Below are 45428 nucleotides of genomic sequence, written 5' to 3'. Positions count from 1 at the left end.
GCAAAGCCATTATTGAACTGCTAATAGCGTCACTCGACCCACTTCTGATATTTGAGGTCAAGCATCCTACGCCACAATCAACGGAGCAAAAGCCGTACAGGGATCTGCTGATTGTGTTTGCCGACGATAACCAAAAGCCCTTCAAAGAGCATCAGTCCATCGTTGAGCTATTCAGTGGCGGTGATGAAAAGCTCTGCTGCTCAGTTCACAAATTGTCTGAGATTCATCAGGCGCTTACCAGTGGGCAGGTGTATTTTTCTTTGGCATGTGCCACCGAAAATCTGGTATACCAACAGAGTATTACGCCATTACCGAAAATGCTCCCCGAAACCCTCAGCCAACTGACCGAGAAGTCGAGACACGCGTTTATAGCCGGAATGAACAAAGCTCGAAAGTTCTTTGAGGGGGCAGCCTACTACCAACAAGTAAGTGAGTATGCTCTATCGATGTTCATGCTGCAACAAGCTACTGAAACTACATTTCGTAGCACGGCCATCGCGCTCTACGGAAGCGAACGGCGCACCCATTCCATCAGATCACTTAAACGGTTTAATCATAGATTAGCACCTCAACTAAATGACATCTTTCCTGGCGGTTCGCCGGATGAAGAAAAGCTTCTGCAACTCTTGGAAGACGCATACCTCGGGGCCAGATACAATCCGGACTACCAGATCAGCGAACAGGAAGTTCATTCGATTTCATCCCGAGTGTTACGCTTGCTAGAATTAGCCGAAGCAGTGTTCGAAGAGCGAATGTGTGCAATTGGAATTTAGCGGGAGAGGTGACTACATGCCTTTTTAAGGTGCTCAGATTGCTGAAAAGAATCATTAAAAGGTGCGTTCAGTGCAAACGAAAGTTACAAAGCAAAAAATGACGGTTGCAAACCTGCACTTCGTCATCCGGCTTTTTAGCTGAACCCGCATTAGCCAGCCGCACCTTAAACCGCCGGATGGGCTTGCAACCAAGGGGACGAGCCCCGTCATTTTTTCATTGAGTGGAAGGCAGCGATTGCCCTGAGCACACGGCCGGGCCTAAGCTACTTAATGCCTTTCAATCATGAGAAATCTCCAAAGTACTCCTAAAATCTATGTTGGGACCTATGGTCAATACAACAGTGGATCGCTGTTCGGTAAATGGTTTGATCTGACAGATTATGCTGACCTGAAAGAATTCCTGCAAGACTGTTTTGAGTTCCATCGAAATGAATTAGATCCGGAGCTCATGTTTCAAGACTGGGAAAACATCCCGGATTTTTTGATATCGGAATGTAGCCTTCACAAAGATGCTTTCGCCTACTTTAAGGCCACCGGTGAAATGGACGATGAGACTGCCGAAGCCTTCGAGATTTATTGTAAGCAAATCAACTATTGCCCATGTAACGGGTACGAGTTAGAAGACCAACTTGAAGGTTTCCGGGAAAGCTACCGTGGCTTCTTTGGCGGCTGTGGGAAAGACGCTACACTTGAATATGCCTATCAATACATCGAAGAAACTGGACTATTGTCAGGTGTTCCGCAGGCTCTCGAACGTTACTTCAACTACGAAGCCTTCGCCAAAGACCTGTTTTTAGAAGGATACAGTGAGTACGAAGGCCATGTATTCACTGATTATTAAAAACCAAAGAGCCTTTCGATACGCCTGTCTCGAAAGGCTCTTTATTCTTTTTGTTCCAGTGGGAAAAAGAGGAAACAAGTATCAAGTGCTGACTATTATTTTCCGATCAAACATCGACTGCACGTGTCAATCGATGTTTTTGATTGTTAACGTAAAGCAGACAGCAATGGAAAAGAAGAGCAAGCAAACTGAGGAGAGTTCAGCGTTATTCACGCATCAATTAGTCACTTTAGCGGATCTGGAAAAGTTTAAGGAGCAAATGCTCTCCGAAATGAGACGGATGTTTGCAGGCGGGGCACTCAGCATTCCAAGCAATGGCTCAAATCTCGGGAGGTGCGAAAGTTACTCGATGTCTCGCCTGGCAAGCTACATGCCATGCGTGCAAGCCGACAGCTCAGTTTTATGCGGATCGGCGGTGTGATTTATTACGACCGGGCAGACATCGAAAAAATGTTCGTGAAGTTCAAAACTGCTGCTGTCAAATGAAGAAGAAACCATCTTCATTTGGCTTTGGAAGCCAATGTCCCCCTGACGAAATTCATGTCAGGGTTTATTTTTTGCAGCAAGGATCAACAGTCATAGAAGCAGCTAGATTTTTCGATCATTACAGAGCAAAACTATGGTTAAGTACGCAGGGGCGACGGCTCATAAACTGGAAAAGACTTGCCTGGACCTGGATCTGCTATCGGCAACTAGGGCCGCTTCAGTAAATCTTTACCTGAGTATTAGCGATACGGTTGCTTGAGGTTGCTCCGAAAAGCGGCACATTTTTGCGCAGGTATGATGCAAAATGAAAATCCACAAACACTTAAAATTCGCCGGATTTGCGATCCTGAGTTCAAACAAGAAATGATCAGAATATTCGTTTCAGGCAGACATGGTAAGAAAGCTTTGGAGGAAGCTGATCCTCTTGCGTCATACTTTCAATTTTTGCAAAGCTTTTTTATTGTAATAGCTTAAAGAAAGGGAAGTAGGAGCTTAATCGTATTTTTCTCTATGCTCTAAGCAGTAAATTTGCTCAGCAATGGTCACCTCATTGATTCTGCCTTGCCTTCTACCGGCTAAGTGCCAGCTTACTGCCAGCTTGGCCGAATGGCGTTTGATCTTCGAAAAAATGACCGGCGTTGACACTATGACAGCGGCGCTTCAGCGGTCGGTAGTTTGATCATCAAGCACATTTCCGTCCCGTTCAAGGACAAGTAATTGTCCATTTCAGCCCTGAGACGTTTTTAGGCCCGATTATGTTCGCAATACTCGTCAGGGCAATAACATGACCACATTAGTAGGAACGTTCCCAGCGAATGGGCATCTAACCCATTTTTGGGAAAAATGTGCTTGACCGCACCAGCCAATAGCGAATTGGAATAGCGTTTTGGAGTCAAATAGTGGGCCCATTGTTCGACTGCTTGATTGAAAGGATTTTCAGGACGGATTGCTTAAAGTCCATACTTACTAATCAACGATATCAAAACCGCCATGGAGGCCGCTCCAAGCTCCACTTCCCTGATATTGACCCTGTCATAAGTGTCGAGTGCACTGTGATGTATATCGAAAAGCCGCTGATCATCGCAGTCCAGACTTATTAACGCTTTGGCAAGGCCTTTCATAGGTGCAAGGTCTACCCCGCGATGCCCGGAATGGATATCGTCGATTTTGTAAGGCGCAAGCAGGGGTTTCCAACCAGAAATTATGGCGTGGATATCCGGGCTGCCCTCAATTCTGAACCCGCGGGGTGTAAACCCGCCTGCATCAGATTCCAATACGGCAAGGTGGGTTTCTGCTGACAGCCTCGCCTGCCGGGCGTATGCTATTGCTCCATCGGCACCCGCTTCCTCATTCATGTAAAGGATTGCCCTGATGGACCTCTCGGGCCTTTTTCCACTGGTTTTGATCAGTCGGAGAACTTCCAGCGTTTGCACGAAACCGGTCCCGTCATCGCTGGCGCCTTCACTCAGGTCCCAGGTGTCGATATGACCGCCTACGGTGATAAATTCGCCTGGATAAACCGCCCCTTTTATTTCACCGATAACGTTGTAGCTTTTGACATCAGGTAGCTGGCGACAGTCCATGGTCAGGCTATACAAGAGGTCAGGGTCATATCGCAGCGATTCACTCAATAGGTTTGCGCTTTTAGTGCTCAGCGCCGCAGCGGGTATTTTGACAACCTTTGGATCATAGCCCATTGCGCCGGTATGAGGAACGGTATCGATCGGTAAAGTAAGGGACCTTACCAATGCTCCGACGGCGCCTCTCTTCGACGCTTCGATGGCCCCCTTACTGCGCTGGTCGACCGCCCCAAGGTAAGCATTGAACGTTTCAATCTCCCTGGGATCCATTGCCCTGTTAAAAAAGACGAACTTTCCGCGAACTTGCTCGTCCTTTAAAGCAGCCAGTTCCGCCCAGCTCCTTACTTCTACCACCCGGGCAGTTAGTCTTCCATTGGTACCCACAGAGCCGCCCAGGGCGCACACCTGCATCACCTCACGTTTTCGATTGGATCGTGTGAAGAAGGATTTTTCTTTATTTCCTCTTACCCAATGCGGTACCATCACCTCTTGCAAATAGACGCTGTCGGGGTTAATTTCCTGCATTTTTAGTCTTCCCCATTCCACGGCCTTTTGTGCATTGTCCGACCCGGACATACGCGGGCCGATCCGGGAGGTCAGGTACCGCAGATCAGGCCCTATTCTCCCCGCTGTCAATGCATTGTCGAATAATTTCCTGATCATCAGGGAATCTTCGGCATGTTGCTGTGCCAGGCAGTTGGTGGTGGTCAAACCTAGTAATAGCATCAGACATGCCCAACCTTGTCGGGCTGTGTCAGGTATTGAACGAGCCTTCATAGATTATTGCCCTGCACCAGTTGTTGTGAAATTGACCGGGAACCAGCGGTAGCCTTTTGTGCCCTCGGAACGGATATGCCCTATTCCTGGAAATGAAATATGGTCAGCCGCGATCCAGTGCTTACCTTTTGCCGCCTCGTCGAACGCTTTTTTGCGTGCCGCAGCAGCTGCCTTGGGATCGACATCATAGATAATTGTAACATCGGGATCAGCCAATTGCACTGCGGCCGAATGCAAAATATCTCCCCAGAACACGATCGTCTCGCCTTTGCTGCTAAGCTGATAGAAGCTGTGGCCGGGCGTATGCCCGGCGCTGGCAATGGGCCGGATGCCGGGCATGATTTCCTGGTCATATCCGAACGTTTTCACTTTTCCCGCCTTCACGTAAGGGTTCATTTTAAGTGCGGCCTGCTCGAAGTAGGGTTTCAGTTTCTTGGAGGCATTTGTAAAATTTTCTGGTGTCAGCCAAAAGTCGTATTCTTTTTTACTCACATAAATGGTGGCATTCGGGAAAACCATCCTGTCCCCGTCCATGAGCCCGCCTGTATGGTCTGTATGTATATGCGTAATTAGCACAATGTCAACATCCTCCGGTTTGAAGCCGGCTTTGGCAAAACTGCTTGGAAGATGTCCCAGGGAAGGGCCGTATAGTTCGGAGGTACCGGCGTCTACAAGAATCAGTTTTCCATCTAGCTTAAACAGATAGGCATTTACGGATGCCTCCACGATGGGCTCCTGAAAGTTCAGTTCGGTTAATGCCTTTACCTGCCCAGGTTCTACATTGGTGAGCAGTGCGTTCAGATCCTGCGGGACGGAACCATCGGATAGCGCGATGAGATCGATGTCGCCTAGCTGCATGTGGTAATAGCCTGGCTGAGGCAATGATTGGGGAGCCTGCTGACCAAGAAGTCCAGCTGGCGGAACCGTCGATAGTGTAAAGTAGGATATGCTTCTGAGGATAAGTTTGCCTAGATTTTTTTTCATAATGCTGTTTTGGAAGTAGCGGACTTGCCTGATTTTGGATATGCGAAATTATCGTCGTACCCAAGTTTGGACAAGTACGCACTCCATTATGACATAGGCATAATTTTCTGCCTATGCTGAGATTTGTGTGCGCTGGCCTATTTTTGTATCAGACAAAGAAAGAGCTATGTACGAAAGGAAAATCCCAATTGATGTTGACTGTGGTATGGGTATGACCATGGAAATTATAGGAGGAAAATGGAAGCCCTGTCTGATCCTTAACATCCACAATGGTGCAAGAAGGCCTAGTGAACTTCAGCGTTTGAACCGCCATGCAAGTCGGCAAGTGCTGAATGTGCAGTTAAAGGAACTGGAAGAGCATGGCATTATTGAACGGGTTGTTTACCCGGTGCTTCCCCCCAAAGTAGAGTATTTCCTGACGGACCTCGGCAAGTCACTGCTGCCGGTTTTGGAAATGATGGATACATGGGGTGATCAATACCGAAAGCGGCCGGACCAATCGCCCCAGCTTTTGCATGCTTCCTAAAAGATTATGCTGCCGTCGTATTCGCTGGAAGTGCCGATCTCCACTTGCAAGACCATGTACGAGCTATTATTCACAATTCGCTAACGCAGCAGACTCAACTTTAATCGGTTATCTCTTTCCATTTTGTCATCCTGGCTTTCATGTCAATGGTCGCGCCATCCAAACTAAAGGTTCCGTCGCCCTTATGATGAAAAATGCGTTTCTCTTTTCTGTTCCCGTTAACCCACACCTTCAGTGCCTCAACAACAAACACATTATACTTTGCAGACAGTTGGGTATTCACAACCCTGCATTCGATGTTCGCCAGGCACTGCTCGACCAGCGGAGCTTTGACGATTTCTGCGTCGAGGCGATTCAGATTAAATTGTTTGAACTTGTCTGTTTCTGAGCCACTGCAGTTTCCAATATCCACAGATTCTTGCATCAAATCAACGCCTGGGATTGCAATCACACACTCTTTGGTTTCTATCAGAGCCTTGTGACTAAAGTCCCATGGACCGATGACAAATGCTATTAGTGGCGGATCATGCTGAACCATCATATGAAAGCCCATAGTCATAACATTACTTTTACCCTGGTGTGCTGTGGTGACAAGCACCAGTGGCCCAGGTTCGAGTAATCGCGCCACCTTGTTTCGTGGATAATCTCGCATCACTTTATTGTTTGTACTCATGATAACTTATTATGTTTGGTTTCCGTTGAACAACTTCTTTAAAGACTATGCCGTAAGCTGCATGGCTTCTGTAGCATTGGAAGTTACGTTTGTTCCACTTTTAATCCGGTCATCAACAGCTTCCGCTTTTTTCTTCGCTACAAAAATCGGGCTTTTGAACGCTTGTATAATTTGCCCAATGAGCTAGTGCGATTTCTCTAACATGTTGGGGAAGCTGATCCACTACCAGGATTGCGGGTGCTCATTATGGAGCCATGTAACTTTGGTGAAGTACCTAGCATTGGACTATGGGCAATACAATCCCGTTGTTTTTTTCCGAACTTTGCAACACCCGGTTGGGTTTTCTATCGCGCTTGCTCCGGATGGAACTTTGATTTTGTTTCGATGGAAATTCCCTAGTTTTTGTGGCAAAACCATCAGAACGCCGAGCAATGGATTAGGATATATTAAATGGCAATGAAAGAGTTGGTAAACTATATATCGTGTTTTGGGGATTTTAACTCCTATCAGCAGGAGGTTATAATCAGTAAGACGCAGATAATGGACCTGAGGAAAGACGCCTATTTTTCACAGGCAGGCAAAGTTCCCAAGCAGGTTGGTTTCGTACTCGAAGGAGTGCTCAGGGGATGTTATTACACCAACACAGGAGCGGAAGTGACACGCTGCTTTATTAGTGAAAACAGTTTGGTAGCAGATTATCTCAATTTCGAGGCTAATACGGTTTCGTCGGATTATATTCAGGCCTGCACAGATTGCAAACTGGCTACTTTTTCGAAGAACGATTGGGACAGCTTTTCTCAACTTATCGAAGGCTGGGACGTTGCCAAAAATAAAATGGTTCAGATTTGCCTTTACCAGAAATCGAGAAAAGCGCCTGTTATTTTACAAGACGCAACAACCAGGTACCTCGAATTTCTCGAGCATTATCCGCTGTTGGTAAACAGAGTACCTCTCGCTTACATTGCATCCTACCTGGGTGTTACGCAGCAATCCCTTAGCAGGATCCGGAAAAATATCCGATAGATGCTTTTTACCAAATGTTAAACGACTTCATTTTTCCGTGCTGCAATTTAGCAGCATCAAAACTAAAAATTGGAATATGAAGACCGCACTAATCACCGGAGCCAACAAAGGTATCGGCTTCGAAGTAGCAAGACAATTACTGAAAAAAGGATTTTATGTCTATCTGGGATGCCGGGATTCGGTAAAAGGGCGACAGGCAGCTATCAGGCTTAAAGAAGAGGGGCTGAACCAGTTGGAAGCTGTGACCCTGGATGTCACGGATCTGGATTCTATTTCCGCAGCTCGGAATGAAATCGGGAAAAGAACTGCCGCGCTGGACGTGCTGATTAACAATGCAGGTATAAACGGTGGAGCGCATCCCTATACGGTGGCAAGCGCCACCGCGGATCAGTACATGGCCGCGTTTTCAACAAACGTTGTTGGCACAGCAAGTGTGACCAATGCATTTATGGATTTGTTGCTTAATGCATCCGAACCAAGAATCGTCAACGTGAGTACAAGTGTAGGCTCGCTTGCCTTACAATCAGATCCCAACTGGCCCGCCTACAATTTTGCAAAGTACGTCGTTTATGCTTCATCCAAGGCTGCATTGAATATGTATACTGTTCACCTTGCCTATGAACTGAGGGACACCAAGGTAAAGGTGAATGCAGTTTGCCCGGGACTCACCGCAACAGACTTCACTTTCTTTAATGGTGGCCAGGTCAGTGTTGCTGCGGAGCGAATCATCAAGTATGCACTTATTGATCAGCACGGGCCGACCGGCAAATTCTTCAGCGAAGAAACAAATCCCGCTGCTGGCGAAATTCCATGGTAGTAAGCTAGGGGCGTTCAAAACGTCCCTGCCGCGTTAGTACCGACGGCGCATGTGCCAGCAGGCGCGAGTACTTATCAAATTTTCCCACCGCACAGGAGCTAGTAAACATGCAATGTCTGATTTACTGCTCCTGTGCTTGTTTTGAAGGCAGGCATCATCGCTTCCAATTTTATGCTTGGGTTTGGCTGCTTCGAATTGCCGTAATACAATTGGTTTTTACAGGGTTAAATTGCTGCTCCATTTTTTGGGCTTCGCCCCAAAATGTCGTTCAAATAATCTCCCAAAGTGGCTCAAATTGGTAAACCCAACCCGGTATCCCGCTTCGGAGACCGATATGCGCTCTTGTTGCATGAGCCTTGCAGCCTCCTGCATCCTCAGAAACTGATAGTACTCGTAAATGCCTTTACCAAACACCTGGACAAAAATCCGGCGAAGCCTAATTGCATTCATGCCGCTGAGCTTTACCAGTTCATTGAGTATCCAGGGCTTGTCCAACGAGCGCTCAATTTTATCGCGCACCCGGTATACTGCTGCAATGTCTTCATTTCGAAGATGCTGTTGAGGCACCTGATGCCGGTTCGACAAACTTGTGAACAACAAATAAAGCAACTCCAAAGACTTTAATCTGTAGTAGGTTTCCGGCAGCGCCCTAACTAAGCAGCCATCGACCAGCTCATTGACAACCAGGGCCATTTCAGGCGACATAAACTCCTCGATCAGCAGCGTCTTTTCCTGATGGAACAGGTATTCAAATTTCTGGTATTGTTTACCCAGGTAACTCTTCAAATAGTCAAGTTCTATTAAAATGCTGATCTGGCGGATGGTCATGCCTTCCGGAAACTGTATCTCACTTTCCAGATGCAAGGGTGTGATCCGGACATGAGGCTGGGCCTGCTGCAATCTGCTGTCATGAATTGCGTGGTTCGCAGGGTGGCTGATTATATTCTGAAAAGAGATCAGCAGGCCTCTCTGAATAATATCAATGGATTTTCGCCGATAGCAGATCGCTTTTTCAGCTACAACGGACCGAATCATTACCAGCATTTCCGGCAGCACATCAATGATGCGAACCTCATTGAGGTGTAAAGTTTGCAGATCACCATCCAGAGATGCCACCGGGATTCCCATTCTCTCGGCCCAGTAGAGCATCCGCTGAATGTTTTCCTGACCATGCATATTTATGGACTATTATTGCTTATTTTTTGGCTATTTTGTCCCTGAATATAGGAATAGTTTTGCATCATCAACATTAACATGTTAACAGATGAAAAAGAACATTCTTATTTCCGGCGGGGGAATTGCCGGGCTAACAGCGGCTAAATTACTGTACGCGCAGGGGCATCATGTGACTGTAATTGACAAGGCAGCCTGCTTCAGTAAAGCAGGATTTCTTCTTTCCCTAAAGAGCTTTGGCGTTTCAATCATCGATGAGCTTGGGCTACGTAAAAAGCTCCTGGAGCAGTCCTCGCCTTCTGAATACGTCAGCTTTTGGGAAGCAAATGATCAGCTCATTCAACACATCAGCTATGAAAAGATCAGTCAAAACACCGAACGCTCCGTGCTGATTTCGCGGGGAGGCCTGCATCATGTTCTCTATGAAGACATCAAGAACAAGATCGCAGTACGATTCAACACAACGATCAGCGGGCTGGTGCGAAACCAAGAAACGACCCTGGTTAGTTTATCCAGCGGCGAAGCACTGGCGGCCGATCTGGTCATTATCGCAGAAGGGCTTCGCTCGCCCACCAGGCAACAGTACTTTAAGGACTGTAAAACGGAAGATTTCAATATGCTGTACATGGGAGGCAAGTTGACATTGCGTCACGATTTTACGGTCGGCAGCTTCAAGATCTACATTGATGTGCACAAAATGCTTTCTATTTATCCGATTGCCGCCGATGAAATCGCTATCCAATGCTACATTCATCATGAAGGCGATTTACCGGTACGCAGCATGAATGCTGCCGAGTTACTAAAAAGATCTTTTACGGGCTACAACAAACAAGTACAGGATTTGCTGAGGCGGTTTGCCGCAGACGGATTGATGTTCGTTGACAAAATGGGTATGGTAAACAGTCCTGACCTTGTTAACGGCCCTCTTGTTTTACTAGGCGATGCAGGTTACTGCCCGACGGCGCTATCAGGCATGGGCGCATCGCTATCGATTTACGGGGCCAAAGCATTGGCTCATTTCATAGGCAAAACACCTGAGGATCTCTTATCGGCCTGCAACAACTACAATACACTGATGCAGCCAATTATTCAAAAGTTCCAGGGAAATGCAAGAAAAAATGCCGCTTCTTTCATTCCTGATACCGCCGAACGACTGGATCAGTTCGTTGGTTCGTTCAGGGCAGCTTCCGATACACAGCTGCAACAAATCATGACAGATCCGATCTTGTTGACCCAAGATCAACTGAGCTTTGCTACCACCTAGCACGGAGGTTGGCTAGCCAACCTTCCACCAGTTATGCGCCAACCCACTATCTGTTACCCTAAGATGTTCGCCGCTAAAATATAATCAGTTCATCTTTTGCTGAACTGAAAAAAACTTACTATATTTGCATCAGAAATAAGTAACCTACCAACAAGGGAATGGTATTAACCGAGAAACAAAAAGAACTGATTGAGCAGTTTGGCGTACTGAACGAAAAGTACGGTTTGCCACCCGCCGAGTGCAGGGTATGGGGGCTATTTCTGGTCGCTGACAAAGTAGAACTTACGTTTGATGAAATCATGGAGACCTTGCATTTAAGCAAGGGTGGTACAAGCAATGCGTTGAACCGGCTGATGATGACCAATCACATCGAGTACATTACCAGGCTTGGCGATAAAAAGAGATACTTTCGGTGCCGGATGAACAACTGGACGCAGATGACGATGGCAAACTTCGAAAAATTCGATGAGTTGAACGTCATCCTTAAAGAGATCCTCAAGTCCAGAACCCCTCAAACCACGACGTTCAACAACGACCTCAAAGAGGTGACCGAGTTTCTGGATTTTGTCTACAAGGAAATAGTGATCGCTATCAAAAAATGGGAAAACAAGTAGTGTGTTTTTTTGCCCTTTTAGTTCATGAAATATTGAACGAACTAGCAATAAATGAATCATCAAAATGAAATGTAGTGCTATTTATCAGTGGCTTTTGCTGCTGCTACCATCGGTGATCCATGCGCAGCCGGCCGAACATCATTTCAGCCTGAAAGACGCCGTGCATTATGCAACAGATTACCACCCTGGGATTCAGAGATCCAGCTACGAGTTGGATAAATACAATCAGAAGTTTAGGGAACAGCTTTCCGGCTACTTGCCACAGATAAAGGCTGATGCCGCATACACGAACAATCTCCGCCTGATTACCCAGATCATACCGGGAGAATTTCTGGGACAGCCTGGCCAGGATCAGGCAGTTCAGTTCGGAACAAAATACAATGCTTCCGCAGGTATTGAACTGACACAAACTGTAATCGACTTTGAGAAAATTACAGGCCAGAAGCTTGCCAGGCAAAGCCGCAGAATAGGTTTATTGGACAAGCAAAAAGCCGCAGAACAAATTGTTTATGATGTTTCAACGGCTTACATCGCTGCGCAGGTAACCTTTCTTCAACAGGAAATTGTTAACGAAAACGTCCAGAGAGTTGACACCCTCCTTGCAATGGTTCAGATACAGCTGGACAACGGATTTGCAGGAACGCTCGATCTGAAACGTTTGCAGCTGGAAAGAACCAGTCTGCAAACGCAGCTTCAGAGCGCCCAGATGGAATACCGGCAGAGTATAACGCTTCTAAAATATACCATGGCCTATCCTTTGGAAGATGCGCTTAGCATTGATGCACAATTGGCACAATCAACTTACGGACCACTGGTCGGGCAGCGTCAGCCCAGACAGCCGGTTGAATACCAGCTTCTTGCTGCGAGCCGAGATCTGTCGGCGCTCAGGCATAAACAGGCCAAACTTTCTTATCTGCCCAAACTATCATTCAACTTCAAATACGGGGCACTCGCCCAGCAAAATCACCCCAACGTCTTGCGGACAACTGCCAATTGGTATCCCAACTCGCTGGCAAGCTTGAATATTTCCATTCCCATCTTCGATGGCAACTTTAAAGGATCTAGGGTGAAACAGTTGCAACTGGAACAGCTTCAAATCGAACTGGATTTGAGGATTAGCAGCTTACAGCAGGATAAAGATCTAAGCAACGCCTCGCACAAGCTGGATGCCAGTAATGCCAACATGGTCACTACAAAACAAAGCATGGCGCTGGCAGCAGACGTATATAATATAACGTATGCTCAGTTCCAATACGGCTACACGCCCCTGAAAGAACTGCTGGACATGCATCTACAATTAAAAGAAACGCAAACGGCATACCTGAGGGCGATCGTAGAGGCGCAGTCAGCCGAACTGCAGTGGCTTAAAGCCTCTGGAAACCTAGCCCTGATCACCAAATAGCAATTCATAAGAGCTAATGAAAAGAATCAACAGTTACCTCATCCCTTCTATGCTAGCCGCCGGCCTGCTGCTGATCATAACTTTTACATTAAGCAGAAATAAACAACAGCTGGATGCCAAAGCCGCTATTGGGAGCACAAAGACCCTGGTATTTCCAGTAACAATTACAACGCCACGCTATCAACGTATGGACGGCTCCTTTACAGCACAAGGTTATTTTGTCCCGGTTAATTCGATGGCTTTGACCTCGGATATCTCCGGCCGGATCACTGTGACGACATTAAAAGATGGGACACAGATCCATAAGGGAGAAAACCTGGTTTCAGTCTTCAACGAGTCTGAAAGTATTGAAAGACAACAACAAGTTGTAGACAAGCAGCTGGCGATCGAAACGCTCGGCAAAGCCAGGGCTGACCTGGAAAAGATGGAAAACATGCTGAAATCCAATGCCATTACAGCCCGCGAGGTCGAAGAGCAGCGGCTGGCGGTAAGTTCAGCCCAGGCGAAGTTAAATTCGCTCAACGCAATACGCAGGTCAACCGGTATCACAGCCCCTATATCCGGCACTGTACATAGGTCATATGTACAAGTGGGGAGTTATCTGAGCCCCGGGACAGTAATGGCTGATATTGTCGATAACTCCAAGTTGAAGCTTCAAATGTACCTGTTGGACAAAGATGTCATAAAACTTTCGAAGGGAGACAAGATAGTGGTTTCACCCGATCTTTACCCTGACTATAACGTAACCGGGACTATCGTCTACATCGCTGCCCAGGCAGATGCCAACAGAAATTTCCTGGTGGAAGTACAGATACCCAACAGTTCGATATATCCGCTCATGGCTGGTATGCGTGGTCGGGCCATCATTAAAAACCAAAATAATCACCAGACGCTGACAATACCTTCGAAAGCAATTGTCGGCAGTCTAAAGGATCCAAATGTGTACGTGGTCAACAGAGGCATTGCCGTGCTTAAAAAGATTACTACAGGCCATTTGCAGGGTGAGCACGTAGTGGTCTATGATGGTCTTTCTTCTGATGATCAGGTCATAGAAACCGGCCAGTCGAACATCGGCAACGGCTCAAAAGTGCAAGTGCAAAAATAAAAGCGTCTTCCATGTCAATTACAGAGCTATCCATCAAAAGACCATCTTTTATAATGGTTGTCTTCATTGCGCTTACATTCCTGGGCGTTGTCAGCTATTTACGACTCAACTATGAGCTCACCCCCGATATGTCAATGTCCATGTTCAGCGTCACAACGGCCTATCCCGGCGCATCTCCCGGCGAGGTGGAAAACGGGATTACCAAAAAGATAGAAGATGCTGTTTCCGGACTCGACAATGTGGATGCCATCAAGTCCACCTCGCTCGAAGGCATCTCGTCGGTGACTGTCCAGCTAAAAACAGATGCCGATGTACAGCAAGCCATGCAGGAAGCGCAGCGCAAGATCAATGAAGTCGTCAAAGACCTGCCCGTGGCCGCCAAAGCCCCTGCAATCGATAAGTTTTCACTGACTGATATGCCCATCATGCGTTTTGGAGTTAGTGCCAGCATGGAACCCACCGCGCTATATGCCCTGATCAAAGACGAGATCAAACCAGCCATCACCAAGGTGAGCGGCGTAGCCAGGATCGAATTAGTGGGGGGCCAGGAGCGTGCCATAAAAGTCAGTATCGATCGCAGCAAAGCAGAGCAATACAATCTGTCTTTGTTGCAGATCAATCAGGCTATCAATAACGCCAATCTTGAATTTCCGGCAGGGAAGCTGAGCAACGGCTTGTCGGAAACAAGCATTAAGCTGAAAGGAAAGTACCAGTCCATTCAGGATATAAAAGATCTGGTCATCAAAAGTAACCCTTCGACAGGCTCACGCGTGCGGCTATCAGATATCGCGACAGTACAAGATGGAACAAAAGAGATCACCACTTTCAACCGTATCGACGGCAGAAACTCGATTGGTCTTCAGATAATCAAGCAAAGCGATGCGAATGCTGTCGACGTAGCAAGACAAGTGAAACAAGTCATAGCCCAGATAGAGCAGACATACGCTGAACAGAAATTAAAATTCGATATAGCAAACGACAGCTCAGAATTCACAATCGAGGCGGCACACTTGGTAATGCTCGACTTCTTGCTGGAGATTGTTATCGTCGCGGCGGTCATGCTGTTATTTCTGCATAGTCTGCGCAACTCGCTGATTGTCATGATATCCATTCCCGCATCCCTACTGTCTGTGTTTATTGCTATGATCCTGCTGGGCTATACCATTAACCTGCTGACGCTGATGGCCATTTCCCTGGTAATCGGAATACTTGTTGACGACAGCATTGTGGTGCTGGAGAATATTTACAGACACCTTGAAAAAGGTAAGGATAAGGTAACCGCAGCTTTCGAGGGCAGACAAGAAATAGGCTTTACGGCCATAGCTATTACACTTGTGGATGTCATCGTGTTTCTGCCTTTGACCATGGTGGGCGGCATCATCTCCAACATGTTGGGACAGTACGCTATGGTTATCGTCGTAGCCACGCTGATGAGCCTGTTTGTCTCCTTTACACTCACCCCGCTATTAGCTTCAAAATGGGCAAAGGTAGAGCACCCTGATTCCAGCTCCCTATTGGGAAGGATACTTACCTCTTTTGAAGCAATGGTTACGTGGTTGACCAGTGCGTATGGCCGGATACTGGCGAAAGCTTTGACCAGAAAAAGATGGGTACTTGCAGGGTCATTAGCGTTAATTTTCGGCTCATTGATGCTAGTCACTGAGGGTTTTATCGGAGGTGAATTTGCCAGCAATGGCGATAAGGGAGAAGTGCTCATCAACCTTGAACTACCGCAAAGCGCCACGCTTCAAACCACAAATGACGTTGTCAAGAAAGTGGAAGCGATACTGTTTAGAAAAGCGGAAGTTATCAAAGTGTATTCCAGCATTGGCACCAGTTCAGGCTCGATGGGCGGCAACAGGAACGCACAAAACAAAGCCGAGATCAATGTGAAGCTGATACCGAAAGTTCACAGAGCGCTTTCGTCCGACCTGTTTGCCCACTATGCGAAACTGGAGCTGGAAAAAGTCCTGCCAGGTGTGAAAGTGAGCTCAGCCATCATGAACATGATGGGCACCTCGAATGATGCCCCTGTGTCCCTTGTTGTTTCCGGCGATGACACCGATAAGGTGTATGCAGCTGCGCAAGCCATTGCCGGTAAGCTTAAGACAATCAAAGGCACCTCAGATGTGAAACTGTCGGTAGAAAGAGGTACCACAGAACTACAGGTTGCCATCGACAGGAACAACATGGCTGATTTGGGGCTGAGTATGGATGTGGTCGGGATGGTGATGAACATCGCTTTGAGCGGCAATACCGACGGAAAGTTCGTTGACAAGCAAAAGGAGTACGACATTGAGATCGCTTACGACAAGTTCGACAGAAGAAATGAGCAGGACCTGCGTAGCCTTTCTTTCGTAAACTCGACGGGTCATTCTGTAAAACTTGAACAGTTTGCCGAGTTTCAGTATGCACTGGCCTCAAGGCAGCGGGACCGCAAAGACAGAATGCCCTCCATCACGATCACCTCCCAGGTACTCGGCGTTACCCCAAACGCGATTACCCAAGAGCTGGATAAGTTTATACAGACAGCCCGCTTCGATAAAGATATTATCGTTGATGCAGAGGGTGATATAAAATACATGAAGGATACCTTCTCTAACCTGGGCTTAGCACTGCTTGCATCGCTGTTGCTTGTGTACCTGACGATGGTCGTGCTCTACAACTCTTTCGTATACCCGTTTGTTGTATTCTTTTCCATCCCTGTTGCCATTATCGGGGCGCTGCTGGCTCTGGCGCTGACTATGCAGACACTGAATTTCTTTTCCATCCTGGGCATGATCATGCTGATTGGATTGGTGGCCAAGAACGGAATTCTGATCGTGGACTTCGCCAATCATTTGAAGGCGAGCGGAAAAAACACGGCCGAGGCACTCATCATAAGCGGCAAAGCAAGGCTGCGACCCATTTTGATGACCACGCTGGCGATGATATTCGGCATGCTGCCTATTGCTCTTTCCTCTGGTGCCGGAGCGGAGTGGAAAAACGGCCTGGCATGGGTACTGATTGGTGGCCTGACAAGCTCTATGCTGCTGACCCTTTTCGTTGTCCCTTCTATTTACCTGATCGTAGACCTGATAAAGGGCGATGTAAAAAGAAAACAGCTAAAGCAGCTGATCAGCCTGGTTGATTCCGACCAACCCATTGCGGACGCGGTGTAAATCACCAGTAGTCCCCATGGCAGTAATATTGGTTTTTTCACAAAAAAAAGAGTCTTTGACAATGAACAAGCACGAAACTAAGCCGCAGGCAGCGTCACCGGTTGACCATCAACCTGATTTTCAGAAAGTCCTGCTATCTGTGTGTTTGGCCGTGATGGCTGTAATTGCGTCCGTAAGCGGTCTGAATGTCGCCCAGCCCATGCTCGCGTTGGAATTTGGCGTGCCACAGAATACAGTTCTTTGGATCATCAATATTTACGCCCTGACGCTCGCTGCATTTCTGCTTCCTCTGGGAGCTTTGGGTGACCGCCTCGGGCGAAAGAAGATGCTCGTTGGTGGGCTGATCGTGTTTGGGGCGGCGAGCTTTCTGTCAGCCGTCTCAGCAAGTGCGAAAATAATGCTGATAGCACGCCTATTGACCGGGATTGGCGCCGCATCGATTATGCCCGTGACGCTGGCAGTGATTACCTCTACCTTTCCTGAGCAGCAACGTTCCAAAGCAGTCGGCATCTGGACGGGTGTAGCGGGCGCGGGAGGAATTCTGGGGATGTATCTTTCTGCTCTGCTGGTAGATATAGCCAGCTGGAGATGGCTCTTCCTACTGCCCATTGTACTGGCAACTGTATCCATCGCGATGACGCTTCGCTTTGTCCCCAATTCAACAGTCAGAGCACAGTATCGTTTTGACTACGTAGGCTCCCTGCTTTCGGTACTGGCTTCGGTAGGCGTTGTTTACTCCTTGCACGAAGCTCCGGCGCTCGGTTGGGATGAGCCAATAGTACTTGCAAGCCTGATCATTGCTATAATCGCAATGGCTGGATTCATAGTCTGGGAACTTGGCCAACCAGAGCCGCTCTTAGATATAAGGTTCTTCCGTGAGCGGAGCCTGTCGTCCGGCACGATATCCTTGCTTACTATATTTGGCGTACAAGCGGGAATATTTGTCGTACTTTTTCCATTTTTTCAGGGAGTTTTGGGATGGTCGGGGCTTCGGTCGACTTTGGCAATGATGCCTATGGCCTTATCGATGATGGCGAGCTCTTGGCTTGCGCCGAAAGTCGCTTACAAAATAGGCCGTAAATATACAATGGCCATAGGTGTTGCCATGGGTGCCATCGGCGCCACATTGATGGGTCAACTTGTTTCGGTAGATGGAGGTTACCTTCCCATCTTACCAGGGTTATTGGTAATGGGGCTGGGAATGGGCTTTTCGATGACACCTTCCACGGAGGCCATCACTTCCTCGCTGCCTGCGGAGCGTCAGGGAGTGGCTTCGGCAATCAATGACGTTACCCGGGAGCTGGGAACGGCACTGGGTGTGGCGCTGCTTGGTCCGCTTGTAACGGCGCGATATAGCCTGGCCGTAGGAGTCAGACTCAAAGGGTTTCCAAAGGAGGTAGTAGCTGCTGCAAAAGAAGGGCTGCCTCATGCCCAGGTCATTGCGCCAACTACCGGTGCACGAGCGGATCTATTGGTCCGCGCGGCTCAGGAATCATTCGTTACGGCCTGGCAGCAGGCCATCTGGGTGGGCGTAGTCATCATGGTTCTGCTTTTGATATACATCTTGCTTTTTGGCCCGAAAAGGCTCAATGCGCATACATGATCAGTGGCGCCAAGTAATTCCTATATACAAGTAATTCCTATATATAGGTGACATGTCATTTGCGCGCATACATCGGAAAGTTAGCGAAAGAGTCAGCGCACAAAACTAAATATAAAACCCATGACGGCCGGAAATAGAAACGCAGGTTTCGCTTTCTTTCAGGCAGCCATGACCTTGTTTTCATATCAGTACCTATTAAACAAAATAATCAGATGAGTGAATTTTGGGAGGAAGCATTTCAAAGCAAAGGGTCAATGTGGGGATCAAGCCCCACCTCGGCAGCGTTGCAATCAGCGAAAGCTTTCGCTGAAGCAGGTTATAGTAAAGTACTGATACCAGGGATAGGATATGGCAGGAACGCACAACCATTTCTTGAGAAAGGAATGCAGGTGACAGGTATTGAGATTTCGGAAACAGCTATTGCGCTGGCGAAAAATCAATACCATGAGTCTTTGAAAATCTATCATGGGTCTGTCACAGATATGCCCTTTGATAAAGATCGCTATGACGGCATTTTTGCCCATGCACTGATCCACTTGTTGGATCAGCACGCAAGACAAAAGTTTATCGCCAATTGTTTTAGTCAGTTGGAGAAGAATGGTATGATGATATTTACGGCTATCACTAAGCGGGCATCGACGTATGGCTGTGGAAGTCCTGTCGGCCAGGACCGGTTTGAGCAGTTCGGTGGTGTAAAAATATTTTTTTATGACCTGAATTCTATTGAAAGGGAATTCAAATCCTTTGGGTTGACCACTGTTGAAGAGGTCATGGAGAATTATCCTTTCTATTTGATCCGATGCAAGAAATGATAGGTTTTGACGCTATGGACGTAGGCATAGCTCCTCAAAGGGTGCATGTTTGGTTTCCAGCTTGCCAGACCAGGACGTACTATTCTCCCTCATCGATTTGTTAGCCAACGGCAGCCTTGTTGACTTGGATGGACCTTCAACGTTTACTCGAAGGGGATTGTAATTTGGCCCTAACGGTTTACTTCTTTCGATTTTCCTATGGATATCGACCATCGCTTTTGGGAGATGTATGGCCGCCATATGCGACATGAGCGTTTGTTCCCCTAAGAGTTTACCAATGAAATTTATATCCGGTCGATTCAATAGTTGTACATGCCGTAGGTTATGATGAGTAGCGCAACTCCTATTCCAAACATAAAGAGAATAAACCAGGGGCCCGGATGCGAGGTGTCCTTCACTTGTGCCATGCTCAAAAAATTTCAGTAATGCCTAAGATACATTTATCTCCTCATCATCCGCTCGAAAAACGTTGCGCCCCCTATTATAATAAGCCTGAGGATTGGTATCGAATCCACTGGAAAGGCTCACCGGCTTGCCTCCAAGAAGAATTTTTGATATCATCAATTATGAGACGTAAGCGAAGGGTAATTGTAAACGAATAGTTCACAAGTTAAGCGCTAATTTATTTCCAGTGCAACTGACAAGCTACATATTAAGCTGGGTCTTAGGTTCTACCTGGGTCTTCAGTGTTCTAGCTGTCAGTCGGGAGATGGTCCCGACCGCGCAGCTAGAACACTGGCCGTCAAGAGGCTTGCCGAAGTTTACCTGCCTTGGTAAACAACTTGTTTCTCACTAGGGCTACATTCGCGCTAATCCTCGACTTTCTCACTCGGCAGTAACGCATCGTTGTTCTGATGCTTCGGTGGCCTAACATTTTGCTGACATCTTCCAGCGGAACGCCATTGTTGAGCATCATATCAGCGAAGAAATGCCGGGCGTCATGCGTATCCAGCCGTCTGATGTTTCCACTAACATCCCGGATTTCACATAGCTGCGCAATGTCCTTTAAATACACGTTGTAGCGGTAGTTACTATTTACCGGGATCAGCTTGCGATTGGCAATACAGTAAGGATGGTCTTGATATTTTGTTATCAGTTGGTCGACGATTGGCAGAATGGGTACCATTTCGCCAACCTCTGTCTTACCTCGGTGCTTGACAAGCCAGCGTTCTTTTTTAGGGCCAACCAGAACTACGTTTTCGGGACTGAGGTCGTAGATATCCTGATATGCAAAGCCGGTGAAGCACTGAAAAATGAATGCATCACGAACCTCAGAAATTCTATCCACGCTAAACTGTTTTTGCTGGATTTTCTCGACTTGCCAAAATTCCAGCGGGATAACCTCAACGTCGCCGCCTGAACACTTAAAGCCTTCCATGGGGTTGGAAGGGATATACTTCTTTTTAACGCCAATTTTGACGATCTGACGCACCCATTTCACTTCTTTGCGAGCAGTTACCTCGGCCAGCGGTTTCGCGACGTTTAGGGTCAGATAATCATAGAGGTCATCCGCGAAAGTGTCGGGAAGACTGGAAAAGTGAATGTCCTCGCGATCGAAGTGATATTTGATGAAACCGGCGATCTTCTTCTTAGTGCTTCGCCAGTGCTTCAAGGTCTCATACGAGGCGTTGTCCCGTTCCACACGCTTTTCGAATTTCGAGATGAACTCGTCAAAGACTTCCAGCACCGTTTGCTCGTTCTTTGTGACCGGTTTAACGAGCTTAGGCTGCTCGATCGCAGGTTTGCCCAGGTAAACGTTCTTGACCATCGCCGGGGTTACCTCCGGGAACTGCGTTTGCAAACCGTTGAAGATCCGCTCGACGTCAGTCTGGATCTGAGCAAGTTTCTGATTTGCCAGTTTAACTTCCAGTCCTGAGCCAGTGACCTGCTTGACATCCAAGTCCCAGGATGCCGGGTTTACTTTCTTGCCTGTTGAAATTTCAGTGTACTTACCGTCGATTGTGATTCTGGCGTAAATAGGAGCTTTGCCGTCTGCTTTCGCTTTTTGTCTGTACAGCCAGAAGAGTACAGTCAAATTCTGTTTGAAATTCATCATCCTCACAGTTTAAGGTTAGAAAAACATTGATGTTTGAGAAACCCTGGTCAAAATCGCCTCTGTCAAACATGTCCATTCGGTAACCTAATTTAGTAAGCAAAGCAGGTTACCGAATAGGTTACCGAACGCTTTGATCTGGATTGAATCAGAATGATATGCTTATCTTCGAAAACAGTGAAAAAATGACGTTTTTAAACGAAAAAAGCGCCCTTTGAGGCGCTTTCAGTGATCCCGCTGGGATTCAAACCTTATAAATTCGCACTTGATTATCAGTAATTTATCCTTTCAATATGGGGCAGGTAACCGATCTGGTAACCGATCACCTTAGCTTGTTTTAATGCATTTTAGGCATCTCGCTATCCAAACCAAAGATAAGAAAATACCGGGATATTCTTGCGGCGTAGATAATCAAGTATTTACGAAGGCTATTTATGGTCAGAGTATTACCTCAATTGCGAGATCCAGGCGAACTCTATGATGCAGAACTTGAACGATTTATATGCAACGTACGGCTATTAGCGCCAGTGGCAAAACGTTACCGTTTTACGGAATATCAATGGAGGTGTATGAGCTCATGTTAGCAGATCTTTAATAGTTTTTTTGGGGCATTGAAATCGAAGGGAGGTCTGTTATGTTGAGGAAGCCGGATATCGCTAAGACGTAGGGGAAGTATTCACTACTACCGCGAAAACGCCATACCGGATCCGAAATCATTTATTTCCATCCGCACACAGTACGCCCAAAATCAATCAATTAAAAGCCAAGTTCCCTTTGCGACTTAACCGACGGGATGATTGATATCGACTGGGACAAGAAAGAACCAATTCTTCTCAGGTGGCTACCCACACCACCTAGGTAAGAGTTGGCTCTGGTAGAATTAGAGTTTAGGCGAAAAAATTCAACATGCAGATTTGCATCTATGACTTCTTGAGTTAGGAACCGAAAATTATTTGGCTAGTCAGCTCATAACGGTTAAAGTGCTTCCAAAGTCGATCAATTGTCGACCACATAAATGCCCGATCGTCTAAGTGGTAAAGGGGCCCGTGAAGTTGGTTCATACTTTGCTGGCGTTTCTATTCGAAAATACTTCGCGTTTATTCAATAATAATCTTCAAAAAATGCAAAATTTATAATTATCTTGGCTTATATAAATCACATGTTATTGAACTGATGTTGGAAAAGTTTTCGATTTTGCACATCTCGGACCTACATAGAAGCAAAGAGTCACCTATCTCTAATAGTGCCCTCATAGCCTCGTTGATTTCTGATCGTGAAAAATATGTAGGTGAAGAAGTTAACCCCATATGCGCCCCAAACTTAATTGTGGTTAGTGGCGATATAGTTCGCGGATCATCCAACCCAAGCCCTGAAGAAGCAATTCAGGAAATACAAAGGCAATATCATGAGGCCCACGGCTTCCTTACTAGTCTCGCGGATAATTTTCTCGGTGGTGATAAAAAACGAATTGTAATCATACCAGGTAATCACGACATTGACTGGAAATACTCGAGAGACAGTATGCAAAGGCTGGAGAATGCGGATGTCGTTGATTCATCCAGTATTACTAAATTGGCGATTTTGAAGGATTCATTACGGCAACAGTCCAATACAAGGTGGTCGTGGAAAAATCTATCGTTCTATAGGATTAACGATGAAGTGATCTACAATCGGCGTCTCGACGCTTTTGCGCAGTTTTATTATAGATTTTATGACGGGGCCCGAGTGTATAGTTTGGAACCAAGCGAGCAATATGATATTTTCGATTACCCTGATCTACAATTATCAATTGCCGCATTTAACAGTTGCTACAACAATGATCATTTAAGATTGGCTGGTGACATTCATCCCGATTGCATTTCAAAAGCTAGTATCGAAATTCGTAATTTGGTGAAACGCGGCAGGCTTATATTAGCAACTTGGCATCACAATACAAAAGGAGCCCCATTCGAATCTAACTACATGGACAGCAGCGTGTTGAAAAATTTTATCGATTCTAAAATATCGATCGGACTTCATGGGCATCAGCATCGCACGGAAGCGCTGCACGAGTACAGTGACATTATTGAACAAAAAAAATTGATCGTTTTCAGTGCCGGTACTTTGTGCGGGGGGCCAGATGAACTGCCAACCGGTACAAATAGGCAATACAATATCATAGAATTGGAGAAAAGGGCGCAGGAAGGTAAAATACGCATTACGCTACATGTGAGAGAAAAATCGGAATCTTCTTCTTTTAGCAACCCGATATGGATTCCTGGAAGAATAGCGTCCAGAAACTTGAGCTCTCATTCCTTTGAAATTGTAGATCCACGAAAGTTAGACCTTACAACCCAGCTACTTGAGATCGAAATGCTCATAAACGAGAAGGATTTTCAAACTGCAAAGTCGAAACTTTTAGTGATGGATGCAGAAAATGGATTTGTGAGGAGCTTTTTATTAGAGTGTGTAATTGAAACTGAAGATTATGATTTAGCAATAGAGAGATTTTTGCAACCACGGTCCATTAAGGAATCTATCACTATTCTGAACGCTTTGCTTGCTCTACGAAGACGGGACTTAATAAATCCGCTATTGGAAAACATGGAAACGTCTATGAAGCAAGACTCAAGCGTCGAATATTTAATAAACCAAGTAAAAGCAAAGCTACATGTATAACTCGAGCAAGCTTTCCTTTCAAATTGAAGTTAAAAGGATCTTAGAGATACTGTCCAACGATATTTATGACTCTCCTTACGCTTTATTGAGGGAGAACATCCAGAACGCATATGATGCTATCTTAATGAGGCGGCAAGCATGTGACGATGATTTTGAGGCTCGCATCAATGTCGAGATCAGTTCATCGAAAATTGTGATTGAAGACAATGGGATTGGTATGAGCGAGGACGTAGTGCGAAACAATTTTTGGAAAGCAGGATCAAGTGGGAAGAACAACGAAATAGCCCGCAAAGCAGGTGTAGTCGGAACATTCGGGATTGGCGCGATGGCGAATTTCGGTGTATGCAGGTCTTTGGAGGTCGTGACACACCACATCACGGGAAATCAAACAATAAAGAGTTTCGCTAATCGAGATGATTTGTCTATTACGGAGGAATGCATAGAGTTAAATTTCTTAGCAGAGGAGCGAGAACCAGGTACAGTAATTACTGCTTTCCTAGACGATTCTCTTAACCTGGTTGTTAGTGAGGCAATTAAATATCTTTCTCCCTATATTAAGTATATACCGGTTCCAATTTTTATAAATGGTGTAAATGTAAGTCAAAAACGATATATCGAGTCATTTGAGCGTGATTCTGATAATCTAAGTTTGACAGAGAAAATCAAAGTGGTAACAGGAGAGAAATCTATACGTTTCTCATTGTCAATAAAGTTGACTAATCAGAATATTGTAAAAATACTTTGCGACGATATAACTAAGGACGGTGTGCATGTTTCCGGAAATATGGTATTAACTCAGGGCGCAGGTGGTATCTACGGCCTCCGAAATTACTTTGGATTAGCAACTGTTCCCGTCGCCGGCAACTTCAATTTAGGTGGTATAGCCAACTTATCGATTCTTCATCCCACGGCTGGTAGAGAGGCTCTTAGTAGAGAAAGTATAGAATTTGTTTCAAAGTTAATCTATGCTTCGGAATTTATGATTGCAAGAAGGCTTTCAGAGTCAGAACTTTCGGACTTGAATGCCGGGTTTCTTTCGTTTGTTTCGGCAAATAGGATGTACGATCTAGCAAAAAAATTGAAGATTGTCGTGCAACCTAATAATGAACGTTGGAACTTAGAAAAGGTTGCAAATAAAATTGATGGCAAAAAAGTCTACTACTATTCGGGCCGCGATCAGTCTACAATCCTGCAATTTGGTAACGAAAACACCTATCTGTTGTTGATAAGTCAGGAAAATCCTCGGAGAAAAATCCAGCTGGAGTATATTAAAAATCAAAAAATCGAAGAGGTTCCTGACAAAGCGAGGGTTCTGAAGGAGTACGAATTAAGAAACCTTTCAATGGATGAGCTTACGCTTGTATTGAGGATCACTAACGTTTTGAATGAGGACTATTTGATTGCCGATGCTAGGGTGCTTATTGCAGATATTAGCCATTCTGTTCCAAGTCTAGTGACGCAAATCGATGGTACTGTTTTTGTTTATATCTCGAGAAGATCGGCTGCTGTTCAACATGTTTTGCAAATCTATAAATCAGAATGGGCGTTGTTTGCCAGCTTTGTCAAGGACTTTGTTCGAAATCACCTATACCAGAAGTTCTCTCAGTATGTTCCTTCCTCAACAAAAGAAGGAGCGGATGCATTGCAAAAGATATTGATTAGGAATAAAGAGCTATATAAGTACGAATCTTCGGACATGGGTAAGGTGGAGTCACTATTGTCCGATTTTGCTGTTGGGGAAATACCTTTTGGAGAGGTAATAAGAAAAGCGAACACAATAACAAGGACACACAGACAATACGTGCGGTCAAATCAGATAGGTTCCGTTGAGGAGGAAATACCGAGCATAATTACCGACGAAACTCCGCAGCATGACTCGTTCGACCAATTTGATGCTGTTCCGCCTTTTCTTAGGTTGGAAGTCGCCACAGAGAAGAAGATCTTAAAGACTGAAAATAGCTATCCAAACCTCAACTCTTTCAATTTGTTTATCGGACTTTCTGAAAGGGTGGTCAAAAGTAATCGGGATTTTTTTCTGGAACCGCATACTACTAAGATCATTTGGAGCATGCATAAGATTGTTTACATCTTCACCCATGCATCGAATCAGTTGTCGCTGTACTACGAAATCGAATTGAAAGAGCGTTTGGCCGACGACTCAACAGGGGGTAAAGCTATTCCAACAACAACAATTATTACTGAAAATAAAATATTCATTCCGATCATTTCTGAGCTCAGCACATATTTTGAAATTAGCTCTGGAGCAAAAGAGTTTTTTGTCAGACATGACATCATCGCTGATTTTAATAGTGCTGGGGTTTCCTAAGACGATGTCGTTTAGAACTTTCAGATTAGTTGAGTGTCTGAGCTATCATTCAAGAGTTATGAAGCGCCGATTAATCTTTGCTCCACTAGCAGCGGAGACTGCCAGGCGATACGCTGTTTGTGCGTATGGAAGTTTAACAAGGGGGCGTAAAAGACCCCTAAATTAAACCCACAGCTCGAAATAGCGACGAATACTAAGCGCTACCGGTCAAAGTTGGGAAAAAACCCACGCGCTATATCAGACATGAGTAAAGTTCAGTGATTTATGCGATGCACTTTAATAACACTAAGGCTTCTGTTGCCAGGGCGAAGACCGCTGCAGGCCGGCGCTCCCCTGGTGTATGTTTTCCCCAACAGCAAAAAAAATCACGCTCGGGTTCGCTTCACGAGCCGAATTTTCCAAAAGCTAACTTGGCTGGTCGCATGCATGGAATCAACTAGTTATGATTCTCGCAAATATCTCGCAATTTCTTAACTAATTCATTAAGAGGTTGTTTGCCTTTTTGTGACAGTTTTTCTTTACTTCCATTATCAATACTTGCTTATGAAATAAATTTGTCTCAGTACGTATATTTGCTCGACGACGAAAGAAAATTCGATCTATTTTTAACAGATGACGGAACAGACGAACCCATACGACATACCCGAAACCTGGGTTTGGACAACGCTTGATAATATTGGCCTAATCGTAGGCGGCGGCACACCTGCAACTGATGAGCCTGCCTTCTGGGGGGGGAGAATACCGTGGATAACTCCAGCCGATTTGTCTTCGCACGCTGGGAAGTTAGTCTTCGGTGGTGCAAGAACGATAACTGAAGAAGGACTGAACAATTCATCCGCGATAGTTTTGCCGCCGCAAGCCGTCCTTTTTTCGTCGAGAGCACCAATAGGTTATGTTGCGATAGCCGGAATGGAACTGGCAACGAATCAGGGCTTCAAAAGTATTGTTCCTTTACAGGAAATGAGTTCAGATTATGTATATTTCTATCTCAAATTTGCTAAAGACGAGGCGATAAAACGGGCGAGCGGCACAACTTTTCTTGAAATTTCCGGCGCGGCATTCGCAAAGATCCCAATACCACTTCCGAGTTATGGCGAGCAGCGGCGAATCGTCGCTAAACTTGAAGAGTTATTGAGTGAGATAAATTCATCAGAGCAATACCTCCGGCAAGCAACTAAACAGTTGTCGATCTTCAGAGAAGCGATACTTGAACAGGCATTCACCGGTGAGCTTACGAAGGAATACCGCGAAAGCCAGGGGCTGAATTCGACGGCGGAAGTGCTCAGCGATATCAATAGTGAAATACATAAAGCTTATCAAAACGAGGTTGACGAATGGCATGGCGCTGTTAGGACCTGGATAGAAGGTGGCAAAAAAGGTACAAAGCCGAGAAGGACGATTACAAAACACAAAAAAAACATATCGACTTTGCCGACCGAATCCCATCCATATCATATTCCTGATGGCTGGTGCTGGGTTAGGAGTGAAAGTTTGCTATCGTACGTAACTAGCGGCTCTCGTGATTGGAAGAAGTACTATTCTTCTGAAGGATCATATTTTATTCGGACTCAAGACATAAAAACGAATACTCTCGTCTATGATAATGCGGCATTTGTCAAATTGCCAGATCATGTGGAGGGTAAAAGGAGCCGAATTCAGAAAGGGGATTTGCTAATGACCATAACCGGTGCAAATGTTGGAAAAATAGCCCATGTTTCGGTTGATCCGCCGGAAGCGTATGTCAGTCAGTCAGTTGCATTAATTCGCCCATTATTGAAAGAGCTTTCTCCTTACTTACACATGTACCTTCAGGCTACCACCACGGGCGCGAAATTTATTGAGGAGATGGTATACGGAGTCGGTCGCCCAGTTCTAAGTTTGGTAAATATGAATGATATACCAATACCGTTATGTAGCTTTCAGGAGCAAAAGGAAATTCTCTCACTTGTTGCGGAAAAACTTTCATTAATTGGAAATCTTGAACAAGCGATTGAGTTGGGGTTTCAGCAAGTGCAACTGCTGAGGGAGGCAATAATGAAACGTGCCTTTACAGGAAAGTTGGTTGACCAACATTTAGAGGAGGGAACTGGCCAGGAATTATTGGAACGCCTGTTGTCAAAAATGGAGGCAAACAAGGCCAAATTTAAAAAAGACCACGCGATTAAACGACGAACAAAGGCAGTACCAGATCTCGATTTAATTAAGCTCCAAATGCGGAAACATTTTCCAACAGATGAATTCACCGTTGACCAACTTAGGAAATATGTAAAAGTATCTCCCGAGAGATTCAAAGACGCGTTCTTTAAAATGTTGGAAGAGGGCACGTTTGTTGAATCAAGATTTGATCTTAATTCTGAAACAAGGTTGTATAAAATACGTAGATGAGAATCACTCAAATCTCTATAGGAGAAATTCCACACAGACCGCTGATGGCCGGTTTAGAACTTTTTTTTTCTAAACCGGTCGACGACTTTATCAATGCTAATTGCCTAATTGGAATCAATGGCTCAGGAAAATCGCAATTTCTCGAGACGATCGCCGAGATTTTCTTGTACCTAGATAAAGAATGGCGGACTGTAAATGTTATTAAAAATGACAACCCCGCTCTAACCTTCCGTATTGAATACAAGGTCTACATAAACGGAAATGAATTTTCAGTATCTGTTGATCAGCCAACGTTTAAGAGAAAAGATCTTAAGTTAATGGTGACAGATCTGCAGAAAAATGAAATAAATGTTGACGACGCTGAAAAGTATAAATTTCTCCCTGCGAAGATCGTTGGCTATACATCGGGAGAAAATGAAACGTTAAGTAGCCCATTCCTAAGTTACTACGACGAGTATGCTTCATATACGGCGAACCGCGGGCTAAAGGGCCTGGATACTGACGACTATACCCCGAGATTTTATTTTATGGATTATAACACGAATCTCGGAATTGCGATCAGTAACCTTATATTTGAAGAATTTAATGGCCTGACCGCGCTTAAAAAGGAGTTGAAAATCGATTCTATTCACAGCTTTCAGATAGTCATTCAGACTAGACAACCCGCAGCACCTACGAACGTCAAGTCTACAAGTGGGGAAACAGGGGTCGTACTAACAAAGGAATTAAAGGAATGGAGAGAGCAGTTGGTCCGCTGTGCTACTCAATCCTCGTATGAAGAAAAGTACGACCGTCACGTTCTTGATTTTTTCATTGACGAAGCTACCAGAGAGGCGATAAAGCACTATTTTAAAACAACCTTCAATTTTTACACTGTTCTATATAAGTTTGAGTTACTAAATAATCTTATTGTTGACAAAACAACCAGAAATAGTATTGAACGAGACAGGAAAGCGAGAAGATTAGTTAAGAAGATGCCAGAAGTGCCAGATAAAGATAAAGTAATGAATTACGCGGGTTTAAAACTTAGGTTGGCTAACGGGGAGGTCGTTGACTATTTGAGTCTTAGTGATGGCGAACATCAGTTTATCAATATTTTTGGCACTCTGTTGATGACAAATCACGACAATACCTTATTCTTACTAGACGAACCTGAGACGCACTTCAATCCCATTTGGCGGCGCTTATTCATAAGCAATCTTCGAAAAATTACTGAAAGGAGGCGCCAGGATCTATATATTACTTCACATTCACCATTTATAGTTTCTGACATGGTGCAAGAGAAAGTGTATATTTTTGAACGGGTAAACAAAGCTAAGGTGGCAGTTCGTCACCCCACTAACGAAACATTTGGCTCATCATTTAATAATATTTTGAAGATGGCTTTTGCGATGGAAGAAACCATTTCCAAGGAAGGGTCGGACTTTATCGATAAACTCCTTAAAAGTGATGATGTAGATGAAATAGAAAGGGGCATAGAACAAATTGGTGACTCTCCTAGGTTGATGACCTTATATCGAAGAATCGACCTGTTAAAGAATAGCTAGCATGTTATTTCAATATTTATACCCGGCCGGCCATGCTCTTGAAGAGTTGAACGCGCATCTTTTTAGTTTTTTTACAGCAATTAGAGATGTTCCGGAAAATGCTCGTTTTGCACCTAGCAAATATCTAACGCCGGACTTCTGTCAAATGGTCGAGAATGCACCCAAGCTTAAAAAGAAGATGGCTGCATTTTTTTCATCATTTAAGCGAATTTCAGCGGGATCTAAGGCTGAATTCTATTCGCTGGTAGAAAAATCGCAGCAGATAGAAAATGTATTTGGTGATACAAACATCATTTTCTCGGACACGCTTAGCGTGAGCATTGAAGCCATTATTGGGGATAAAACCTTAAACGCTCTGACGAACCATCTATTCTCGGTTACATTAAAATCCTATGATATCCATGACCACTACTTGAGAGTGTATGATTCCATGCAATATAAAGTCTGTCCATTTTGCGGTGTGGAAAAAATGCATAAAAGCTTTCAAGAGGACTACGATCACCTCGCGGCTAAAGCAAAATACCCACTGGTGGCAGTGAACATGCGGAATTTGGCACCGATGTGTCATACTTGTAATTCTAAGAATAAATCCGAAAAAGACGTATTGCATAAGGCAGATGGCAGCCGTCGCATTTTTGTGTATCCGTATACAACAAACATCGACGTGACCATTGACTTTTCCAAATGCATACTGCCTCAAACCGATCCTGGCAGACCATTGGGAACATGGGATTTAGTATTATTCCCTGAAATCGAAATAGTAGATACGTGGAACAAGGTTTTCAATATCGAAAAGAGATATCGGGACGACTATTTAGTATCGGCTTATGAAGACTGGTTGGATGACTTCGTTGATGGTTTACTATTGAGCGACACGGTCATAAATACTGAACAAGAGCTCATTGCACATCTTACCGTTTGGGCCACTCTAATGGAGGCTAGGAAATTCCACAACTTAAATTTCATCAAAGCGCCGCTTTTTCGGCATTTAGCCGGATGTGGAAATAACGTCTTCTACTCCGGTATGCTTCGCAGATATTCACAGAAACAGGTAGCTTAATATTTAAAAGATGACAACAAGAAATTTAGTTCAAAAAATCTGGTCTTTCTGTGATACGCTTCGTGACGACGGTCTCGGTTACACAGATTATCTCGAGCAGTTGACCTATTTACTATTCCTAAAGATGGCTGATGAAAATCGCCAAAAATACGATTTACCGGATATTTGCGATTGGCAACAATTCGTGAAATTAAGTGGTGGTGAATTACAGGATCAGTATGAGAAGATCTTAATTCTTCTTGGGCGCTCAGGAGGAATGCTTGAGAAAATTTTCGCTGGTGCTCAGAATAAAATTCATGACTCTTCAAAACTTAAAAAGCTAATCACTCTAATAAACGAGGAGGATTGGAGTGCCACGGGGTTTGATATAAAAGGTGAGATATATGAATCGCTTCTTCAAAAAAATGCCGAAAGTAGTGGCGCTGGGCAATACTTTACCCCCCGGCCAGTAATTCAAGCGATTGTCGAGTGTATTAGGCCTCAGCGTTTCCAGACGATCGCAGATCCATCATGTGGAACCGGTGGATTCTTTCTCGGAGCATTGGATTTTCTGACGTCGCAAGGCAACTTGAGCCAGGAGGAAATGGATTTTCTACGATTTAAGACTTTTCATGGTTGGGAGATTGAGAGGGCAACGGCTAGACTATGTTTGATGAATCTGTACCTGCATGGGATAGGTGACTTACGAAAAACACCGGACATCCACGTAGTAGACAGTCTAAAAGCTCAGATAGACCAGCAATTCGATTTGGTTTTGGCCAATCCTCCCTTTGGAAAAAGTAGCAGCGACATCCCAACGAATGACGAAGGCCAGGCAAAAAAAGACGGTTTCTTTCTCCGGAAGGATTTTTGGATCACCACAGGTAACAAACAACTTGCATTCTTACAACACATTGTCTCCTTATTGAAATCTGGCGGTCAGGCCGCTGTCGTTCTTCCAGATAATGTTCTTTTTGAAGGCGGCGCGGGAGAGACTATTAGACGGCAGCTTCTCGAGCAATATAATTTGCATACCATTCTTCGGTTACCTACGGGGATCTTTTATGCTCACGGAGTAAAAGCCAATGTTTTGTTCTTTGAAAAAGTAAAACGTAAACTGTCGGCAAAGAATCATGTTTGGATTTATGATTACCGAACCAATATTCATCACACGTTGAAAAAGAACCCGCTTCGCTTCCAACATTTGCAGGAATTTGTGAAGGTGTTCTCAGCGCAGAACATGACAAAACGGAGGGAAACATGGAGTGAAGAGAATCCGTTAGGTCGCTGGCGAAAGTTCGCAGTCGTTGACATTTTAAATTCAGAGAAGGCGAACCTAGATCTTATTTGGCTTCCGAGCGAGGGGTCGATCGATTTTGGCAGGTTGCCGGAAGCAGATGACCTAGTAGAAGACATAATTGAGAATATTGAAAGCGCCCTTGTCAACTTCAGAACTTTAAGAGACTCTCTTCATTAGTAAGTTATCTATCAATATTGGGATTGTACAGTTGTAATATCTATCGCACCAATAATGGGGAAAGATTTAAAACGCCAAAACATAAAGTGTGATCAGTCCATTAAATACCCTGCAAGACCACAGGGATGGTTACTGATAGAATCGCCTTTAAGCAAATAGCACCTGGAACTATCTTGGCTTACAGTATACAAAGCGATAAAAGCTAATAAATCTTCAAATGAGCAGGCTTGATTCGCATTGTCAAGTAGGCAGCTGATGCTACATTTGATAGATTGGCACTCAGAGTTAACTATATTAATGGCTCTTTTTGTGACTGTTAAGGTAGAAATAGTAAAGCGTTAAGGCGACTACGATTCCAAAAAGTGCGGCAATCTGGTATTCGTCAGCAAGCTCTGATATCTCTATGAGTTTTGTGAAGACGTAAGATATTAGGCTGGAAATAAATAGCGTTTTTGTCATCATTAGAAGCCTACTAGCAAGATCCAGGCTATCCTCATTCACTTGCTCTGCCCGGAGATAGTGTCTAAGGGACAACGCATAGAATGTGAAAAAGCCGAAAACCATAAGGAATGGCAGAAATGAGATGAACGCGTACTCGGCGATATGGATAGGGTTGTATTCCGACTTGATAGCACCCTTAATGATCAAGGCTACACCGGCCAGAAAAAGTGCTGGCAAGGTTATATAGAACAGGGTTGTTATAATCGCATCTCCATAAACCTTCAATTTGTTAGTGTAAGCGTTGTCAACACTATCGGCAAGGCTTTTAAATGGATCCCCTTGATCCCTCTTAATACGGTCAATGATCTGCTGGATTGAATCATTTCTCTCTTGTGATTCCAATCGCTTGACCATTCTGTCCTGAATGCCTGGTTCCTCAGCAACCTTCCTTTTCAGTCCGAAGGGCTCTACAATCTTCGCCTTTAGGAAGCCCTCCATCGACGAGCCCTTCGGAATATGCCTGTTATTACCGAAAAACCTTGGTTGATGGCGGGTCAAGTGAAACACCTCTTTACTCCTTAGGGTACTATGATCCTCAATAGCCTTTTGTATGTCATAGCCACTCGTGTTACTAGCTACGGAATCATTAAGACATACGTCAAGTAATATGATATCGGGGTCGAATTCCTCAATTTTTCTCACAATTCTCTCAAGCCCATCATCAATCTGACCACTTCCAAAGTCGAATAACAAATCGGAGAAGGGTACAATTTCGTTTTCTGTGGGGTATAATGTTACATCATATTTAAAGAGGAAATCATATACTGAGGTTAAATTATAGACGGAATCATCAGCTATTAGAATTTTTTTCATTCAGGTCGAGGATTATAGTGAATTTTAGATTTTGAATGTCTATAGTAGGAATTAGAATTGGTAAATCCATAGAAGCTAGAATATTATTGCACATCTCTGTTCCACTATACGGCTTAATCCCGTTCGGAGGGTGTTTTTTAGCTAGCAATGGATTGCAATCGTTCGAAAATATCAGTCTATTGTTTTCAAATGTGATAGCTATTTCAATAGGCCGCTTTCTACTTTCCATTGAATACCTTCTAATGTTGATCATAAGTTCAGGGATAACTTGCTCGTAAATTGGACGAGGGCAGATAAAATCCGGACACTCAATAGTGACTTTGCAATCTTTAGGTAGCGGTTTCCTAGCGAGGTTGGGAGTGTCAGCGATTAGATCGAATAAATCTCTGAGCATATGTTTACTGCACAACATTTTTTCTTCGCGGTCAGCAAAGAGCGGTTCATTGGTTTCCGAAAGCCGGATTTTGCTAATTGACCGTATGTGCCTGTAAATTGTACCGTGGATAAAATTCAGTAGAATCTGATTGTTGTCTACTGGAATCCTGCGTGTAATCGCGTCCAATGCTTCAAAGTAATTTCCAACCATGTGCTCCATGGAACTTTTAATTTCGAGCTCTTTGAGGCGCTCCTGCAGTCCTATAAATGCATCATTTCCAAATTGTTGCCTCAGATATTCTAAAAGATCCTCCTTAATTAAGAGCAACAACCTCAATTTCTCGATGTTTATGAATTCAGCCAGTCGTTCAGTTGTTGCCTTTTCCTTATTTGAAATTACAAGGACCGCTTGACCCTTTTGTAGCATGTCCTCACCCAAATCGAATTCGGCAAGGCGAAACAGCAATACCATTCCAGCTTTATCGCTGATAATTCTCGTGCCTTGGCCGGTAATATCTTCTTGCAAACATTCGCTGACTCTAATCATTCGGCCTTCATGGTCCCGATATTGCTCTTTGAATGAGATATAGTAGCCGGTCTCGTCCTTCGCTAGTGCAAGGAACGTTTGTGGACTCTCGGAAGATTCTTCAACTAAACCGTAGAGCATTTTGTAGGCAAGTCCTTTCTTACTGATGTTGATTTTCCTGTATGCGTCCGGCTCAGTAGAAAGAATGGTATATATATTACTCGCCATTCTCTCGCCGTCAGTAGCATCTTTTGAAGTGGCTCTCCTCTCCGTAAACTCAATGCAAAATGCAAACTCGATTTCGTCATCGATAATTATCTTTGTCGCCTCAGATATGATTCCTGCAATATTTTCATAAAACGCTCTCGTTTCGTTTTCTTTCTTTTTGATAAGCGCAACCGTTTTTAGCATGGCCTTAACCGACCTAAGGATTTCACTTGGCAAAGGTTTTTCAATGTTTGAAAAATGATTGTTTTCCTTCGAACGTTTGATAAACGATTGGGCGTTTCTAACAACAATATTTGTTTGACCTGACACTGATGAAAAGTACCGTTCCTCAATAAATTTATCTAGACTGCCAATTCGGTCGTTTTTTTTCAACTCCTCAATAAAAAGATTTTTAAGCTCATTTAGGGGGAAAACGTTCTCCGCTTTGAGGATACGGCCTAACTGATAAAATCGGTCGCTAAATGTGGCTCGGAGATCTACATTCTTGTTGGCGATCGGAGAAGGCAGAAGGTCTGGGTCGTTGATTAATTCCTCAAACTTTAGTGCTCTTTCATGGTTATTGTGGTTTAGTTCTTTATAAAATAGGATTATACTTGGCATTGCCAATTTCCTCTCATCGTTATTCCGGTTTTCATATAAGCCCTTTATGCAACTAAAAAAGTGCTTTGACAGAATGTAATTTGAGCCGACGTCTATCGATCGTTTCATGTAAAATCTTAACAGCTGATATTCATCCGGATCATTTATAAGAAAATTCTTCGAGCCAAAGTTAACGACTAGGTCATAAAGCTTTTGATTGACATATTTGAAACAGGAAAGGTAGATATCTTTATAGTGTTTAAATGGTGAATGGGTTAGAGTCTTAACAACTATTTCTGAAATGCCCTTATGCGTAATGGACAATCGACCAGAGTTGGCAACCCTTTGGGTAACTGAGTTTATCAAGTTAGCCAAATCAGCTTCTCCGAAAGCGTCATTCCCGGTTTTTCTGTTGTGAAGGAATCTATAAAACCACGCGCTAATTTCATGACAAACAAAGAGCTTTATTTGGTATCGCTCACGATCGTCCATTTTATATTCTGCATTCTTTTTTCGAAGATCCTCAATGGATTGAAGTGGCTTTCCCGCAAGGTACTTCTTCTGTATTTTTGCCTTTAACGTATCAAGATGGCATTGCTCGAATATTGTAACGAGCCTCTTGTTTGTTTGTAATATTGGATTTCCACTACTCTCCGCATCTGTGATAGGCAGGTTTAACTTGAAGTACGCCATGAATATTTGGTCGTCAAGCTGCGTGTCCGCCGTCAACTTTCTTAATATTTCCTTTTTCGAAAATTCTGTTGTACGGTCTATTATACAGAACAAGGCGTCAAATCCCTTTTCCTTTCTAACGTATTTTAGATAGTCACTTAGTATTTTAAATGTCTTCCCGCCTGAAATAACATAGTCGAAGAAGAATACTCTTTCGTACGAATCGAGATTTTTTTCCGTGTCATGAAGAAAGTTTTCTATGAACTCAACGTATGGGTTTGTGTGTATAATTGTGACTTGTTTTTTTTCAAACGCTTCAGTAGTGAGAAGATCTTCGAGAATTGTCGATGTTTTCTGGTGAGAGGGTGTTATTATTAGAATCTCCTCGTTAGTATGCTCAAAATTGTCAAATTGATTCTTGAATGCGTTATCAAAAAAATCAAGTATTTCATTTTTGTTGTTTTCGTAGAAGGTATCTCTTTCTATAAAATGCAAATAGCTATTTTCGCCCATCCTGAGATGGCCAAAAAGGTGTGCATTCGCTTTGTGCGCTTTTATATTTCTTTGAAAATTTTCGCTACCTATTCTACCAAGAGTGTTCTTGAATTTCGGTAGAGCAAAAATCAAGTCTGGAGTATCATGATTTATTTTCGTTGGAAAAAGTGCTTTTACCTCCTTCGGATTTCCAGAATAGCAATATTCGCACTCCTCTGCTTTATGAATTGTAGTTTCAAGACGGATTGCCGTGTATGCCCCGAATCCCCGATAGTAGTCATCTTTGATGAGGCTGATTGTGGCGCCTTCGGTAGATTCCCAACCAAATATCTTGTACAATTTGTTTAGCTTATCTTGATGCTTTAGTTTAGCATCGTTTTCTTCGTAGCGTTCCGTATGCACATTCTGCAAATCTTTCACAATTATATCGCTGTCGACTACCAAGAAGACCGTAAAGATTTGTGGGACAAAGCTGACCGATCTGTTTTGGACTGCCGCAAGCTCCTCGATAATTTCTCTTGCTTGGAATGCACTCCCGAATGTACAGGTGACGGGTAGCACTATTAGCGCATTTGCGCGCAGTTCTGTGTTGAAAAGTATTGAATATTTTGATTTGGTGTTATCTACTAAAACGTAGTTTGGTGCTTCGTGTGGTTCGAGTGACATCTGGTCGACAATCAATTGAGTCAACTCGAATAGCACAGGGCCAAAAAAATCCCCAACTCCGATAAAGGTTAGCGACTCGAATTCAAGCTTTTTATTGATCATCGCAAACAACAATCGTGCTGCCGTGCGGCAATTTTCAATGCTCCTAAAAAACTGCTTTGCGTAATAGTAGTTATTAATATGCAGTTGTCTGCCAATTTCAAAATGAGGGTCTGGGAGAAAGTATCCTCCGGCGTTGTAGTCGCGTTGCATTCTACTTTTCACCGACGATATGTCGCTTTCTTTAAGTTTAAAATGAGTGGCCATAGCGAGCATTTTGGTGAAGAAAAAAGAAGAATCTGACGTTTATGCGAAATTTTGTTGACAGTTGTAATAAAATTATTTTTTTTGCATAGGGTGCTATAAGAATGCCCCGTTCAAAATTCAACTTTAAAACAGTGAGGTCTGTGTCTGCGGCGGCTCATTGTTCCCCAGCGGCGGCAGATTATCATAATGCCACTGCTCATACTTATGCTTACCGTCAGGACGTGGCTTTTTGCCACGAACGCTGAATACTGGATGGAATGCTAGCATCTTGGAAGGCAGTTGGTAATCAAAAACAGCTTTCATGTCTTCGTCCGTGAAATGTTCAGAAAGCCAGAACTGTTCCAGCTCGGGCGTCAGGAACAGCGGCATCCGGTGCTTGAACTCCCCGTCATTATGTATATTGGCCATCACTTCATTGGCTGTGCGTGTAAGCATTCCAAAGCTGCCCAGTTGTATTTTTTCACCATTTGGACCAATGCTTTCGTAGAGCTGGTACAGGCCAGGCAAAAATTGTATCGCGCGATCTTTTGCCCAAATGTAATAAGGCACCTTATTCGGCCAGCCGGTAATTGCTCGGTGCTCATAAGTGCCACTTACGGGAATTAGGCACCTGTTTTTCCGCAGGCGATACCAATATGAACGTGTATCGCCAAGCACACGCTCGGATTGCATATCCGCCATCTTGATGCGTTTCTTTTTACGCATGATTGGGTCTTTCTCATAGGTGGGGTCAACCGACCACTCCATGTGAGAAAGAATAAGATCGCCTCCCTGCCGGGATATAATGGGGAACTCGGGGAATCCGAAAGAAAGAACGTGGTCCTGATCGCCTGATTCGAGGCTTACGCGCTGGTCCTTTATCTTAGGAAATGCTTCCTTGGTCAATTCGATATCTGTGTGTAATGATATGTCGTAACACAAGGTACGGCGGGAAAGTAGGTATGTTATCATGGGCGTTTACTTGATCATTTCGTATGCATCAAAGGTATGTTCCGGGCCATTCGCGGTAACAACCGCTTTGAGCCTGCCGTACTGTAGCGAAAGGTTGATGTCAATCTGGTCGGTTTGCCGGATGGTCATTCTCGCCCTAAGGTAAGATATAATATTTCTTTGATAATGTTTAAGAATTCTGTTGTCCCAATTCGGGTCACGGAAAGTATTAAGGAATAAGTAGTATTTCGGATCATTGATCAGGTCGGTAATTTTGGTGGCGTCTGCACTGAGGTTTAATACCTTTCCTTCCTTCTCCGACAAGTGAGATACGTGCTGCGCTGCTTTTGCCTGATCGGTGTAAGGAGTGCCCATAAAGCCGCGGCCTGGCTCTATGCCGGGCCAGTTGAACCGTTGAAGCACAATGAAGTGATTGCCGTGCTGCGCAATCCGCTTCAACATCGGAACATTGAGGATTTCAAAGGGATTGTAGGCGGCGGTCATCAGGTAGTCAGGGTTTACATTTCAAGTTAGTAAAGTTGTTTCAAATTGTGAAAGCTACCTGAAATTCCTGCCGGAGGGAAAGATCTCAAGCTGGACGGCTTTTTTGCGAACCTGCGTTTTTTTATTGACTGCCTGGCTGGCATACTCGTCCTTTTCGTCGGCCCGCGAGAGTGTCGACACGTCCGGGTCTTCGTCATTGCTAACATTTAATCCGCGCAGCAGGGATGACATATTAAAGCACCGTTTGACCACCACATGAATGACTTCGCCTTCGATCTGCAGTTTTCCCTCAACCATCAAAAGGCGGGACGTCAGAATCTCGGATCGAAACTTTTCAAACAGGCTTTGAAAAACAACCAGGTTAGCAACGCCGGTTTCGTCCTCGATCGTAATGAAGCATACGCCGCCTGCGGTGCCCGGTCTTTGGCGCACGAGGACAAGACCAGCCACCCTGATGATCATACCATCCTTAAACTTAGAAAGATCGGTGTTGCAAGTGACAAAGTTTGCGGTAAGCTGCTGGCGGACAAAGCTCACGGGATGTGCCTTAAGCGACAGAGCAATAGAAGCGTAGTCCTGAACGACATGCTCTGACAAAGACAATTTGGGAAGCGAAACAGGCTCTTCGAAATCGCTTGCTGATTGATGGCCGGTAAATATGCCCATCGGACGATCAGAAAGTGCGGTGGCTTCCCACATAGCTTTCCTGCGATCCATGCCCATTGAGCGAAAGGCGTCGGCATCCGCGAGTCTTTCCAATGCCGCCTGCGACACACCGGCATCCCTTATGTGATGAATGGCTTTATAAGGTGTTACTCTTCCACTCACCAGCAGTTCCATGTCCTCCTGGCGTATACCTTTTATTTGGCGAAAGCCCAGGCGCACTGCGCAGTATTTGCCGTCCTGCTCTTCAAGGGTGTTGTCCCAATAGGAAAGGTTTACGTCTACCGGGCGAACAACAACCCCGTGGTTTCTAGCATCGCCAACGATCTGCGCCGGCTGATAAAATCCCATGGGCTGACTGTTGAGCAGAGCAGCGCAAAACACATCCGGGTAATAGTATTTGAGCCAACAGGAAACATAGACCAGTAAGGCGAAGCTGGCCGCATGGCTTTCCGGGAAGCCGTAACTGCCAAAGCCTTCCAGTTGCTTGAAAATACGCCTTGCGTACTCTTCCGTATAACCGCGACCGGTCATGCCGTCAACCAATTTTTTTTCAAATTGGGTGACCATACCGCTAAGTTTGAAAGTTGCCATGCTGCGGCGCAACTTATCTGCCTCTGTAGGAGTAAAACCTGCGGCTACAATCGCAATTTTCATTGCCTGTTCTTGAAACAGTGGTACCCCAAGCGTCCTTCCCAAAATGTCTTCCAGCTCCTTGGAAGGAAATTCGACAGGCTCCTCGCCGTTCCGGCGTCGCAAATAGGGATGCACCATATCACCCTGGATCGGTCCAGGCCGCACGATCGCTACTTCTATGACCAGGTCATAAAAGTCCTTTGGCTTTAGCCGTGGTAGCATTGATTGCTGTGCACGGCTCTCAATCTGGAATACACCGATAGTATCCGCATGGCCGATCATTTCATAGACTGCCGGGTCGTCCTGCGGGATATTGGCCAGCGTGAGATTGAGCCCGTAATGCAACTTAGCAAGGTCGAACGCTTTGCGGATACAGGTGAGCATACCCAGGGCAAGCACATCAATTTTGAGAAAGCCAAGCGCATCAATGTCATCTTTGTTCCATTCGATGTTTGTGCGGCCCGGCATTCGGGCATTCAGGATCGGGCAAAGGTCCGTAATCTTTCCTTGGGTGATCACAAAGCCACCTGTATGCTGGCCAAGCTGCCGAGGAAAGCCCATGAACTGACGGGTTAAATCAAGAGTTTTAATTAAATGAGGATCGTCTGCATTAAAACCCTGATCTGAAATCCGCTTACCCTCAAACCATTCATCGGTAAACTCCCAAATGGAGCTGGAAAGCTTGTTAATAGCATCCACTGACATCCCCATTACCTTTGCGACGTCGCGGATGGCTCCTTTCTGGTGTAGCTGCGTTACAGTAGCCACAATAGCCGAGCGGTCGCGACCATACTTCTCATAGATGTATTGAATGACTTCCTCGCGCCGCTCATGCTCAAAATCCACGTCTATGTCCGGTGGTTCATTTCGAGCCGAAGATATAAACCGCTCAAAGAGCAAATCGAACTTCGTTGGATCGACACTAGTAATTCCCAGACAGAAGCATACGGTGGAATTCGCGGCCGATCCGCGTCCCTGGCAAAGGATGCCACGATCGCGGGCAAAACGGACAATATCGTATACTGTTAGAAAATACGCTGAATAGTCCATCTCCTCGACAAACCGCAGTTCATGGTTGATGGCGTTCACAACCTTTTCGGGTAGCGGCTCGCCATAGAAGTCGCGTGCTCCTTTCCAGGCCAAAAAGGTGAGTTCTTCCAGCGGTGTGCGGCCTTCGCTCGTGATTTCTTCCGGATAGACATATTTCAGGCTATCTAAGGAAAAAGTGCATGCTTCGGCTATTTCCTGCGTACGCCGGATCGCGTCCGGATAATTACGGAATAAGCGTAGCATCTCCGCCTCATCTTTCAGATAGCGCTCGGCATTTTGATGAAGGCGGAAGCCTGCATTGTATATCGTGCACTTTTCACGGATGCACGTCACAACATCCTGTAGCTGGCGGCGCTCGGGATGATGGTAGTACACATCATTAGTTGCAATCATGGGGATGCCGAGCTTTTCACATAGCTCTGAGATCCTGAACAGCTTTTTGTGATCGGTTCCCAGGTACGAGCGGCACGCTGAAAGGTACAGGTCGTGGCCGAGTTCGGAGCGATAATCCTTCAGCGCAGTCTCAAATCCCGGTTCAAATTTATAGCCTGACGAGAGGCCATCCGGCGAAACTGCAACGAATTTCATACCCTGGGCATGCTCATAAACATCACGCCTGTACAACTCACATTTTCCTTTCTCCGTCCTCAGGTTCCCTTTGGAGAGCAGGGCTGACAAGCGAGTATAGGCTTCTTTATCTGTCGGATATGCCAGTAAACTGGGGCCATCCATCAGGTCCAGGCGAGCCGCCGGGATGATCTGCAATTTGGTGTCACGGGCGGCAGCATGAGCCCGAACGATTCCAGCGAGTGTGTTGCGGTCTGTTATAGCAATTTTATCGTAACCCAGCAGACCGGCCTGCTCGACCAGTTCCTCAGGATGCGAGCCGCCCCTAAGAAAGCTGAAATTGGTGGTCACTTGTAGTTCAGTGTATCGCATACCACATACTTTTTAGGCGAAAAAGCCATGAAGGAACCAATCAGGATTATGATCATCTCCATAGTGTCCCAGGCGGAATATCCAGTAACGGTTTCCGTTTTCATCTTCAACCAGGTAATAGTCGCGGTGCAACCCGTCGGAAAGCCACCATTCTTGTTCAATGCGGTCTGGGCCATCAGCACGCTTTACCTTGTGCACCGTGCCCTTGTAGCGGAAAACCATAGGCGGATAATCCGGCACTGGCGCACTCACCTCAATTCGTTCGGGGTTGGCTAAAAGCTCAACAGGTCTTGGCTGGTCTGTGCGCCAATACGTTTGCGGCTGGTCTTCAAGAGATGAGGCTTCCACGATCGAGCGCTCCGGCCAGTGATGTTCTGCCGGAAGATACCGGTGTATCACCTCGCTGCCGGCCCGGGCTGCCAAGCGGTCCAGTAACTCGGCGATAGCCACCTTTTTATTGCCGCTGCTCAGGTTCCATAGTGTTTCCTGGGCGGCTGGCATGGGCTCGACTACCGGTGCGTCCAGTACAAACAGCTCTATACCCAGCGCCGGCTCAATAGTTGGAATTTTAAGTTCAAACAGCTTGAAAAGGTGGCCTGTACTGCAGGAAGGGCCGCTGGTTCCGATCTCGACCTGCTTGATTTCTCCATCTATGCGGTAACATTTTAAAATGGCCTGCCGAAGTCCTTTATCCTCGGCTGCAAGCCTGGTGCACAGCTTTTCGAGCAGCTTCTGGAGGGCAATCTCGATGCCCGTTGCCGTGCGTATCGGTTCCATGCTCGGCAGGCGCTCCTGGAAAGGTTCAAGAGGCTGTACGGGCATAAAACCTTCATGGACATGGCCAAGCGCTTTTCCTAATTGATCAAGCATGATCTGTCCAAACCTGCGCCTGAGCACCGGCCTGGGCATTGAAATGAAGCTCTTAATTTGATACAGGCCCAACTTATGCAACTTCTCTACGACTTCACCCGGTAGCCTGAGCGCATTGGGCGGTAGTGGCATAATAGCCGCCATTTGCCCGCTGGGAGCAATAATAGGGAAAGCCCGGCTATACCGGGACATAGCCCATGCAGCTCCGATCGTGTCGGCCATCGCGGCGCGTACATCATAGCCAGACGTTTTCAGGCGGCCCATGATGTCTTTTAGGTATGGCGTTTCGCCTCCCCATAGATGCGCACAGCCCGTGGCATCCAGGATCAGCCCGTCAGGCAGGTCCAATGCCACAAGCGGCGTGTAACGAATAGCCCATTCGGCAATCGTGGTCAAAAGACTTTGTTCAATCGAAGGATCATAGTCAAGTACTATTAATTTCGGAAGCACGGCACGCGCATCGGCGACCACCATGCCGGTTACTATCCCCGCCTTCTCGGCTATACTGCTGGAAGCCATCACAATCATACGTCCCCTTTGCTTGGCAGCGAGCACAAACGGCTCTCCTGCTAACTCGGGCCTTCTGAGCAGCTCGCGATCTGTAAGCAGATGCCGGAACCATATGGCTACATACCGTTTCATATCTATCCGACTTGTAACAGGTGTCCTTCGGAAACTTGCTGTGTTTCGGTTATGTGCTCAAAATGGTCTTCTGCCCAATTGATGCGCCATCTGCCCGGTTCGCCGTTGCGGATTTTGAGGATGGAAACATCCCAGGTGGCATAACCAACACCGGGGAGCTGTCCGCCCACAGGCTTCGCGGGTACCGGTTTTATCTGCCACCGGCAGGCCGCTGCAACGGCAGTCGCTATACGAGGGTTAGCTCTATGGATGAGTCCGGTGACCCGGCTTTCTTCCACAGCCAGCTGAAGGCGGCGTGATTCGGTGAGGTTCAACTCTTTTATTTGGCCAACCACCACAGAAAGTGCGTCGCATTTTAGAGCTTCTTCAAGCGCCCACAACAGATCGCGGTCCCTTTTGAGGTCAACAAAGATGATCCTGTCGGCCTCCGCACCAAAGGCAGAAAGCCCCAGAGGGAAAACGTTTCGTTTCGTGCCGATCCAGGCGCACATGCCGTCTGTTTTCATGAGCCGACCAGCCACTGCCGCCATAAAGCCGGTAGTCGCCGCCGACTCTTCAGGCAGATTGCTGATGAATTCGTGGATTGCGCCGGTTGGAAATACACCGCCCGGGAAAGCCTTTTCGATCGGACCTAACCCTAAATTGGTATGGCTGCCCCCCGGTGACGGTGGGCGAAAACCTTGCAGCGAAAGAATCTCATTCCGCAGCTTGGCAATCAGCTCATTTTTTTTCTTCGCAGTTTCCATCGCATCACAATTTTACTTTAACTTTGATACCAATTGTAATAAAGCAATGATACCAATTGTAGCTAAACTCGATGAATCCTCCAAAATATTTTTTTGCACAAAACATTAAATTTCTCCGGGAGCGAAAGAAAAAAACACAGCAAGAGCTTGCTGACGAGCTTTTTATGACGCGGGTGAAATTACATGCC

General features: G+C 45.4%; 31 protein-coding genes. 19 read left to right on the top strand and 12 right to left on the bottom strand.

Going from position 1 to position 45428, the window contains the following annotated elements:
* From ACQ4MZ_RS30950 to ACQ4MZ_RS30940, 3 genes are all read left to right on the top strand, one after another.
* Positions 1-773: HEPN domain-containing protein (locus tag ACQ4MZ_RS30950; protein ID WP_430851856.1), on the top strand; the 773-nt coding region annotated here is incomplete at its 5' end.
* 283 nt (positions 774-1056) lie between these two features.
* Positions 1057-1614 carry an antirestriction protein ArdA gene (locus tag ACQ4MZ_RS30945; protein WP_430851854.1) on the top strand — a complete coding sequence of 186 codons (558 nt, stop codon included), beginning with the start codon at positions 1057-1059 and terminating at the stop codon, positions 1612-1614.
* Positions 1615-1947: 333 nt separating this feature from the next.
* Positions 1948-2100, top strand: a complete 153-nt coding sequence (locus tag ACQ4MZ_RS30940; RefSeq protein WP_430851852.1) for a helix-turn-helix domain-containing protein — start codon at positions 1948-1950, stop codon at positions 2098-2100.
* Positions 2101-3050: 950 nt separating this feature from the next.
* Here ACQ4MZ_RS30940 and ACQ4MZ_RS30935 read toward each other — a convergent pair.
* Together ACQ4MZ_RS30935 and ACQ4MZ_RS30930 are read right to left on the bottom strand one after the other, a co-directional pair.
* Positions 3051-4457, bottom strand: coding sequence for a M28 family peptidase (locus ACQ4MZ_RS30935; protein WP_430851850.1), 1407 nt, complete (start codon positions 4455-4457; stop codon positions 3051-3053).
* A 3-nt stretch (positions 4458-4460) separates the two neighbouring features.
* The gene (locus tag ACQ4MZ_RS30930) at positions 4461-5441 is read right to left on the bottom strand and encodes an MBL fold metallo-hydrolase (protein ID WP_430851848.1); all 981 of its coding nucleotides are present in this window, start codon (positions 5439-5441) and stop codon (positions 4461-4463) included.
* Between the two features lie 211 nt (positions 5442-5652).
* On the opposite strand from ACQ4MZ_RS30930, the gene ACQ4MZ_RS30925 reads away from it, so the two are divergent.
* The gene (locus ACQ4MZ_RS30925) at positions 5653-5967 is read left to right on the top strand and encodes a winged helix-turn-helix transcriptional regulator (protein WP_430851846.1); all 315 of its coding nucleotides are present in this window, start codon (positions 5653-5655) and stop codon (positions 5965-5967) included.
* Positions 5968-6067: 100 nt separating this feature from the next.
* Here the strand turns inward: ACQ4MZ_RS30925 and ACQ4MZ_RS30920 are convergent, their stop codons facing one another.
* The gene (locus tag ACQ4MZ_RS30920) at positions 6068-6640 is read right to left on the bottom strand and encodes a flavin reductase family protein (RefSeq protein WP_430851844.1); all 573 of its coding nucleotides are present in this window, start codon (positions 6638-6640) and stop codon (positions 6068-6070) included.
* A 456-nt stretch (positions 6641-7096) separates the two neighbouring features.
* Here ACQ4MZ_RS30920 and ACQ4MZ_RS30915 point away from each other — a divergent pair, with 456 nt between their 5' ends.
* Together ACQ4MZ_RS30915 and ACQ4MZ_RS30910 are read left to right on the top strand one after the other, a co-directional pair.
* Positions 7097-7663, top strand: coding sequence for a Crp/Fnr family transcriptional regulator (locus ACQ4MZ_RS30915; protein WP_430851842.1), 567 nt, complete (start codon positions 7097-7099; stop codon positions 7661-7663).
* 76 nt (positions 7664-7739) lie between these two features.
* Positions 7740-8480: an SDR family oxidoreductase gene (locus ACQ4MZ_RS30910; RefSeq protein WP_430851840.1), complete on the top strand. Its 741-nt coding sequence runs from the start codon at positions 7740-7742 to the stop codon at positions 8478-8480.
* A gap of 216 nt (positions 8481-8696) precedes the next feature.
* Here ACQ4MZ_RS30910 and ACQ4MZ_RS30905 read toward each other — a convergent pair whose 3' ends face one another.
* Positions 8697-9656: a helix-turn-helix transcriptional regulator gene (locus ACQ4MZ_RS30905; RefSeq protein WP_430851838.1), complete on the bottom strand. Its 960-nt coding sequence runs from the start codon at positions 9654-9656 to the stop codon at positions 8697-8699.
* Positions 9657-9744: 88 nt separating this feature from the next.
* Between ACQ4MZ_RS30905 and ACQ4MZ_RS30900 the strand changes: the two genes are divergently transcribed.
* From ACQ4MZ_RS30900 to ACQ4MZ_RS30870, 7 genes are all read left to right on the top strand, one after another.
* Positions 9745-10917, top strand: a complete 1173-nt coding sequence (locus ACQ4MZ_RS30900; RefSeq protein WP_430851837.1) for an FAD-dependent oxidoreductase — start codon at positions 9745-9747, stop codon at positions 10915-10917.
* Positions 10918-11075: 158 nt separating this feature from the next.
* Positions 11076-11531 (top strand): GbsR/MarR family transcriptional regulator, encoded by a 456-nt coding sequence (locus ACQ4MZ_RS30895; protein ID WP_430851835.1) that lies wholly within the window; start codon positions 11076-11078, stop codon positions 11529-11531.
* A 64-nt stretch (positions 11532-11595) separates the two neighbouring features.
* Positions 11596-12933, top strand: a complete 1338-nt coding sequence (locus ACQ4MZ_RS30890; RefSeq protein ID WP_430851833.1) for a TolC family protein — start codon at positions 11596-11598, stop codon at positions 12931-12933.
* 16 nt (positions 12934-12949) lie between these two features.
* Positions 12950-14038, top strand: coding sequence for an efflux RND transporter periplasmic adaptor subunit (locus ACQ4MZ_RS30885; protein ID WP_430851831.1), 1089 nt, complete (start codon positions 12950-12952; stop codon positions 14036-14038).
* An 11-nt stretch (positions 14039-14049) separates the two neighbouring features.
* The gene (locus ACQ4MZ_RS30880) at positions 14050-17199 is read left to right on the top strand and encodes an efflux RND transporter permease subunit (RefSeq protein ID WP_430851829.1); all 3150 of its coding nucleotides are present in this window, start codon (positions 14050-14052) and stop codon (positions 17197-17199) included.
* 61 nt (positions 17200-17260) lie between these two features.
* Positions 17261-18802 (top strand): MFS transporter, encoded by a 1542-nt coding sequence (locus ACQ4MZ_RS30875; protein ID WP_430851827.1) that lies wholly within the window; start codon positions 17261-17263, stop codon positions 18800-18802.
* Between the two features lie 212 nt (positions 18803-19014).
* Positions 19015-19614 (top strand): class I SAM-dependent methyltransferase, encoded by a 600-nt coding sequence (locus ACQ4MZ_RS30870; protein WP_430851825.1) that lies wholly within the window; start codon positions 19015-19017, stop codon positions 19612-19614.
* Between the two features lie 742 nt (positions 19615-20356).
* Here the strand turns inward: ACQ4MZ_RS30870 and ACQ4MZ_RS30865 are convergent.
* Positions 20357-21670, bottom strand: a complete 1314-nt coding sequence (locus ACQ4MZ_RS30865; RefSeq protein ID WP_430851823.1) for a site-specific integrase — start codon at positions 21668-21670, stop codon at positions 20357-20359.
* A 1170-nt stretch (positions 21671-22840) separates the two neighbouring features.
* On the opposite strand from ACQ4MZ_RS30865, the gene ACQ4MZ_RS30860 reads away from it, so the two are divergent.
* From ACQ4MZ_RS30860 to ACQ4MZ_RS30835, 6 genes are all read left to right on the top strand, one after another.
* Positions 22841-24325 (top strand): metallophosphoesterase family protein, encoded by a 1485-nt coding sequence (locus ACQ4MZ_RS30860; RefSeq protein WP_430851821.1) that lies wholly within the window; start codon positions 22841-22843, stop codon positions 24323-24325.
* Positions 24318-26651: an ATP-binding protein gene (locus tag ACQ4MZ_RS30855; RefSeq protein ID WP_430851819.1), complete on the top strand. Its 2334-nt coding sequence runs from the start codon at positions 24318-24320 to the stop codon at positions 26649-26651. Before ACQ4MZ_RS30860 ends, ACQ4MZ_RS30855 begins: the two co-directional genes overlap by 8 nt.
* 612 nt (positions 26652-27263) lie before the next feature.
* Complete coding sequence (locus tag ACQ4MZ_RS30850) at positions 27264-29036, top strand: restriction endonuclease subunit S (protein ID WP_430851817.1); 1773 nt, start codon at positions 27264-27266, stop codon at positions 29034-29036.
* The gene (locus ACQ4MZ_RS30845) at positions 29033-30583 is read left to right on the top strand and encodes a restriction system-associated AAA family ATPase (protein ID WP_430851815.1); all 1551 of its coding nucleotides are present in this window, start codon (positions 29033-29035) and stop codon (positions 30581-30583) included. Before ACQ4MZ_RS30850 ends, ACQ4MZ_RS30845 begins: the two co-directional genes overlap by 4 nt.
* A 1-nt stretch (position 30584) precedes the next feature.
* Entirely contained in the window at positions 30585-31643 is a 1059-nt protein-coding gene (locus tag ACQ4MZ_RS30840) for a hypothetical protein (protein ID WP_430851813.1), read from the top strand.
* A 10-nt stretch (positions 31644-31653) separates the two neighbouring features.
* Positions 31654-33099, top strand: coding sequence for a type I restriction-modification system subunit M (locus ACQ4MZ_RS30835; RefSeq protein WP_430851811.1), 1446 nt, complete (start codon positions 31654-31656; stop codon positions 33097-33099).
* Positions 33100-33393: 294 nt separating this feature from the next.
* Here the strand turns inward: ACQ4MZ_RS30835 and ACQ4MZ_RS30830 are convergent, their stop codons facing one another.
* The 7 genes from ACQ4MZ_RS30830 to ACQ4MZ_RS30800 form a co-directional block, all read right to left on the bottom strand.
* Positions 33394-34413 carry a hypothetical protein gene (locus tag ACQ4MZ_RS30830; RefSeq protein WP_430851809.1) on the bottom strand — a complete coding sequence of 340 codons (1020 nt, stop codon included), beginning with the start codon at positions 34411-34413 and terminating at the stop codon, positions 33394-33396.
* Entirely contained in the window at positions 34391-38260 is a 3870-nt protein-coding gene (locus ACQ4MZ_RS30825) for a hypothetical protein (RefSeq protein ID WP_430851807.1), read from the bottom strand. Before ACQ4MZ_RS30825 ends, ACQ4MZ_RS30830 begins: the two co-directional genes overlap by 23 nt.
* 123 nt (positions 38261-38383) lie before the next feature.
* Complete coding sequence (locus tag ACQ4MZ_RS30820; protein WP_430851805.1) at positions 38384-39145, bottom strand: SOS response-associated peptidase; 762 nt, start codon at positions 39143-39145, stop codon at positions 38384-38386.
* A gap of 72 nt (positions 39146-39217) precedes the next feature.
* Positions 39218-39694, bottom strand: a complete 477-nt coding sequence (locus ACQ4MZ_RS30815) for a hypothetical protein (RefSeq protein ID WP_430851803.1) — start codon at positions 39692-39694, stop codon at positions 39218-39220.
* A gap of 54 nt (positions 39695-39748) precedes the next feature.
* Positions 39749-42982: an error-prone DNA polymerase gene (locus tag ACQ4MZ_RS30810; RefSeq protein ID WP_430851801.1), complete on the bottom strand. Its 3234-nt coding sequence runs from the start codon at positions 42980-42982 to the stop codon at positions 39749-39751.
* 12 nt (positions 42983-42994) lie between these two features.
* Positions 42995-44494, bottom strand: a complete 1500-nt coding sequence (locus ACQ4MZ_RS30805; RefSeq protein WP_430851799.1) for a Y-family DNA polymerase — start codon at positions 44492-44494, stop codon at positions 42995-42997.
* 2 nt (positions 44495-44496) lie between these two features.
* Positions 44497-45240 carry an ImuA family protein gene (locus tag ACQ4MZ_RS30800; RefSeq protein WP_430851797.1) on the bottom strand — a complete coding sequence of 248 codons (744 nt, stop codon included), beginning with the start codon at positions 45238-45240 and terminating at the stop codon, positions 44497-44499.
* Positions 45241-45428: the final 188 nt, after the last annotated feature.

The organism is Dyadobacter sp. BHUBP1 (assembly GCF_050587785.1).
Lineage (GTDB): Bacteria > Bacteroidota > Bacteroidia > Cytophagales > Spirosomataceae > Dyadobacter.
Note: the sequence above shows the minus strand (reverse complement) of the source record. Positions and strands in the feature narration are given on the sequence as shown.

Bases quoted from the DNA above. Each gene is read 5' to 3' on its own strand.
- ACQ4MZ_RS30830 (WP_430851809.1), bottom strand. From the start codon at position 34,413: ATGAAAAAAATTCTAATAGCTGATGATTCCGTCTATAATTTAACCTCA.
- ACQ4MZ_RS30860 (WP_430851821.1), top strand. From the start codon at position 22,841: ATGTTGGAAAAGTTTTCGATTTTGCACATCTCGGACCTACATAGAAGC.
- ACQ4MZ_RS30905 (WP_430851838.1), bottom strand. From the start codon at position 9,656: ATGCATGGTCAGGAAAACATTCAGCGGATGCTCTACTGGGCCGAGAGA.
- ACQ4MZ_RS30920 (WP_430851844.1), bottom strand. From the start codon at position 6,640: ATGAGTACAAACAATAAAGTGATGCGAGATTATCCACGAAACAAGGTG.
- ACQ4MZ_RS30865 (WP_430851823.1), bottom strand. From the start codon at position 21,670: ATGATGAATTTCAAACAGAATTTGACTGTACTCTTCTGGCTGTACAGA.
- ACQ4MZ_RS30930 (WP_430851848.1), bottom strand. From the start codon at position 5,441: ATGAAAAAAAATCTAGGCAAACTTATCCTCAGAAGCATATCCTACTTT.
- ACQ4MZ_RS30850 (WP_430851817.1), top strand. From the start codon at position 27,264: ATGACGGAACAGACGAACCCATACGACATACCCGAAACCTGGGTTTGG.
- ACQ4MZ_RS30890 (WP_430851833.1), top strand. From the start codon at position 11,596: ATGAAATGTAGTGCTATTTATCAGTGGCTTTTGCTGCTGCTACCATCG.
- ACQ4MZ_RS30945 (WP_430851854.1), top strand. From the start codon at position 1,057: ATGAGAAATCTCCAAAGTACTCCTAAAATCTATGTTGGGACCTATGGT.
- ACQ4MZ_RS30870 (WP_430851825.1), top strand. From the start codon at position 19,015: ATGAGTGAATTTTGGGAGGAAGCATTTCAAAGCAAAGGGTCAATGTGG.
- ACQ4MZ_RS30875 (WP_430851827.1), top strand. From the start codon at position 17,261: ATGAACAAGCACGAAACTAAGCCGCAGGCAGCGTCACCGGTTGACCAT.
- ACQ4MZ_RS30825 (WP_430851807.1), bottom strand. From the start codon at position 38,260: ATGGCCACTCATTTTAAACTTAAAGAAAGCGACATATCGTCGGTGAAA.
- ACQ4MZ_RS30935 (WP_430851850.1), bottom strand. From the start codon at position 4,457: ATGAAGGCTCGTTCAATACCTGACACAGCCCGACAAGGTTGGGCATGT.
- ACQ4MZ_RS30855 (WP_430851819.1), top strand. From the start codon at position 24,318: ATGTATAACTCGAGCAAGCTTTCCTTTCAAATTGAAGTTAAAAGGATC.
- ACQ4MZ_RS30910 (WP_430851840.1), top strand. From the start codon at position 7,740: ATGAAGACCGCACTAATCACCGGAGCCAACAAAGGTATCGGCTTCGAA.
- ACQ4MZ_RS30845 (WP_430851815.1), top strand. From the start codon at position 29,033: ATGAGAATCACTCAAATCTCTATAGGAGAAATTCCACACAGACCGCTG.
- ACQ4MZ_RS30915 (WP_430851842.1), top strand. From the start codon at position 7,097: ATGAAAGAGTTGGTAAACTATATATCGTGTTTTGGGGATTTTAACTCC.
- ACQ4MZ_RS30885 (WP_430851831.1), top strand. From the start codon at position 12,950: ATGAAAAGAATCAACAGTTACCTCATCCCTTCTATGCTAGCCGCCGGC.
- ACQ4MZ_RS30815 (WP_430851803.1), bottom strand. From the start codon at position 39,694: ATGACCGCCGCCTACAATCCCTTTGAAATCCTCAATGTTCCGATGTTG.
- ACQ4MZ_RS30900 (WP_430851837.1), top strand. From the start codon at position 9,745: ATGAAAAAGAACATTCTTATTTCCGGCGGGGGAATTGCCGGGCTAACA.
- ACQ4MZ_RS30880 (WP_430851829.1), top strand. From the start codon at position 14,050: ATGTCAATTACAGAGCTATCCATCAAAAGACCATCTTTTATAATGGTT.
- ACQ4MZ_RS30925 (WP_430851846.1), top strand. From the start codon at position 5,653: ATGACCATGGAAATTATAGGAGGAAAATGGAAGCCCTGTCTGATCCTT.
- ACQ4MZ_RS30895 (WP_430851835.1), top strand. From the start codon at position 11,076: ATGGTATTAACCGAGAAACAAAAAGAACTGATTGAGCAGTTTGGCGTA.
- ACQ4MZ_RS30840 (WP_430851813.1), top strand. From the start codon at position 30,585: ATGTTATTTCAATATTTATACCCGGCCGGCCATGCTCTTGAAGAGTTG.
- ACQ4MZ_RS30805 (WP_430851799.1), bottom strand. From the start codon at position 44,494: ATGAAACGGTATGTAGCCATATGGTTCCGGCATCTGCTTACAGATCGC.
- ACQ4MZ_RS30800 (WP_430851797.1), bottom strand. From the start codon at position 45,240: ATGGAAACTGCGAAGAAAAAAAATGAGCTGATTGCCAAGCTGCGGAAT.
- ACQ4MZ_RS30810 (WP_430851801.1), bottom strand. From the start codon at position 42,982: ATGCGATACACTGAACTACAAGTGACCACCAATTTCAGCTTTCTTAGG.
- ACQ4MZ_RS30835 (WP_430851811.1), top strand. From the start codon at position 31,654: ATGACAACAAGAAATTTAGTTCAAAAAATCTGGTCTTTCTGTGATACG.